This window comes from Sphingobacterium sp. WOUb80 (assembly GCF_050058145.1).
In the GTDB taxonomy this organism is placed as follows: domain Bacteria; phylum Bacteroidota; class Bacteroidia; order Sphingobacteriales; family Sphingobacteriaceae; genus Sphingobacterium.
The window spans coordinates 5,824,816-5,882,486 of record NZ_CP165617.1 but is presented as its reverse complement, the minus strand read 5'-3'; the positions used below and the strand labels follow the sequence as shown (position 1 = coordinate 5,882,486).

Below are 57,671 nucleotides of genomic sequence, written 5' to 3'. Positions count from 1 at the left end.
GGTATCCGACCTGCTCATTAAGATCTGGGCTATAGCCGCTTCCTTCCCTATAAAATGTCCAAGGAAATCCTATTGTCAAGTTGCCGTCAAAGTCAAGTTGATTATGATAGAAACAAGCGGTCAAAATAGCAAAAACACCAATAGTCCCAACAAGAATTTTGCATAATACTGGTACTATTGATGTTTTACGTTGTTCAGGTTTTGCATGCATGATTAAATATAGCAATTCATTTTGATTGCATGTTATAATCACTATCGTTTCCCTATTAATGGCTAGTTAGGTTTACACATTTTGATCGTCGTATTTTACAAGGTTGATTAAACTTAACATAGCATTGCATTATGCTGTATGTGTTGTTTTATCTCTCACCATCATTAATTGAATTTCTCATGTCCCGTCTTTCGATCAAGCGGGTAAAAAGAATACCTTCCTTCTATATTTCTCACGACCAATCTATTTTGTTGAATGAGTCCATACAGCACATTTTTCAAGTGTCTTGGATAAATCTGAAGATGTGCCTGACCTGTTTCCTTAACTTTCCGAAAAAGTTGCCAAGGAGCTGCACCATCGGTAAAGAATTCCTGATCCAGTAGTCCGTCAATCTTTTGCCGTACATGTAACATTGCATCCGATTCAATTTGAATGTCTTTTTCAGATTTCCATTCCTCAAATTGAAATTTTGGGACAACAGGCTTCTTATCTCCTTTCACAAACTGCCAGGGAATTTCAATAGAATAATGCCACCTGACCTCGTCCTCTTCAATATGAAGACGGACGAGACGTTCTTCGGAAACTTCATATTGTTCACGGTGAAATTTCATCGGTTCAATGCATGAACTCGTATATATTTGATCCAGTAAGATCGATTCCTGGGCCAAAAAACTTCGCGCCTGATACATTTTTTCAAAGTCTAAATACGCGTGATCAGGCCTACCAAGCAGGAAAGAAAGTTCTTCAGGTCTCCAACCCTTTTCTATCCTCCGTTTTAGATAGGTGTACCATAGTTGAAAATCGTGCGAATACATCATTCCCCCATAGGATGTTTTTAGTGCAGATACTTTTTTGATCATTATAGTGTACAATTGGTTATTCAAATAATTTAAGCAGCTCCTCTTTACTGATCGATTTCATCAGATTCGTTTCATCTAAAATAAGTCCTTCGGATATTCGTTTTTTACTTTCCTGAAGTGCTAAGATGTATTCTTCAACGGAATCCCGACAAACAATCTTGTAAGCCATGACATGTTTGTCCTGACCAATGCGGTAACACCGATCTATTGCCTGTGCTTCGGCAGCAGGATTCCACCAGGGATCCAAAATATAAACATAATCGGCAGCCGTTAGATTTAATCCTGTTCCTCCCGCTTTAAGGCTGATGAGAAATACACGGCATTCGTCCTCGTTCTGAAATCTTTCGACCGCATTTTGCCGCTGATCTTGATTCATCTTACCATCAAGGTAGGCACAAGTTATTCCCTTATTTTCGATTCGTTGAGCCACCAGCTTAAGCATGGAAGTATACGCCGAAAAGAGAAGAATCTTATGATTTGGAGCTACTTCATCCATGATCTCATCAATAAAATCCAATTTAATAGATTCATGACCGAAGCCGCCATCTTTCATCAGAATGGGCGAGTTGCAAAGCTGCCGTAGTTTTTGTAGCGCCTCGATCGCCAAAAATTTAGATTTCGTGGAGTCAGCGCTATTCAGATTATTTTCAATCTCTCCCTTGAATATTTTTCTAACCTTATCGTATATTTTTCTTTGCTCCGGAAGCATATCCATATACAGAATTGTTTCGGTCTTTTCAGGAAGGTCCAAAGCAACCTGTTTTTTTGTACGCCGAAGAATAAAAGGTTGAATCATCTTTTGGAGGCCAAGGGTAGTTGCTTGCGCTGTATTTTCATCTTTGATCCCCTTATAGGTGTTATTAAAATTGCCATAAGTTCCAAAAAAACCCGGGTTGACCATACTCATTTGTGCATAGATATCCTCCACTCCATTTTCAATCGGTGTTCCTGTCATCGCTATGCGATAGCAGGATTTTAGCTCAGTGAGCGATTTAAATCTTTTTGAATGACGATTTTTTATCGCCTGTGACTCATCTAAAATCATGTAACTAAAGGACTGGGATTTAAGAAAATCAAGCTCCATCATAACTGTTCCATAGGTCGTAATCAAGATGGATTCGTTCTCTATTTCCGTGATTTCCCTCCTTTTTTGTCCATGATAAATAGCTGTCCGACGATTTGGGGAAAATTTCTTAAATTCTGCCAGCCAATTGAATAGCAAGGAATTGGGTACAATAATAATTGAGGGAGCTGCCTTTGGATTATTTTGATAGAAATATTCTAAAAGCGTTATTGCCTGTAAGGTTTTCCCTAATCCCATATCATCAGCCAAGATACCGCCCCATTGAAAATCACTTAAGAATACCATCCAGCTAAATCCTGCCTGTTGGTAAGGGCGCAACTCTGCCTGGATCGCTTTCGGAACATCCAACAGGGCTATTTCATCCGTATTCAACAGTTTCTTTCGACGTTCAGCTAGGCTATTTTGAATAATACGGGGATCAATTCGATCCAGCCGTGTTTGGAAAGATAGCAATTGGGCTGAGGTGAGTTTAAGACAGTCGGTTTCAACCACCGCATAATTAAACAGCACATCAAATAATGCTTTATCTGAAGCTTTGATATATCCGAAAGATTTATCCGCCAATTGAATGCTACTGTAGTCGTTTACGATCTTTTCTTCAAACTCTCCCGGTAAATAGGCCGTTGTTCCAAATTTGAAAATCATGTAAATGGAAAATACATTATTGTCCTGACGAATATCCAATACTTCCCATTTCAGTTGGTGTGGCAGCAAATAAGCTCCCTTTGAAATATTGTTCAGTATAGTTTTGTACCCCTTGCTCTTACATTTTTTTATAAATTCATACAGTCTATTTCTGTTGCCATGCGCCTTCCATTCCAAGCGCTTAACCATCCTATTGCTGCAACTTTTCAAATTTGGCAACTGTGCTTCAATAAAGGTATTAAACTCATTCTCGCCAACAAGATCTCGCTCAGTATATAGGCAGGTTCCATTTTCCGATTTTAAAATCAAGTTTCCTCCATATGGAATTACATATTCTTCCTTTTCACTCAGCATAGCTTTCAATTCGAAATTTAAATGATCGTCGTCGTCTTTCTCCACCACAACCTTAAATTGAGGCACATGATGAGCGGTATTAGAAATAAAAACTGTATCCTTGTTTAAAGGTTCAAGGTCTATATGAAGGGATGTTGACAATGGAATCAACATACGCGTAAAGAAGTCTTCATAGTCCCTCTTTAACACCGTTATTTTAGTAGAAATACTGTGAAAGAAACGTAATAGAAACTCCTTTTGTAGATTATCAACAAAAAGACACTCATCTTCATTTAGATTGATAAAGAAGAAATTGGACCGGCATTCGGATGTATAGTCTTTCAACTCCTCTCCTTTGTAGACAAGAATTAACGATAGAAGCAGGTGATCGCTGTATTCTTTCAAATTAAATTTCAGGCTAAGATCATCGCCCGCCAAAATCACATTCCGATAAGTTGTACGATATTTGGATGGATATTTGAAGTTTTCAATTGTAGTTTTAAAATTATTCCTATCCACAAAGGCAACACGTAATCTTTCCGATTTTCCTTCCAAAAGTTTACGCCAAGCACTGATGATAAAATCCTTCTCCACATGATCAAAGTCATTTCGCAGGTCATCTTTTTCCCTATCCCTTATTTGTCTTTGTGGACTTTTGGAAAAGGCTAAAATCTTACGACATAAATCGATTTTTAACACATCGCTATCAGCAAAATTCACCAACTCATGACCAAATTCTCCTAAATAATTTATCTTACTGTCTATTTCAAAAGGTATTAAAAAGGGTAGTCCGTCCACCTGACGCTCTCTAGGAACGACATACATAAGATCCGGAAAAGGCGCCCCAGACTGTTCCAACCATCGGTTTTCAGATGCTACATCTAGCAATTCCGATTCAAGCTCCTGGTGGTCGAAATAATTATATACCTGACCAAATTGATTATGGTTTTCAATACAAACCTTATCATTGCGGTAATAAAGCCTAGAAATACCCAATTGAAAGAACTTATGCTGACTTTCGGGTAGGATGGCAATATCTTTTGCATATAAATCATGTAAGAATTTATTACTGAGTAAAAACTTACGATAAAGTCCAATAATTACATAATCACACAGACTATCATGACGCTTTTTACAATCACACTTAACCTTCAATCCGATTTCTTTGATCTCGAGATCAATTTTGAGATATTTGTTTTTATAATTTCCGTCTCTTCTTAGAGAAAATGGCCATTTAAACTTGTTGACTTTGATTATCCTAACGCTGTAACTATAAAGGTGGAAATCTTTCAGTGGTATTTCTCCTTTATAGCGCTTAAGAAAGTAGTCTGATGAAATATAAAGATCCTCTTGGTTTTCCCAGGGAATAATAAAGCTATTCTTCTCTTTGTCAGGTATAATCGGAGCAACATCTATTGCTAACTCCAGATTTTCAACACTATTTTCCATAAATTATTCTTTATTGCTTATTGAAATTAACCTCCAATTTCAGCTCCATATACCGTATGCTCTGATTACAGAGATCGACAAAGAAATCTGTAATTTCTCTCGCTTTTGACCTAAAGTAGCCCATATCAAGCTGAGCTAATTGTGAAGGAAGCTCATAGACCCGCCCTTTCATTTGTTTTAATAACTCTGCATTCAATATTTCTTCTACATCCCCTCTGGCTGTAAAAAACTCCTTCACCTTTTTATCACAGATACAGGTCCAGTCTACCAGATCGGCTATAGTCACATTCATTGGGGCATAACCGACCCGTAGGTAGAGATAACTGTATAGTCCAATTGATGTCAATTGATTTAAAAATAATACAGCCAATTGTGGACTAGCAAGTCCTTCAAAAGCAAATACACCCAGCAGATCCTGCATGAGTTTTGAATTGCGTGTCCATGAAATGGATGTCTTAAACAATGTATCATGCCAATTGACGGGGTTAACCGAATACGTAGGTTTATAAGTCGGACGACGGTAGACAACAACAGATTCATTCCAGATGGTATGGGAGAAACGGCTGCCCAGATCCAGTTTTGTTGCCAGGAAATCTGTACTCATAAAAGCTACAATTGCAGTAACTCCACCATAAACGATTTTTCGAAAATGACAGTGACCTATTTTCTTTTTTATTACTGCAAGGTAGATTTCTGCCTTTTCATCTTCCACCGCAGGAAAATGAAAAAGTCCTCTCCCATGCGCATCGCTGACGTAATAATTGAGCAGCATCATTTGTTCGGGATTATTCTCCTGACGAATCTGAGCCAGCACATGAAGTATATCTGCCTCATACCGCTCCGGCCAAGGAAATGTATGAAACTGCGAGGCCGTAGCACTCGTTAATGTAGTCTCCTTCGCCGCCAGATTACCTACTGCAACTTCGACGTTTTTATTTATGACTTTTTGTTGCTCTTTTGCCAACAATTTTTCATAGCCTGTTTTAAGGCCTTCCATAAAACTCAAATACAGCTGTTCAATCGTATGAAGAACAAACTTGCAATGCTCATAAAGCCAGGAGGCATCAAAGGCGGAGATTTCGAGATCCTTGTTTTGTTTCACCGTATCAAAGGCACTGTCCAATAATCTAAAACGTTTCTTTTCTTCCTCATCCTTTCCGACAAGGGACTCCCTTAACATCGAAAAATGCTCATTGAGGCTTTTAATTCTGTTATTAACATGATGTACATTATTGGCTTTTCCGTCAATCAATAGCTGTAAAAAACGCAAGTGGTTTTCCATACTTTGATGTAACATAAATACAGCCCTATGATAGTTGCCCTGTAGACCAAATGTTTCAGCCCCCTGTAGGAAGCCCGCTGAAATAGGCAAGAGTTTCTGGTAATATTCATCAGCTATTTCTAGAACACTTTTTAGTTCTTTCGCTTGAAGGGGTGGGTTCTTTTTGTTACTAGCCTGATGAACGGTATTTTCAGGTAGGGAGGCATAGGAATAATACAGACTACCCACTTTGACTTTACTGAGCATTTCAGCAATTGGAACCAGCTCAAAGGAAATATTCTTCTGGTCCATTAAACATAATTCCACAATAGGCTTTAATACCTTCGGTGAAAGCCCGCTCACATGCTTGAGCGCAAGAAGCAAATGATAATGATCCTGACCGAGAAACTGATATTTAAAAAGATAGGCACGATCGAGATCCATACGCTGAGAAAGCCGATCGATAATTAATTGGCTATTAATTTCCATACTAAATGATTTAAGATTAAAAATTTGGGCACAATAAATTACTCCAACAGATCAGACTGTTACAGATCATTATTGCAAATAATCAATACTTTATTGCAAAAAAACAGTATTACAACCAAGGAGACTAAAGAGGGGTTAACACATTACTACATATAGACGTTCGCCCCTTGGCTTTTCAGGAAATACCAGCATTTAAATCAACATGTATTCAAATCATTCATTTAGCGAAAAAGTGTTTCACCGTCGCTGGCAATATAGACAGAGAAAACACTTTGTTTTCCCATTAAAAGAAAAACAAAATAGAATACAAAAATATAGTTTATATATACAAATATATAAATAAACAAAACTAAATCAAAATATTATTTATCATTAAAGTTTTAAATAAAGGATACCGGCCTGTACATAGACACACGATTATTTATTTCCACCTTTCACACATTATAAATATATGCTACGAATTGTAAACAACTCATGAATCAATTATATATTTCTATTATTTTTAGGCTATTCAATTTTTAAGCTATCAGAAAATACGCTATTTCTTAAATTGCATTAATTTTAACAACCATATCCATGACCAATACCAAATTATTCCTCATCTTTTGTCTTGTTTTCTTTGTTCGACCAATATATGGTCAAACCACCTGCAACTGCTCACAGGCACTTAAGCAATTAATTGTAAAAATAGAGAGCGAGTACCCCGGTTTTCCAGAAAAGACCAAGCAGAATAAAGACCTGTATCAAGCTAAAAAAAATATATTGACGAAGAAAAGCTTGCTGATTTCAAACGAGACCTGTACACAACTTTTACAGGAATACCTAGACTTCTTCCATGATGAGCACATTGTCTTAGATGACCTTTCGAAAAAGAAAAACCCTCCTCACACAAGTACCGGAAATCCCGCCGGAGCATCTGAAGAGGAAATAAGTTCAAAATCGATCAGTCCCGATATATTTTATATTAAAATCTCAAGCTTCGGGTATGAAAACATAGCCCCTTTCAAAGAACTTATTGAAAAGAATAGCGAAAAGATTGAAAACAGTAAAGCCCTTATTATTGATGTTCGCAACAACGGAGGCGGAACGGATGATGTATACCAGCCACTATTGCCTTATATCTTAACCAACCCCATCCGGATTATGAGCGTTGAGTTTTTTGCCACACAGACCTTAGTCAATGGTTTGCGTGATTATGCCATCAAAAATATCAAGCAGGATTCGATCAATGAAGTAAAAAGAATAGATGAAGACCTTAGAGAATATAGGGAAAACATCGGGAAGTTTGTGCTTTATGGCGATAAAAAAGTTATGATAGACAGCATCGCCTTAAATCCAAAAGGCCCAAAACAGGTCATTATTCTAGCCAATAGAAATGTAGCCAGTTCAGCCGAGAATTTTCTATTCAGTTCGCGCCAGAGCAAGAAGGTAAAAATCATGGGCACCCCCAGTATGGGCGCGCTTGATTATGGTTCGATACGCGAATTCAAATTTGGCTGCGACAACTACCAGCTTCTATTGCCCACCTACCGGTCTGCCCGATTACCGCAATACCCGATTGACAATATAGGTATCCAGCCCGATATCTATCTCGATGAATCCATTTCAGACTGGATAGACTTTGCAGTCCATTACATCAATGAATAATCAATAATAGCGATCAGGCATAACGTTGACAGTTATGAACAGTATCTTAAAAATGGGAATAATAAGCGCTTTGATAAGCCTCCTCTTTTCCTGTAAGGAACAAGTGAGCCCTCTGTCTGAAGACTACTATAAAAAGAGCGGAGCGATTTACTTTATACCTGGGGGTTAGGAAAGTATAAGTTCGTACCGTACAGATCTCCCATGTCCCAACTGTTCAACTATCCCCAGTTCCTGCAACCTTTGCAGATCTCTAGTCGCAGTAGCTTTTGAGGTCCTTGTAATAGACATATATTTTTTTGCAGTCATCCCGCCAATAAAACCTTCTATTCCCTGCTCGAGCATCCGATTGATAGCCTTCATTTGCCTATCATTCAATAGATCACGGTTTCTATCAAAAAATTTTGCTTTTCTTACAGTAAACTCAATGAGCTCTCTAGCTTCCTTTTGTGCTTCAAAAATTACTTTGGTAAAGTAGTTAATCCACCCTGTAATATCTAAACTAGCCTGCGCAATTTTTAAATTATCGTAATAAACTTGTTTGTTTTTCTCAATAGTTTTTGATATCGACAACAGGACGGGGGACTTTAATGTATGCGACAGCGTATATTCCGCCAATGCTCTTCCAATTCGCCCATTGCCATCCTCAAAAGGATGAATTGATTCAAAGTAAAGATGAATGATAGCCGTCTTGACCAATGCTGCAATTATATATTCTGACTCCTTAACTTCGTATGATTTAAACCAGTTAATCATTTGTTCCATTTCTTTTGGAACGACAGCAGACGGGGGAGCTTCATAATGAATGGTTTCTTTGCCATATGAACCTGAAATTATCTGCATAGGCTCCTCGCCCGTACGCCACTTCCCAGCATTAATTCGAAGAAATCCCTCCATTAATATAGCATGCCATCTCATTATAACCTCGACTGTCAGTTCAATACTGGCACTATCTCTTATTGTTGTCATTAATTCTGCGACCCCCGCAACTCTTCGATCACGAACAACACCATCATCCTGGATACCAAGATTTTTCTTAATTGAAGACATCACATCTTCACGGCTCATATACTCTCCCTCAATTTCCGAGGTTTTCATAGCTTCAGATATAAGTACCTCTACAAATGCTTCCTGTTTTAGCGCTGAATTCAGTCCTGTTAACAGACCATTTAATGCCCCCATTTCTTGCGCAAATGCAATCGCTATGGATTGAACCTCTTCGAGCCTATAGATGAAATTAGGCCACTCTTTATATTGCCAGTTATACATATTGAGCCGATTTAAAAATCTAATCGGCTCAAATATAAGCAAAATTTGAGCCGATTAACCCAATTAATCGGCTCAAAGGAAAAAGCATATTCATTATTGACCTCTCTTGATGATATATTTACGAATCCAGCAAATGAAAAATTACTTTCCTTTTGAATCTCCAAGATAATCACTGAAATCGGCTATTTTTCCAACGATTGTTTTCCACTACTTTAGCTTCCAAACCCAAAGGTTTAGTAAGCGCATAGTTTAAAAAGGTTTAGTAAGCGCATAGTTTAAATACCGGTAATCAACAAGCTAGAGTAACCGTAGCAATACACGAGCTGCTTGCAAACAACCAGGTTCAATTTATAGAAAAAAGATGATCAAATCATTATTGGTAAGTATAACAGCTATGCTCTGCATGAATGCATGTGCACAAGAACCCACAAGTATCAAAAAAAATGCCGCCGCTAAATGGGTTCCCTTTCAGACGAAAAATAAGCAGTTTGTCTATGTTGACAGTACTTTCAACAAGAAGCTGCCCCAACAGTTCTATTGGGCACAGCCTTTCACGTCCACAGGCTATGCCCTCGTAGCTAATGAAAAGGATCAAATGGGTATCATTAACAGCAAAGGTGAATTCATCGAAAATTATTCCGAAGCACAGGTAGAACTTTTAGACCTCGGACAGCTGACTCTTGCCATGAAACGTCAAGAATATGACAAGAATTTACCCTTTTGGAAGTGGGACTGGAATATCCTAAGCAGCTATATCAAAAAAACAGGCACCTATGTAAAACTAGAGATACGGGTATTGGAAAGTAATCAGGTTCTGTTAAAGAAAGACATTCCTTACGATGAAAACGAATATAACCTCGTAACTTATCCGCTCGATACGAAACATCTGGTCCTGAATGGAAATCTATATCTGATAAAAGATCAGCGGCTTAAAAAAATAGAAGGGGATATCGAAATGCCCCTGGAAAACGGACGCTATATCCCAGCATCGACAGACAGTTTTACTATTCATGATATCCAAAGCAAAAAACCTCTCTTATCCAATTTGACAGGTTTGGACAAAATAGATCTGCTTTGGAAAAATGAGACCATACTGCTCGACTCCATCAATCAGGAACGCTTTAGTCCCACAATACCCAAATTATTAAAAGATCATAAAACAGGCAGCATATATGCCTTTCCACAATACGATAAAGCTTTTCCAAAACAAATTAAGCAGGCTACCGCTGCACAAATTGCCTTTCTAAAAGAAATATCTCTAGTCTATTCAGTGACTAATTCACCCTACTTTATTCTGGGTAGATTTAACTACGATCATGCAGTCTGGGCTTATGATTGGCTGTATATTGATAAAGATGGCAACTTACTGGATAGCATTAAAGCTCCAAATTTCTATATTCTTGATCAAGTGGGTAATTTAGTCTGGCCAGACAAACTTATGCTGCTCCCTGCGAATGCCCTGGAAAAGAATTGGAAAACGGGAAAAATAAAATACGTTTATTCTTCGGAAGATCTCTATTTAATTGACGTAAAACGAGGTGATCTGGAACCTACTAAAGGCCTATGGAATGCAGTGACAAAAGCATGGGATATAAAACCCGGTTTCGAACATATTGAAATCCTGGATGGCGAACGGCAGATATTTGCATTACAGGAGCATAAAGATGGCCTCTATACTTTATACAACAATAAGACAAAACAACACGTCGGCAACAAAAGCTACATGACCATCAATCCCAACGGCTGGGTAAAACATAAAAATCAGCACAATCAGGACAACGGCTATTTTATAGACATCGTTACAGGCCAGGAATACAAAGAATAAAAAAACACCGCTCAATTTCAGCAGAAATTCTCAAGATTAATTTATAGCAGACAAAATATACTCTTTAAGATTTATTAACTTTAAAGGAATACTGAGTTATTAGCTTTGTCCAATTAAAACTGATCTTGTGAGCGAATTATTGATAGCATCATTAAAGCAGGGTGATCACTTTGCCATGGAACAGATTTTTAATCTGTATTGGGAAGCCATATTTGATGCCGCTTTTAAGAAAATAGGCGACGAAAATGTCGCTCAGGACATCACTCAGGAAATTTTTATCTCCCTGTGGGAAAATCGTGAACAAGTCATCATATCTGGCGGGTTGGCAGCCTATCTGCATGGCGCAGTAAAATTTAAGGTGATCAACCATTTTCGGAATACAACGGTTAAAGATGGCCATAAAGCCGAATTAGCGACTTTAATGAATCAGCAATATGCAGATTCAGCTGATGACCTTCTGATCCTAAAAGATGCACAGCAGAAAGTTGAAGAAGCTTTAATGCAACTTCCCGAACGTATGCGGTTGGTCGTCACCATGAGCCGAAAGCAAGAAAAATCGATCAAAGAAATTGCCTGCGAGCTGAATGTCTCCGTACAAACCGTCAAGAACCAAATTACCTCCGCTATGAAACTGCTCAAAAAAAGTCTTTCTTAGTTCTCCCCTCTATCTTTTTTTGTTAGTTAACAATAAATTAATATACTCCTAACATTCTCGACTAGTACCATTTCCCATTTGAAGTGACATGTATTCAAATGACGGAAGAAAAAGCAAAGCAATTACTGCAAAAGTATTTAAATGGAGAGGCTAACGCCGCTGAAATCAAACAAGTTGAAGATTGGTATACTCAACTGGATAATGCTGACAAAAAAATCCCGCAGGAACGCAAAACTGCACTGCGTGAACAATTGCTGAGCAATATCCAATCAGCCATTTCAGAAAAGAAAAATAAACGGCCTTCGCTGCTATATTCTCTCCTATTCAAAATTGCAGCTACTATTTTAATGATTGTTTCGGCAGGATTTGTTTATTGGATATTGAACAATCAACCTATTGCTGCTTCTGTGCAGATCGTGACAACTACAAATGCTGCCGAACATAAAAGGATCCTATTGGCCGATGGCTCTGAAATTATCCTGGAACCATCTTCAAAAATCAGCTATCCCAGTAAATTCAACGGAAAAATTCGCGAAATAGCACTTACTGAGGGAGAAGCCTTCTTTGACATTGCCCACGACGAAAGCCATCCTTTCCAGGTAAAACTTGCTTCAAAACTGGCTGTCAAAGTATTGGGTACTTCCTTCCGCATCAAGGCCTATCAGGCCTCAAAAAAGGTAGAAGTCTCCGTTGCTACAGGTAAGGTCGCTGTGCAGCAACAAGATAAAATCTTAGGGATATTAACCAAAAATCAGCGCCTACTTTACAATGAGGAAACAAAACAGTCATCGCGTAACCTAATAGAAAAAAATACAGCTGTAGCCATCGCATTTGATGGAGCAAGTCTTCTGGAGGTTATGAAGAGATTGGAATATATATACAGCATTAAGATTGTATTGAAAGATAGATCGCTTTCGACCTTAAAAACAACAGCCACATTCAATAGCACACAAAATCCAGCAGAAATACTGGATATCATCTGTAGTCTACACCACCTTAAATACAGCACGATAGAGAAAGATAAAATATTTAAAGTCTACAAATAATGTCTAAAAATTTACCTAAAACATCTTAGTCAACATGCGTAATTCATTACCTAATTATTACAAAAAAATGAAAACACCTGCATTCAAGAGAGAATTCTCTTTTTATCGGATCATGAAGTATCCCTGCATCGCATTTTCGATTACTTCAGTATTCTGCAGTTCATTGATGGCCTCCCCAAGTATGGCCCAACGTTTGGACAAAAGCAGCGTAAACATCAAAATAAGCAAGGGCGAGAAACTCGATGTGATCCTCCACAAAATCGAAAGTCTTTCGGGTCTTCATTTTGTTTACAACCCTGATCTATTGCAAGAACGGAACACAGTCTTAAGCGGCAGTTTTAAAACTGAACCAGTTCGCTCTCTCTTGAATAAGCTTGGAATCAATGCGGTGGAAAAAGAGGACTATGTGATCCTGAACACGCAAGCAAATATTAAGGCAGACCGTATCGTTACAGGTTTTGTACGAGACACATTGGGAGCTGCTATAGCAGGTGTATCTGTAAAAGTAGTAGGTACGCAGACTGGAACCACAACAGATGCAAAAGGGGCGTTCCGTATTGAAGCGGCTTCCCAAACGGTACTTTCCTTTTCGATGGTCGGATTCCATACCAGAGAAGTTACAGTCGGTGAAAATGAAGTCGTTAATGTAACACTAAGCGAAGAACGTTCGACCTTATCCGAAGTTGTTGTTGTTGGTTACGGAACCCAGAAAAAAGAGACACTCACAGGTGCTATAGGTATAGTATCCCTTGATAAATTATCTTCACGATCGGTAAACAGTGTAGGTGAAGTACTGGCAGGAAAATCTCCCGGTGTCATTGTGACAAACGAAGGTGGTGATCCAACTTCGCCACCCCGTATTAATATTAGGGGTGCTGGAGGTATCAATGGTGAAAGTGTGTTGTATGTCATTGATGGATCTATTTTCTTAGGCACACCGCAGCTTAATCCGAACGATATTGAATCTATTTCGGTCCTCAAAGACGCATCGGCAGCGATCTATGGTGCCAGAGCTTCTGGTGGAGTGGTGCTAATCACAACCAAGAAAGGTAAGAAAGGACAGATGCAAATCAGTGTCGATGCCAAAATAGGCCAACAAAGCGCATGGCGAAAATTGCAGCCGTTAAATGCCGAACAACGTGCTGAGGTAGCAGCAACGGCAGCAAAAAATGGTGGAACAACCATTTTACCGGCTTTCGATCCAGCCAAATATCCAGATGGACTTGTCACAAAAACCAATTGGATGGATGAAGTATTTAGAAATGCGACATTGCAAGATTACAATGGTGCTATCAATGGTGGAAATGAAAAGTCTAATTTTTACCTAAGTTTCAATTACCGTAAAGCAGAAGGTATTGTACTCAATACAAAAACTCAACGGTACAACTTCAGGTTAAACTCAGAACATCAAATCACACCATGGTTGAAAATAGGTGAAAATTTATCCTATAGCAGCACCAACGGAAACGGTGCCAATACCAGCAGCGACTATACAGGAGCCCTATTGTCTGCCATCTACTATCCAACCAATGGCACACCTTACAATGCCGACGGAAGCTTTGCTGGTTTGCCAGGACCTTTCCCTGGAGATTACGGCGATATCATTAACCCTGTTGCAGAATTAATGCGTATAGACATTAATAATCCTGTCAATGTATTGGTCGTGAATCCGTACGCCAACATTCAACTAGCCAAAGGCTTAACATTCCGATCAAATCTGAGTATTACAAAGTCGAACACCAGATATAAAAGTTTTACACCAAAACGTCCTGAAATAGGTAAACCCGTTTTGAGCAATAGTCTGGTGGAAAGAACGAGTGACGCAAATGATATCCTTGCTGAACAAGTCCTAAATTATAAAGCCAAATTTGACGTTCATCAACTTGATTTGACTGGTGGTTATAGTTTCCAAAAAACCAAAAGTAATTATTTGAGTGCTTCGGGTACCGGTTTTGACGACGAATCCAAACAATACCGATACCTAAATAACGCCAATACGATACAACCGTCGGAAAGTGGTTATGGAGCCACAGCACTTTCGTCTCTTTTCCTACGGGCCAACTATAATTACAATGAAAAATACCTGCTATCCTTAATCGGTCGAAGAGATGGTTCATCCATAATTCCGCTGAAAGAAAATAGAACACGATACTACTATTCAACATCTGCCGGATGGGCACTACATAAAGAAGATTTCTTGAAATCTGTGGAGTGGTTAAACGAGCTTAAAATAAGAGCTAGCTATGGTAAATTGGGTGGTCTAGCCAACCTAAACCCACTTGATGTTAACCCTCTTCTTATTCGTGCCGATGCCTATTTCGGTGAAAATCCAAAATTACAAAATGGATATGCTCAGAATGTGTTACCAAATATGGATATGCGATGGGCCGAAAGTAAGCAAACCAATATAGGTTTGGATCTTGGAATTTTGAATGGATTGAGTTTGGTAGCGGATTATTTTGTCAAAGAAACAAATAAGATGATCTTAACCAAGCCACTTCCCGGAACAGCAGGCTTGAGCACACAAACGATTAACGGTGGATTGGTTAAAGACAAAGGTATTGAACTAGGGCTAACTTATAGTAGTGCTAAAAACAAAGAGTTTTCGTACTCGATTAACGCGACTCTAACCAAATTGACTAACAACGTTCAAGAGTTGGCGCCTGGATTGAATAATATCGCAGTAGGCACTAATTTTAGAAATGAACTTGCTCCGTTGACAATTACCGTTGGCCAACCTCTTTACAGTTACTACGTATTAAAGACCGACGGTATCTTCCAGAGTCAGGCAGAAGCTGATAACTACAAAAATGCCAATGGACAAAAAATTCAGCCCAATGCAAAAGCTGGGGATTTCAAATTTGTAGACATCGACGGTAATGGTTCTATCGGTCCAGAAGATCGTTACTATGCAGGTAGTGCTTATCCCGATTTTTCTTACGGTTTAAGCTTTAATGCTAATTACAAAAATTTCGACTTCAATATTTTTGCACAAGGTGTACAGGGAAACAAACTATTTAATGCTGTCAAGAGAACAACGTACAGTGCGAGTGGTCCTTCATACAACAAATTGGTAGGAATTTTAGATGCCTGGTCTCCAGAAAACCCGAATGGAAAAGTACCGATTATCTCAAGTTCGGATGCAAACGGAAACTTTAATGCATCAGATTTCTATATCGAAAATGGTTCTTTCCTTCGTATCCGTAACGTCACATTAGGCTACACATTGCCAAAATCTTTGACCGACAGATATAAACTTGGAAACGTGAGAGTCTATGCGACTACCAACAACTTATTTACGTTTACAAAATACACCGGTTTTGATCCAGAAATTGGTATGGATAACAATGGACTTGATGTTGGACGATACCCGCAAGCAAGAAGTTTTATCTTCGGCCTTAATGTCAATTTTTAATCTTAATAGCATAATGCCAAGAGATCAAAACGAAGGAAATTTCATTAAATATTCATTTAGTTAAGCTCTTGTCAATCATTAAAACGCGAAAATAAACGAATGATAAAACCGAAAAATACATATGTTGTCCGCCGGACGATAGTTTTATTCGGACTCTATCAGTCATTAAAAAAAACAAAACGATGAAAACGAATATAAAATACCTAGCAATAGCAGCTGTAGCTCTTTTCGCATCGTGCGATAAACAACTGGATATTACACCAGAGGGTTCTCCATCTGCTCAGAATTTCTGGAAAACAGAACAAGATGCCATCAAAGCAGAGGCTGGGATGTATGAAAAATACAATGAGGAGGATTATTACGGCCGTGGAATGTTTTGGTTTATTAATGCAAGTGATGATATGGTCACTGGCCGTAATAAACCAGAAGCAGATAATATTAAAAATTTTAATCGAAGTTATATCGGTGGAGGCTACACGGAAACACAATGGAGCATGCGCTACGCCATTATTAAAAGGGCCAATGATATTATTACCAACGTTCCGAACATCCCAATGGATGAGAGCAGAAAAAAACAGATCATTGGTGACGCTTATTTCAATGCAGGTCTGGTTTATTTTCAACTAGCCGCAAACTATGGTAATGATAAAGCCGGAATTCCAATCGTTAAACCTGAAACTGATGCTACCGTGCCCGTACCTCGTGCAAACAATGTGAACGAAAATTATGACTACATTGTCTCTCTGTTCCTAAAAGCAGCAGATAACCTTCCTTATTTTTCAGACATGAATTCTTCGGATTATGGTAAAGCGCACAAAACAGCAGCATGGGCATATTTGTCAAAAGTATATCTGTACAAGAAAGACTATACCAATGCGGCCAAGTATGCGGATATGGTGATCAGTTCGGGCAAGCATGATTTATTGACTAACTTTGTGGATGTATTTAAAGCGGCCAACAACTGGTCCAAAGAATATATCTGGTCGGTGGTGTGTACACCAAATGGCGGCGGTACTGGCTGGGGAAGCAAACTTCCAGGTGTGATGTTGACAAACAAAGCTTGGGGAATATACAACGGCTGGGGGTATTATTTACCAACAAAAGAACTTTACGATTCTTTTGAAACAGGGGATTTGCGTCGTGAAGCAACCATCTTGAAACCGGGAGACAAATTCCAGTTTTTTGGTGCTGAACGTACTTTCACAAAAGACGGCGGAGCCACATCCAATTATCAATTTAAGAAATACATGGAGCCGTTTTCTTATAAGGACCCGATTCCAACACATGTTAATCCAAATGGCGACAACGGAACAACTGATCTAAATGTGCCATTGATGCGTTATGCCGAAGTGCTATTGATTAAAGCTGAGGCTGCCATTAATTTAAATGGTGCCGGTGCCGGTGATACCGAATTAAATAAAATCCGGAAAAGAGCGGGCTTACTAGCAAAAAGCGGAATGAGCCTTGTAGATCTAAAACGCGAACGCCGCAATGAGCTTGCCGGTGAATGGGCCGACCGTCACCGCGACCTAGTCAGATGGGGTGATGCACAGGCTGCCTATGCTAAACCGCTACACGATTTTGATGGTGCTGTAATTTGGCCAGCTAGAAATTTCAATCCGCAAGTACATGATGTTTGGGCTGTTCCACAACGTGAGATCGACAACAGTTCCGGTGTCATTAAACAAAATGCAGGATGGTAAAAAACAATAAATTAATGTGGCTGCTATTTGTCGGCCTAAGCATTCAGTCGGTTTCTGCACAGCAGAAACTGACTGCCAATGCAGGACATAGCCACAATGATTACAAACAACAAATCCCCCTATTAGAGGCATACTATGCAGGAATGGGATCTATCGAAGCGGACGTCTTCTATCGCAACGGAGAACTTTACGTTGCCCACGAAAGCAATGAAATAAAGCCAGGCAAAACATTAAAAAAATTATACATCGATCCCTTGGTTGCTTTCTTCAAGGAAAATGGCAATAGGCCCTATGCGAAACCTGAACAAACGCTACAACTCGTAATCGATATTAAGGAAAATTACGAGCAGGTATTGTCTAAATTGCTGGAGGATCTGAAAGGCAATGAATCGGTATTTGATCAGCAGAAAAATCCGGCGGCCATAAAGATCGTCGTCAGCGGAGAAATTCCTCCCGCAGAGCAATTTGACAATTATCCGCCAATGATCTATTTCGATGGCAGGCCAGAAAAAAATTATACACCTGCACAGCTCAAACATATCGGGATGATCAGTCAGGATATTACAAAATATGCTGTCTGGAATGGCAAGGGAACTCCTACCCCGCCCGATCTAGAAAAGATGAAATCGGTGATAGAAAAGGTGCACAAATTGGGAAAACCTTTTCGCTTCTGGGCGACAAAAGACAGTCCCAACAGCTGGAAGGAGCTTGGCCACATGGGGGTAGACTGGATCAATACAGACCACCCTACTGCGCTTAAGAATTTCTATCTGAACAATGCCAAAGTCGAATACGCAAATCCAAAGGCCTATATCCCTTATCAACCGACCTATAAAAATGATGGTGCAACGAGCAAGGTCAAGAATGTTATTTTACTCATTGGCGACGGTATGGGCTTGGCTCAAATCCAAGCGGGACTAAGTGCCAATTTTGGTCAGTCCAATATCATCAATATAAAACATGTTGGACTTTCACGCACTGAAGCATCCAATTCAGATTTCACCGACTCAGCTGCCGGCGGGACAGCCTTGGCTACCGGACACAAAACCAATAACCGTTACATCGGTGTGGATGCCAATGGTAAATTGTTGAGCTCCCTTCCCGATACGTTGGCTCAGCATGGAGTCAAAAGCGGCATCATCAGTGCTGGAGATATTACAGATGCCACTCCTGCTGCTTTTTATGCACACCAGATCGAACGGACCATGTCGCAGGAAATCGCAGCAGACTTCAAAAATAGTCATGTAGATATTCTCGTAGGATCCCGTCGCGAAAGCTTCCTCAACAATAAGGATAATACATTGATGAAGCAACTGACTGAAAAAGGTTATCAGCTTCAGCAAAATTTAGATGACTTTGAAAAGGCGACATCGGGCAAACAGCTGGTACTGCTAGCTGATTCTGCAACAAGAAGAATACTCGATGGACGGGGAGAAATGTTAAAAACTTCCCTCTCAAAAACAATTCAGCTTTTGTCTAAAAATAAAAATGGCTTTTTTATCATGGCCGAGGGGGCACAAATTGATTATGGAGCCCATGCTAATGATCTCCCCTATGTTGTTACCGAACAGCATGACTTTGATAGGCTTGTAGGTGAAGCTCTTAAATTTGCAGACCAAGATGGTGAGACGCTTGTCATTGTCACTGCAGATCACGAGACGGGTGGGCTATCATTATTGGATGCCAATTATAAAAAAGGAACTGTCAGAGGCAATTTCAGCAGCGATGACCATACCAATATTATGGTACCTGTCTTTGCGTATGGCCCAGGTGCACAAAACTTTATTGGCATCTACAACAATACAGCAATTTTTACTAAGATTATCCAAGCCTACAACTTGAAATAATCATTTTAAGCTTCATGCGAAACAAAAACCCTTGGTCTTCGAGCCAGGGGTTTTCGTTTTAAAATATCGATGTTCGATTTTTTGCCTATCTTGTAAATCAAAAAACAGAACAACCTCTATGATACCATCAATCAAGCGACTGCTGATTTTGGCTTTATTGCTATTCAGTATTTCTGCCAGACTATTTGCACAAACTTCTGAAAAAGCCTCTTGGTTTAAAGATGCCCGTTTTGGCATGTTTATTCATTGGGGGCTATACAGTGCGGCTGAAGGCATGTGGAAGGGTGAACCTTTACGTTATATGAACAACTATGCCGAATGGTTAAGATATCGCAACCGCGTCTCCAAAGAAGAGTACGGTACCTTGGCCAAACGCTTCGACTGGAGTAAAATAGATCCCGAGCAATGGGTTCTTCTAGCAAAGGAGGCTGGGATGAAATATATCATCATCACCGCCAAACATCACGACGGTGTTGCCCTTTGGGATACGAAAGTTGGGAATTATAGCCTTCCAAAATTGAGTGGTTCTAATCGGGACGTCATCAAAGATATTGCAGCAGCCTGTAAAAAGCATGGAATGAAATTGGGGTTCTATTATTCACATTGGATTGATTGGGAGCACCCCTATGGTTGGAACCATCAACAGGAGCTTTCGGGACATGTTACCGATGCTCAATACAATCAATATTGGCAGGAAAAAGTGATCCCTCAACTTCGCGAGTTGATGACTAACTATGGCGACATTGCACTGGTATGGTTCGATATGTGGATCCCCTATCAAAAATCCATCATTAAAAAGGAGCAGTTACTTCAAGTCGTCAAATTAATCCGTGAGTTACAGCCCAATTGTTTGATCAACTCACGCCTGGGGCTTCCTACAGATGCCACAAATGTGGACTTTGAGACACTTGGTGATAACCAATTTGGCAGCAACTACATTAGCCACCCTTGGGAGACCCCCGGAACGATCGCCCATTCATGGGGTTACAATGGACAAGAAAACGAGTGGAAATCAACCAGTCAAATTTTCCAATCGTTGATCTCCAATGTAAGTCTCAACGGTGGATTTACCTTAAATATCGGTCCGCGTGCCAATGGAACAGTTCCTTACGAGAGTGTCAGCCGCCTACACGAGGTGGGAAATTGGTTAAACACATACGGAGAAGGCATTTATGGCAGTACAGGGCTTGATTTAAAAAACAACCATTTCGATTGGGGATATCTGACCACCAAAAAAGAAGGTCAAAAAACGGTGGTATACGCACACGTCTTTAATTGGCCCTTAGATCACACACTTCGAATTACAGGAATCAAATCGACGCCAGAACAAGTTGCCTTGAGGAACGGAAATACGTCTACCCCGATAAAATTTGATCAAAATCTCAGTTTGATCCATATTCAGTTACCAGCTGCACAACCGGATCATTACGTTTCGGAGGTTAAATTGACTTTTAACGGTCCCCTGGAACTGGACAAAAACACCATCCCAGAATCTACCTTTGGTGGCTTCTCATTGAAATCGACCAATAGTCTCAACCAGGGACTCAAAATTGTACGCTATAATGGCAAGAACCCAACACATGCGGTACTTACAGGCGACACTAAAATCGATTGGGAAGTAACCATACCTGAAGCTGGCGTTTATTCACTGGATTTTTCAGCACATAATCCCAATAAAGAAAATAGCGTTTTTGAAATCAGTACCGCCAATCAGCGGTTGGAAGGAAGTTTTGCCCCTACAAACAAAATGGTGGTAGAGCCCAATGAAAACAACTATACCGAAGAATTTGTAGAACACCGCATCGGCAAATTTAAATTCGATAAGCCCGGAAAATACATCGTAACCTTTAAAAGTAAACAATTGCAACCACTTTGGTTTAATTGGATATGGCTCGAAAAAATTAAAGATTAAGCACCAGGTCTTGCACTTGGAAGACCACAAAAATCATCAGGCAGATTGCTATGCATACATAACAATCTGCCTACTAGTAATTTATATAAAAAGTTACATATTTTAATATTTATTTATTATTTTGGGGTAAAAGTTACCAATTTTGCAAACAGGGGCTGAATATGCCGCTTATGCTTATAAATGAGAAAATTAATCCTAAACATTGTTGGATAATGCATCTGCAACGGGACTCTTTATCAGTGCTTTCGGACCAACCCTTTAACACAAGGTTGGAAGGATTAATCACGACCACAGAAGACGGTACTATTCTACAGTTTAACAACCGTGCGAAGGAGCTTTTAGCGCTCGAAAACACAACAGATACCAATAAGATACATGAGCTAATTACATTTTACACAGCAGATGACCTTTCGATACTGCCCCCTACAGAAACACCTTTTTTCATCGCCCTCTCAACTAAACAAAACCAAAATGAAATTATCCTAGGACGAAAAGAAGGCGAACAATTTAGATGGTATCAATTTACCGTTCATCTTATTGTGGAAGACGACAAAAGAGGCCTTTTGATTTCTTTTATCGATGTATCGAAATTGGTCAATAAAAATCGGGGCCTAGAAGATAAACAGCACCAGCTACAGTTGCTTGTTGCGTCATTGAATGATCTCGTATTTGAAGTAACAGATACAGGGGTGTTTAAAAATTATTGGACCAACAATCCGGATCTATTGTTCTACACGCCAGAAGAATTTCTAAATAAGAGCCTCACGGAACTCTTCCCACCTGATCTAGCAGTGCCCGCTGTTCAATTAATACAAAATTCATTAAAATTAGATCGTGAACTTAAGATGGATTTTCAATCCAATTTAAAAGAGCACAAGGACAAATGGTACCGTTTACAAATTAAACCGATACATAGGGCCCAGAACCGGGTAGCCCTAGTTATTTCCGATATTACGAAACAAGTCGAGTCCAATGAAAAGAGTAAATTCAATGAGCACAAGTTTAATCAAGCATTTTATTTATCGGGTCTAGGAATCTCTTTGACAAGCCTCGAAGGTTACTGCATAGAATCCAACAATATGTTAACCAAAATTCTTGGTTATTCTCATGAAGAAATGTCGAAAACCAAGTTTACCGAAAGGACACACCCAGACGATATAAACAAAGATGTTGAACTTAGAGAAAAACTTGTCAAGGGTGAAATCGATGCATTCACGCTTCAAAAACGCTATCTACATAAATTAGGTCATTTTGTATGGTGTTCTGTAACCGTTGCGGCAGTTTTTGATAACGCCAATACCGCCCAATTTCTGATCGTTCAGGTTCAGGATATTTCCGAATCAAAGAAGAATATCGAAATCCTAAAAAGACAAAAAATTGAATCAGATTTAGTCAAAATAGATCTTGAAACCAAAATACGACAACTAGAAGAATTTGCCAATATCCTCGCTCATGATTTAAAAGGCCCGCTAAGTAATATCCAAATGCTTATTGACGAAATAAAGGCTACCAACGATGAAAAGATAAAAACTGATTTTTTAGACCTTTTACGTATCAGCGGCAACGATCTCACGCAGACACTGCATGACCTAGGCGATATACTCGAACTCCGGTCCAACAATTCACTAGTTTACGAAACCTGTAACTTTCTAACTGTTTTCAAAAAAGTACAGCAGCAATTTATCGCCGAAATACAACAGAAGAATGCAATAATTTCCACAGACTTCAACGTAAAGGATATCTATTATCCCAAAATTTACCTAGAAAGTATTTTGAGCAACCTGATTAGTAACGCACTGCGATTTACGCCCTCCAATCGAGCTCCTCAGATAGAAATTCGAACTTTCGCTGAAAACGACGGCATACTGTTGACCATCAGGGACAATGGTCTTGGTATTAATCTCCCCAAATATAAATCTGAACTTTTCATGTTCAAAAAAGTGTTTCACCGTGGATTTGAGAGTCGGGGTCTCGGCTTATTTCTTACCCGATATCAAGTTGAATCTTTGGGTGGAAAGATAGATATACAAAGTGAATTAGATGAAGGGAGCATTTTTTCGATTAAGTTTTCAACAAAAAACTCTCCCAAATCTGCGTCGGAACAGCAATAAAAATCAGTCTAAACTACCATGAACCAGGAAAACAAAAGAAAGATAATTCTTATCGATGACAACGCCATCTTGCGTACCATATTCGGCCATATGCTTCAGGGATTTTCTCAATATGGAATTGAATTCCATTCTTTTAAAAATGCGCTGGATGCATTGGATTTTTTGGATAACAACGACATTACTCAATCTTCGATACCGCCAATACTCTTTGTTGACATCAATATGCCATTTATGACGGGCTGGGAATTAATGGATACCTTGGAGGATCGAACAGATTTCATCAAAAAAACAAAGATATATATTGTTAGTTCTTCGACAAGCAAAAGTGACCAAGAGCAACTCGCAAATTACCCATTTATAAGCGGCTTCATTCTGAAACCCTTTGGAAAAGAATCCATCTATAGTATTCTAAAAGAACCCTATTAAAACATCATGATTCACAAAAATACCCCCCAAAAGTTTTCAATCTAACAATTGAGGGGTAATTTAATTCCTTCTTTATTAAATAGCTTGGCATTTTTCGGCCAACCAATTCTTTTCCTCTGCGGTAAGATGTATTGACAATTGATCAAATACCCACTGATTATAATTATTCAACCAAGCGATATGTTTTTTATCCAACAGGGATTTTTCGATTAAATCGGTTGCGATATAACATACAGTCAATGTCTCAAAATCCAGAAAGTCTCCAAATTCAGAAGAACCTGCTTTACGGGTCAATACTAAGTTCTCAATACGGATACCATGCTTACCTACGCGATACAATCCAGGCTCTATCGAAGTAATCATGCCCGGTTCAACAGCCACATCAATCGCTGCTGCATTGAACACTTGCGGACCTTCGTGTACGTTCAGGAAGAAGCCTACACCATGTCCGGTACCATGTCCGTAATTGCGTAATGTTTCCCACAGCGGACGACGCGTGATTGCATCGATCTGATAACCGCGCGTTCCAGTAGGAAAGATCGCTTGTGAACCTTCTATGGTTCCTTTGAGTACCAGTGTATAATCTTCTTTTTCCTCTTGTGTAAGAGCTCCGAGCGTTACCACCCTTGTAATATCTGTTGTACCCGTATTATATTGCCCCCCAGAATCTACTAATAACAAACCTTTAGGTTGCAATGTATAATTTGATTTTTCATTTGCCGAATAATGCGGCAGGGCACCGTGATCCAAATACCCAGCAATTGTCGTAAACGATACATCAACAAAGCCTTCCTGGCTTTCGCGAAATCCACGTAATTTGGCGGCGATAGATAATTCCGAAAGCTCCCCAGAGGAAACATTCTCTTCCAGCCATTTGAAAAAACGAGTCAATGCGACGCCGTCTTTGACAAAGGTATGGCGGTTATTTTCAACTTCGACCTTATTCTTAATCGCTTTTAAACTCGTCGAAGGATTTATTCTCTCGACAATTTTAACCTTTTTAGGTACGCTGTCGAAAACAGCGAAACAGGTCCGTTTCGGATCGATAAGAATTGACGCCACCTCCAATGTCGGAATTGTTTCAAAGATATCTTCATAAGCCGCAACATCTACTCCGTAGCCTTTCAGTTCCTCAGTTGCCTGCACTGTCAGCTTTGAAGGCTCGATATACAGTGTTGCCTTATCGGCAGTAATCAGCACAAAACCCAAAACAACAGGATTACATGGAACATCTTGACCACGGATATTTAATAACCAGGCTAAGTCATCCAGTGATGAAATCAGGTGTGCTTCGGTCCTATTCTTTTTCATCTCCGCACGGACGGCTTCAATTTTAGAAACCGTTGACTGTCCCGTAATATTTTCACCCAACAGGTAGGCCTGTGCCTTAGGCAGCTCTGGCCGTCCTTCCCATAGTGATGACAACAGATCAATGTGACCATCCACTTTGATCTCCAATGGCTCCAAAGTATGCTGAACAGATTGGGCCACCAATAAAGAAGCAAGATTGCCGTCAAAAGCAACTTTAGCACCGGCACTCAACTGCTCTCCCAACCAATCAGCGTACTCCGCAGCTCCCTGTGCTTTCAATTTCACCAATTCAAAACCTGTTCCAGCCAATTGTTCTGCCGCTTGGACAAAATAGCGAGAATCGGTCCAAAGGCCCGCAAAATCCTGCGTGATTGCCAAAGTACCTGCTGATCCTGTAAAACCCGATGCCCAGGCGATGCATTTATAACGTTCTGGTAGATATTCACTAATATGAGGATCTGATGATGGGATGATATATCCATCGATTCCCTGAACCTTCATCGCCTCACGAATGGCAGCTAATTTTTCGATATGCTTCATGTCGTTTATACAATTTTATGCAAGTTAGGATTTTTTAGGGGCGAATGCCTAACTTTAAGCCAAATAAAACAAACGTAACACAACGAACGCTTTTGCCTTAAAATAGGCTACGTTCAAGTCATCATGATAAATCCGACGAAATATCCATGATTGCCAGTACGGATATAGATAACCGTGTTTACAAGCTCATCGAAGATAAATCAGGATATACCATAGGACGATAAAAAATTTTATATATGAACCAATTTGTGCTAAGTACCATTGCTTTTTCTACTTATGCGTTAACGACCGTTACCACTCCACTATTTGCACAGGATCTTCGCAGTAAAATCCAGGATGCTTTTACGCAGTTTCAAAATCAGGAAAGCCTCAGGAATGGTTTGAGCTCATTGATAGTTTTCGATGGAAAAACAGGCCAAACTGTATTCGCAGCGAATGAGAATATCGGATTGGCGACCGCCTCCACCATGAAGGTAATCACTTCGGCTACAGCGCTGGATTTCCTGGGCAAAAATTATCAGTTCAAAACAACCTTGTATTATACCGGGGAGATTGACGAGAATGGTGTGTTAAACGGAAATATTATTGTGACGGGCACGGGAGATCCCACCCTTGGCAGCGCCCGCTATCCGGAGACCCAGGCAACAACAATACTGAACAAGTGGCTTACAGCGATCCAAAATGCCGGTATCAAAAGTATTAATGGGGCGATCATCGCCGATGACAGACTTTATAATGGAAACCAGCTTCCGGGCGGTTGGATCTGGACCGACATGGGCAACTATTACGGCGCGGGGATTTCTTCGCTCAATTGGTGTGAGAACGCTTTTGGCATAAATTTCAGCCCAAGCAATAAGGTGGGCGCCAAAGCGGAGGTCCTTAACTATACAGCCCATGTTCCCTATCTGGAAATTATCAATGAAACAACCACTGGTAAATCGGGAAGCGGCGACAATGTATACGCCTATGCTGCCCCCTATTCAACCAAGATATTTGTTCGCGGTTCTTATGGCCAGGATCTCAAGAAAACAATTGAGCTCGCCTCTCCAGACCCAGCTTACGATCTCGCTTATCAATTAAACGAAGTCTTAAACAACAACGGTATTGTTGCAAGTGAGCTGCCTGCCACCGGAACAAAGATGGATTCGGTCGATGTTTCAAAGAAACAAAACCTGGATATCCACCTATCCCCGACCTTAGACAAAATTGTCTACTGGTTTAACCAAAAGAGCATCAACCTCTATGGAGAAGCCTTGTTGAAAGCGATCGCCTATACGACAGCGGGTAAAACGGGGACCGACGATGGTGCCTATTATATACAGAAATATTGGAATGCCAAATTAGGCATAAAATCCAGTGAACTCAATAGTATGGATGGTTCTGGTCTATCTCCTCAAAATAGGGTGACCACATCAGCCATGAATAAGATTATGCAGTATGCACAAAAACAAAGTTGGTACCCTGCCTTCTACGAAAGTCTTCCTACGTATAACAATATGAAGATGAAAAGTGGAACAATTGGTGGCGTACTTGGTTATACAGGTGTACATACCAGTAAAACAGGACAGTCTTTTACCTATACTTTGCTGGTCAATAACTATTCTGGGTCGGCGTCCAGCATGCGTCAGCAAATGTTTAAACTGTTGGATGTCCTGAAGTAACATATTATTGTCTAATTATAATAAGATATTGGCAAATATTTCCAATTATCAAAAAGAATGATAGATTTGTAGCCTTAAATTAATAAAATCGTAATGAGTAACACTAATCGTAAACAGGCAGCGTTAAACTACCACGCAATGGGTAGACCTGGTAAAATAGCTGTTGTTCCGACCAAACCAACAAATTCGCAAAGAGACTTATCTTTAGCATATTCTCCAGGTGTAGCGGAGCCATGTTTGGCTATTGCTGAGAACAAAGAAGATGCTTATAAATATACCGCAAAAGGAAACCTTGTTGCTGTTATCAGTAATGGTACAGCAGTACTGGGCTTAGGCGATATTGGCGCCCAAGCTGGTAAACCAGTCATGGAAGGTAAAGGTTTATTATTCAAAATTTTTGCCGATATTGATGTATTTGACATCGAAGTGGATACCAAAAATGTCGATGAGTTTGTCAACATCGTCAAAGCATTGGAGCCTACTTTTGGAGGTATCAACCTGGAAGATATCAAAGCACCGGAATGTTTTGAAATCGAACGTCGTCTAAAAGAAGAAATGAACATCCCAGTGATGCATGATGACCAACATGGTACAGCAATCATTTCAGGTGCCGCATTGATCAATGCCTGCGAAATTATCGGTAAAGATATTTCAAAAGTAAAAATCGTCGTCAATGGTGCTGGAGCAGCTGCAATGTCGTGTACAGCAATGTATATTTCAGTAGGTGCTAGCAAAGAGAATATTGTGATGCTGGATAGCAAAGGTGTCATCCGTACTGACAGAGAAAATCTGGACAGTATGAAAGCACAATATGCAACAGATCGCGATATTCGCACCCTAGCAGATGCTGTAAAAGATTCGGATGTATTTATCGGTTTATCGGCAGCAGACGTCATGTCGGCAGAGATGTTGTTATCGATGGCTCCAAACCCGATTGTATTGGCGATGGCAAATCCAAATCCTGAGATTGCTTATGATTTGGCCATGGCTACGCGTAACGATATTATCATGGGTACAGGTCGTTCAGATTATCCTAATCAGGTAAATAACGTATTGGGTTTCCCCTATATCTTCCGTGGTGCTTTGGACGTACGTGCAACAGCAATTAACGAAGAAATGAAAATTGCCGCAGTGCGTGCAATTGCAGATTTAGCGAAACAACCTGTTCCGGAAGAAGTAAATCAAGCCTATAACACCAGCAATTTAAAATTCTCGGAAGAATATATCATTCCAAAACCTACCGATCCGCGTTTGATCACTGAAGTTTCTATGGCTGTTGCAAAAGCTGCCATCGCATCAGGTGTGGCAAAGACCGTAATCGAAGATTGGGATCAATACAGCGATGCCCTACGTAAACGTCTTGGTAAAGATGATGCGATTATGCGCAATTTGACTATGGCTGCTAAAAGAGATCCTAAACGTGTTGTTTTTGCAGAAGCAGACAATTACAAAACGTTGCGTGCGGCACAGATCGTTAAAGAAGAAGGCATTGCAATTCCTATTCTTTTAGGTAGAAGAGATAAAATTGAACGTCTAATCAAAGAATATGCTTTTGAATTGGATGGCCTTGAAATCATCGATCCTGTTGCTGAAGTAGACAACGAAACGGAGCGTTCCAAGAAATTTATCGAGCATCTTTACATAAAAAGACAACGTCGTGGTATATCGAAATACGATGCCCGTAAGTTGATGTATGACCGTAACTATTTTGGTGCCTCTTTAGTGGAATTTGGCGAAGCGGATACCCTAATTTCGGGTATGACCAAAAATTACGCGAATACAATCCGTCCAGCATTACATGTAATCGGTGCTAAACCAGGCAGCCGTGTGGCTGGGATGTATATGATGTTGACAAAAAAAGGTCCGATCTTCATGGGTGATACAACCGTAAATGAAGATCCTACAGCACAAGAATTAGCAGACATTACTTTGCTACTGGACAAAGCTGTGAAACGCATGAATATACAACCGCGTATTGCCTTGCTGTCATATTCTAATTTTGGTTCAAGCGAAGGAAAAACGCCAACGAAAGTAAGAGCCGCAGCGCAGATTCTACACGATCAACACCCGGAAATTATCGCTGATGGTGACTTACAGGCAAACTTCGCGCTAAATAGCGAAATGCTGACAGCGAATTTCCCTTTCAGCTGCCTAAATGGAAAATCAGCGAACACACTCGTATTTCCTAATTTGGAGTCTGGAAATATCGCTTATAAATTATTGCAAGAAGTTGGTGAAGCGGAAGCGGTAGGTCCAATCCTTTTGGGTATGAACAAACCAATTCACGTGTTGCAATTGGATAGCTCGGTGCGCGAAATTGTCAATATGGTTACCATTGCTGTAGTAGACGTACAAGCACATCTTAAAAATTTATAGAATAGCTTAAAATCTTCCTATATTCGTATACTATGTACGAATATTTCAATGGAAAATTAGCATATAAAGCCCCCACTCATGTTGTTATCGATGTGAGTGGGATTGGCTATTATGTCCACATCTCTCTTTATACCTTTTCCCAAATCAAGGATCAGGAAAATTGTAAATTATTTATTTCACTGCAAGTTCGGGAAGATTCACACACGCTTTACGGCTTTGCGACAGAAGGCGAGAAAAAACTGTTCGAAAATCTGATCTCTGTTTCTGGTATTGGCCCTAATACAGGCCGGATGATCCTCTCGTCAAACACACCCGATGAGATCCAGTCTGCCATTGTCAATGGCCAGGTTGCCCTGATTCAAAAGATTAAAGGAATTGGCCCTAAAACAGCACAACGTCTTATCCTCGAACTTCAGGATAAATTAAAAAAACAGGGCTTCGAAGCTTTGGCAACACCGATTCAATCTCAATCCGTACCGGACGAAGCATTGTCAGCACTAGTGATGCTCGGTTTCAACAAAGCCGCGGCAGAAAAAGTATTAAACGTCATTTTAAAGACCGAAAGCAATCTTTCCGTAGAGGATATGATCAAATTAGCATTGAAACGACTTTAATGCATACACATTTGCTGAACATATCCGATATTAATCATTAGATAACGGATGCGTACCGCTAATGCTGTAGCGTAAAAGATATAAAGGAACCTTCGGGTTCCTTTGTCATTTCCCGAACCTCAGTTTTGCAATAAATCGAGGACTAAAAAGGAAGCATCACAACAGCGATTTATTCTTTACAAAGGCGTAGCCCTTTTCTTCTTTTCGCTTTGGTTTTTAGGTACAGCAAACGGAGATTAAATAGGGACCAAATTCGGCCTTTTGACAGAGCTTGTTCAGTGATTGTTCAGTGCTTGTTCAGTGCTTGTTCAGTGATGAGTCAGTGTGGGCTGAATAAACACTGACTCATCACTGTCTCAAAATTGTTTAAAAATTGTGATTAGTTCGAACTTGGTATTAGGATTTTCCAGTTTTAACACCTACCTTATGTAAACTACAGCCTAATTAACCAATTGTAGCCATCTTTATAAATGGCGTTTATGAGACTTTTTCCGGAAAAAGCAGATTCCGTTGTGTTTGTATTGGCGACAATAGGAAATAATGTACGCTCTTTCCTTGCGTTAAAAAACAGGCGTCCACTCCTGAACAGCTGCTCAGTAGAACACGGATAGATACAGTTAAAAGGCATAAATTTTTCCACCTAAATTTGGATACTATTCCCCGAAGTAAAATATCCTCTTTAACAGACTAAACAAACGATTGATCTAGCCCAAACAGGCTGTTATCCAAGCTGCTTCTAAGTACCCAGAAACACGGTTAACAGTGTTTTCATACCCTATTTGTTACATTTTCTCTTTGCTAAAACGTATTTATTCACCTATTTTTAGGGCTTCTTATTTCAGTTATAATCTCACGCATGAAGAAACTATTTTCACTTGCGCTGGCTCTAAGTGTAGGAGCAGCAGTATTTGCGCAAGAAAAGAAAGATGCTACCTTGAACATTGTGCCATTACCGCAACAGGTTCAAATTAAAAATGGTACATTCAAAATCAACCCAAACACCAAAATCGCCTTTGATAACGAAGAGGACAAAAAAGTTGCAACATTATTTCAGGATTTCCTAAAAAGCAACTACAATCTCAATTTATCAGTAGTGAAATCAGCGAGCAGCAATACGATCTATTTCTCATCCAAAAATGCTAAATCTACTCATGCTGAAGCTTATGAACTTAACATCAGTTCGGACCGTGCGACTGTTAGTGGAAAAGCTGCTGGTCTATTTTACGGCATGCAATCCTTGATCCAGTTGCTACCTGTAGATAAAAAGGCCAGCATAGAAATTCAACAGGCTTCTATTCAAGATGAGCCTCGTTTTGCTTACCGTGGATTGCATCTCGATGTTGGCCGTCACTTCTTTCCGGTAGAATTTGTTAAAAAATACATTGATATTCTGGCATCTTACAAATTGAATACGTTTCATTGGCATTTGACAGACGACCAAGGCTGGCGTATAGAAATCAAATCACATCCAAAATTGACTCAAATTGGCGGTTACCGCAAGCAGACACTGCTGGGTAACTACAAGACAGATGGCGATTATGACAATACACCTTATGGTGGTTTCTATACCCAGGATCAAATCAAAGAAGTGGTTGCCTATGCAAAAGCTAAATATGTAACGGTTATACCCGAAATCGAGATGCCAGGACATGCATTAGCAGCACTTTCGGCTTATCCAGAATTGGGCTGTGGTGATAAGCCAGGACCTTACACAGCTGCTCAGACTTGGGGGGTATTTGACGATGTTTTCTGTGCCGGAAAAGAAGAAACATTCAAGTTGTTGGAAGATGTAATTGATGAAGTCATTCCCCTATTCCCTAGCGAATATATCCACATTGGTGGTGATGAGTGTCCAAAAACAAAATGGAAAACATGTCCATTTTGTCAAAAAAGAATCAAAGACAACAACCTCAAAGATGAACATGAGTTACAGAGCTATTTTATCCAACGTATGGAAAAATACATCAATAGCAAAGGTAAACGTATCATTGGATGGGATGAGATCTTAGAGGGCGGTTTAGCGCCTAATGCGACCGTCATGAGCTGGAGAGGCGATCAAGGCGCAATTGATGCAGCCAATCAAGGTCACGATGTAATCATTACGGCAAACAGCTATGGTCTATATTTTGATCACAAACAAGGTCCTGATCAAAACAGAGAACCTTTAAGTATCGGCGGACTTTCCACATTGAGCAAAGTATATTCGTCAGACCCAATGCCTAGCAAAATTGCTGAGAACAACAAAAAACACGTTTTAGGTGTACAAGCAAATATTTGGACAGAGTATATTGGATCATCCAATAAAGTCGAATTTACAGTGTTACCGCGCGTTTTAGCGCTTTCTGAAATTGCCTGGACACAGCCAGAGAAAAAGAACTGGAAAAATTTCTCAGAACAGCGTGCAGCAAATCAGCTGGCTAAACTTGACCAAACCAATACATTCTATCGTGTACCGGAAGTATATGGCCTAACAGATACCACCGTATATGCTTCAGAATATACGATCCGCGGGCTGAAACCTTCTGTAGAAGGGGCCAAAATTTATTACACCTTGGACAACTATGATCCTTCGGAATTAGATTTAGAATATACAGGTCCAGTAAAAATTACGGTTCCTAATGGCAAGGAACGTATTTTCAAAGCGGTTGTTGTAACGCCTTCCGGCAAAAGAAGCAACTACATTCGGGTGAACATTATCAACACAAAGAAATAATAACATTTGCCTGATAAGAAAGCGCTAATATTCTGTTAACTTTGAACAGCGTATTAGCGCTTTTTCATGTCATGTTACTTGCGTCACCATAAAACAGCTGTGGAGTTTTATGGAAAAGCAGAACATTTTGAGCATGACGTCCCTGGGGCAAATGCATGATTTTTTACATAGATTTTTATGGCAGAGGATTTACAAATAGCTAAAGGTAGCAAAGAAGAACAATATCAAAATTTACTTCCTCAGATTGGGGGACTATTGCAAGGCGAGCCTAATCAAATTGCCAATCTGGCTAACATCGCGGCTGCATTAAAAGAACAATTCAATTTTTTTTGGGTTGGCTTCTATCTTGTCGAGGGAGACGAGCTTGTATTAGGTCCTTTTCAGGGTCCTGTAGCTTGCACACGTATCAAAAAAGGCCGTGGTGTATGTGGTGGTGCCTGGGCACAGGAAAAAACATTAATAGTTCCCGATGTGGAACAATTTCCAGGGCATATTGCCTGCAGTTCGCTCTCGCAATCCGAAATTGTTCTACCGGTTTTTAAACAGGGAGAAATTATTGCTGTGCTGGACGTTGACAGCAGTGAACTAAATAGTTTTGATGAAGTCGATGAGAAATACCTGACGCAGATCCTACAACTTTTAGATAGTAAGTAAACGATCTGTACGACTAAAGTATAAAATAGCGTAAGTGTCAGTTGTGATTTCAAAAATCGCATCTTACACTTACGCTATTTTTTTTGTTTAAAGCATTAAACACCTGCTGATACAGCTAAAATAATAATCCAATCGATACCTAGAAACCAAAGCCTACCTGCAGGGTAAAACGGTGCAGATCATATTTTTTATCCATTTGTGTTGTTCCGTACCCTATGCTAGTGTCTGGTAAGTTTGCTGAGGGACGCGTATAAGTATCCTTTCGGCTATAGTGCTGATACCGGTATCCCGTTGCCAAAGACCAATATTTCGCTGAATTCTTAAATTTAAAGCGCCAACCCAGCTGTGGATTTACCAACAAGCCGCCCTGATATTCATATTTTAAATTGCTCTCGACTAGATTTTTATTCAAGAAAGCAAAACTATAGCCTAAATCCAATCCTGCAAAAAAACTACGTTTTCTGTCAGGGAATTCTACATAATTCACTTTGGCTGAGAGTGGTAAAAACCATTTTGATCCTTCATTGTTTACAGGATACCTATCGACCCCTGTATTTAAACCCAGAGCGATATTTTCATGGAGCTGCACCCCATGGAATGTATGCAGGCCAAATCCAGATTCGAGAAAAGCAGGGCCATAAGTAATAACCGAAAATTCATTATGATTTGTATATTTTTTTGTTTGGGCATCAACAGTTAAATACCCGAGAAGAGCCAAAATGGCAATCGAAAATCTTTTCATATCAGAATAATGAAGCTCTTTAAATAGTTTCTTAATTGGATCTAATAACTGGAATAGTGCTCAATTCCTTCAATTTGGCTTTATTGCTATAATCGTATTGATGTACACCTTTTTCTCCAACAACGATCAGCGATTTTGGTCCAGCGATAACATCTAGGCTCATCAGATCTTTGTGAGTTTCTAAAAGCTTATTACCTATTTGGCTAACATCACTGGCATCGAATGACTTCAATCCAAATTTTCCATCACAGACATATAAGGTTTGGTCTGCTAGCGCCAGGCCATAGGGGCTCTCCAAAGTGAAGGTATTTTTCAACATCGGTTTTCTCAGATCTTGGATATCGATCACTTCCAACAAATTCTGCAGTCCACCACATACCACGCCTGCACGTAAGGTTACAAAGGCATATTTCTCATTGACAACGACAGGATCACAGGCACGAATATGTGCATAACGTGACAGTTCTACGGGAGCAGATGCCGTCGTGATATCATAAATCACCATGCCTGTATTGGATCCGATAAACAGGCTATTTTTAAAGGGAAAAATTGTTTCGATACCAGGGCCTATTTTGATATCCTTTACATAGGCCGGTTTACTTGCATTCTGCACGTTAAAAAGGTGTAATGTTGTTTGATCTACAGCATATAGATGCTTATTGGCAATGGTAAATCGCGCCGTAGATCCTCCCTTTCCAGCTCCCGAATTGGTCTCATTATACATAATATCTTTTCGGTCATAGGGTGAATATTTATCTTTTTGGCTATAGCTTACCAGACTATCTCGGAATCCTGTAATGATACGATCGGCAGTGTTATTGAAGTAATCCATTTGAAGCAACATCTTAAACACATCCTTATTTCGTGTCAATAGTTTGGGGGATGGAGGGTTTTCGAGCTCGAAAGTCAATAGATCGGTAAAACTATCAGCATACAGCTTTCCGTCTAGAACAGCAAGATCCACATTGCCGGGAATACTCAAGAACGCCATCGCCAGGGGTTTTGACGGATCGACATTATTAAAGATATGAATGCCTTTCCCTGGCTCATTAATAAACAAGTAATCTTGATAAATATAGATCTTTCCAGTTTGAACAATTGCGGTAGGACTGCTTACGGGATTAGCTTTAGCCCGTATACTTTCCATTGTTTCAAATATGGGCACGCGAGCCAGATACATTCCTTTACTTTCGATTTTATCACAGCTCGCCAGCGCAATACAACCCAACAAAATAAGCCAGATTCTTTTCATAAAATATAACTATATGGTCAATTAAATTTATAATTACTATAGTTAACGATATAATTATGAATTCGCTACAGAGTAAATCTTTTTTTATCTGCTCAGTTAGTCCGTACCTTCTACCCAATCTTTTATAAACGAAATTCCCAGACTTTCACTAATTTGTCGTCACCGACACTAAAGAAATATTGTCCATTTTGCGACCATGCCCCTGCATTAACAGATAAATGATGACCATCCTGCATTTTCTCACGGCTTATATTTTTCAATAATGCGAAGTCATCTGTGGACCAGAATTTCAACGATTTGTCGCGACTGACCGTTGCAAAGATCGGAGCTTCGGGATGGGGATATATTCCGTATACGGTAAAAAGATGGGGTACAAAGGAGAAATTATTATTCAATTGGTTTGGATTCGAAACTACCAATTGCGCATCCCGTCCACCGCTTAACAATTTATTATGGACAAATGCGAGAGAAGTTGCGGGCATGCTATGCAATTTCAAATCAGCGATAACATGAAAATCAGTACTATCCAACGTATAAACCTGCCCATCTTTATCGCCCAATGCGATTCGTCCAAGTCCCTCATCGACAGCAATTGCCCTAATTGTTGTCGAGGATATACGCTTCTCATAAATACTTTGGTAGGTTGACAGATCAATTACATACAGAGTCCCGGCTTCTCCTACCGCAAGAAGTTCATTTTTCCAAGGCATATGAGCCAGCGCAAAGATAGCTTTAGTGCCTAGCTGTAGGCTGGCAACAAGCTTTTGCTCTTCCACATCGACAAAAAGCAATTTTCCCTCGCGCAAGGCGATCGCAAGAATCGACGTTCCTGTTATCAAACGTAACGCATAGACCGATGAACTGACTGCACAGAGAATACGCTTAAATGCATTCTGCTCAATATCCCATTCGACAACGCCCTTATCGTTACCAGCTGTAAAAAATGTGTGCGTATAATAGCCCTTCTCAACACAAAAAATAGGGTTTTGATGTCCTGGTAATGTCGATTTTAATGTAATATCCATAGTCATTTCGCTAATACTTCCGTTTTATACAGGATTGGGTATGTTACGTTCGTTTTTTATTTTATACGGGTAAATTCTTTACTGATCGACCAATATTCCTATAGCGATCAACATCGCCATTTGCCTTACTAGTCGCTAAAAACAAGAAGTGCAGTATATCCACAAATATACTGCACTTCTTAGATTATTTTGTCATCTTAGCTTAAAGCCTTCTCCCCATTTCGAATTTTGCCATCTTCCGATTTTAAGTGAGCTAGGAGCAAGAAGTAAGATGTCCCTTCAAATACCTATTGATGTCTGCTCTCGAGGTTTTTTGCGATTGTTTCCAACGAAAAGCCCTTCTCACGCAACAACACGATCAAATGAAACAATAAATCCGAAGTTTCATTGATAAAATCGTTATCCGTTTCGGTCAAAGCCGCAATGACAGTTTCGACAGCTTCCTCACCGACCTTTTGTGCAATCTTATTAATACCACGAGAACGTAGACGATTGACATACGATTCGTCCGAAGGATGTTCATAGCGATGGTTGACAATACGCTCTAACTCCAACAGAAAGTTTTGGTTAAAGTCTGTACTGAAACAGCTTCTGCTCCCTGTATGACAGGTAGGCCCCATTGGTTCTGCCTTGATCAAAACAGTATCCTTATCACAATCAACATGGATGCTTTTTACATTCAAAAAGTTTCCACTCTCCTCTCCTTTTGTCCAAAGGCGATTTTTGCTTCGGGAGAAAAACGTAACACGTTTCTCTGCTTGTGTCTTCTCCCAAGCTTCCTCGTTCATATAGCCTAACATCAACACTTCCAAAGTTTGGAAGTCCTGCACAATCACTGGAACGAGGCCGTCACTTTTTGCAAAATCTAACATGATTTTAGTATTTCAATTTTAAATTATTTTCGAAGAACCATGAGCTCTCTTTTAACTTCTCAAGATTTCATTCAGCAAGTTTATGACTTACTTCTCCTTGATCAATCTTGTTTCCTATCTTACGACAATTCCATTTTGACGCAAGGTAGTTTTAAGATCCGGAATCAATATTTCACCATAATGAAACACCGATGCCGCTAAGGCAGCATCTACGTTGGCTTGCTGAAAAACATCCACAAAATGCTGTTGATTACCAGCTCCGCCAGAGGCAATCAGTGGAATATGAATCTGGTCGTTTATTGCTTTTAAAAAAACATTGTCAAATCCATTTTTTGTACCATCATGATCCATTGAGGTAAGCAAAATCTCTCCTGCTCCACGTTCCTGCGCCTCAATAATCCAATCAGTAGTATTCAATTCCGTTTTAATTCGTCCGCCGCTCAGGTGGACAAAATTCTGCCCTTCGATGGATCTGGTGTCTACAGCAACGACAACAAATTGCGCTCCAAAAGCGGCAGCCATCTCATTGATAAGAGCAGGGTTCCGTACCGCAGCTGAGTTGATCGAAATCTTATCTGCACCGGCATTCAATAAAATATCAGCATCTTTGATTTCATTGATACCACCGCCTATTGTAAAGGGTATATTCACTTGACGTGCCACGGCTTTGACTAAATCAATTGTCGTTTTACGTCCTTCATGTGTCGCTGTAATATCCAGGAAAACGAGTTCATCTGCCCCTTGTTGAGAATACTCATAGGCCAATTCAACGGGATCACCCGCATCCCGGAGATCGACAAAGTTGACTCCTTTTACGGTACGTCCATCTTTAACATCCAAACAGGGAATTATACGTTTTGCCAGCATTTTAAAACCTGATTAACGATTTTAAATTCCAATCTTTGATTTCATCGATGGAGATTCTATTTTCATAAATAGCTTTACCCACCACAACGGATTCTACAGCCCCCAATTCCTGAAGTTTTTGGATATCTTCCATCGAACTGATACCACCAGAAGCAATTAACTTGATAATCGGAGAATGGTTCAGCAACTTTTGGTATAATTCAACACCTGCACCGCCTAATTTACCATCTTTACTGATATCAGTACATAAAAATCGAAAGAATCCTAAAACCAAGCATTTATCGATATATTCGATCAATTTGATTGGAGAGCTTTCCAACCAGCCGGAGTATTTGATGACTTCATCCAATACGTCGATCGCTATAACAATATGGTCTGCATATTTTACTTTCCCTTCGTTTAATGTAGCCAGCTCCTCCAAGAATGAAGGATTTGTGATCGCTTGTGTCCCTACGATAACACGATAAACACCCGCATCAACCAATTCTTTTACCTTTTCTATACTTCTGACACCACCGCCGTATTGTATTTTCATATCCGTCTTCTGGATAATGTCAAATAAATAAGCTTGGTTGCTAAAGTCTCCTTTTGCACCGTTTAAATCGATGATATGAACCAACTCCGTACCATTTGCACGGTAGTTTTCGATCTGTTCCTCTAAACTAATCGCATACGTTGTGACGTCATTGTAGTTACCCTCTCTCAAACGGACAACCTTTTTGTCCAAAACGTCTATTGCTGGAATGATATACATAGTCGAATATTTTTAGTCAAATTGAATAGTTGAAAAATTGAGCAACAACTGCTCGCCTGCTTTCCCGGATTTCTCCGGATGAAATTGTACCCCAAAGAAATTGTCCCTGGAAATCGCCGCCGAAAAAGGTGCTCCATAAACACATTTCGCCGCGGTATAAGTTGCATCGTATTCAATAAAATACGAGTGAACAAAATAAAAGTAAGTCTGATCTTCGATATGGGCAAATAAAGGATTATTTGCTTGCACGGAGATGCTGTTCCACCCCATATGTGGCACCTTACCTGCTTTCCCGACATCGAAATGTAACGTTTTCAAAGGAAATAGCTTCAACATTTCGGCATTTCCTTCTTCTGAAAAATCTGTCAGCAGCTGCATGCCAACACAAATACCCAAGACAGGCTTTCGCAGCTTTTTGATCGAGGGTACCAGACCGGATTGCTGTAGCTTGTCCATTGCTGCTCCAGCATGGCCTACCCCCGGAATGATGATCCGGTCATATTGATCGATCTCATCCGCTGTATTGACCATACCATAGGTAAGTCCAACACGATCCAGTGCCGCTGTCAACGAGAAAATATTCCCCGCACCATAATTAATAATTCCTATCATCTTACAATACTCCTTTTGTACTTGGCAATTGCATATGGTCGGCGTCACGTCTTACCGCTTTTTTGATAGATTTAGCAAAAGCTTTAAAGATCGCTTCGATCTTATGATGTTCATTCTCGCCCTCAGCTTTAATGTTTAAATTTGATCGCGAAGCATCTGAAAATGATTTGAAGAAATGAAAGAACATTTCCGTAGGCATGTCTCCGATCTTCTCGCGTTTAAATGCTGCATCCCATACAATCCAGTTACGGCCGCCAAAATCCAATGCAACCTGAGCCAAACAATCATCCATTGGCAAAGTATAGGAATAACGTTCAATTCCACGTTTATCACCTAACGCTTTCAAAAAGACTTCGCCCAATGCGATGCCTGTATCTTCGATGGTATGATGTTCGTCAATATGAAGATCCCCTTTTGCTTTGATGGTCAAATCAAGTGCTCCATGTCTAGCCAATTGATCCAGCATATGATCGAAAAACGGCAGTCCAGTTTCGATATCCGATTTGCCCGAACCGTCTAAGTTCAGCTGAATAAAAATATCCGTTTCATTAGTTTTTCGATGATGTTCGGCTGTACGTGTCCCTAATTTAAGAAACTCGTAGACAGTCTTCCAATCCGTTGTCTCTAAAGCTATAACAGTTGAATCGACCGCAAGGTTTTCCAAAGCCCCTAATTGATCGTTGGCACGCAGCCAAATTGCTTTAGCACCGAGGTTCTGCGCCAATTTCACATCGTTTACACGATCTCCAATAACGAAAGATTGGCTCAAATCGTATTTCGACGCATCAAAATACGCACCAAGCATACCAACTCCAGGTTTGCGGGTATCTGCATTCTCATGTGGAAAAGTTTTATCAATATGTTCCTCGGCAAACACTACTCCTTCTCCTGCAAACGTATCTATCACAAAATGATGGACGGGCCAGAAATTCTCCTCCGGATGGGAAGAAGTTCCTAAACCATCTTGGTTGGAAACCAAGATCAATTCGAAATCCAGCTCCTTTGCGATACGTGGCAGATACTGCAAGGCACCAGGGTAGAATTTTAATTTGGCAAATGAATCGATCTGTTCGTCTTCAGGTTCCAAAATCAATGTTCCATCTCGGTCTATAAACAGTACACGTTTTAAGTTATCAGGCATAGTATTATTTATTGATTTGATTAAGTTTTTCTAACAATATTTGATTTTCGGCAGGTGTACCAACAGTAATCCGAAGGCAGCCTTCGCAGAGTTCAACTTTGGACCTATCTCGAACGACAATTCCATATTGAACCAAGTAATCGTAAACCTCACGTGGTTGATCCATCTTGACCAGTATAAAATTGGCATCAGAAGGTGTAATATGCTGTACATAGTCCAGCTCAAGCAGTTCGCGTACCAGTTTCTCACGTTCGGCGACCGTCTCCTTGATCCAGTCATTGACTTGATCAACCTGATCCAAGGCCTCCAATACGATATCCTGCGTAGCCTGATTAATGTTATAGGGTGGCTTTATTTTATTGTAAACAGCTATAATCTCTTTGCTTGCAAAAGCCATTCCCAACCGTAAAGCTGCAAGTCCCCAGGCTTTGGACAACGTCTGCAATACCACTAGATTGGGGTATTCAGCCAGTTCTTGCGTAAATGATTTGACAGCAGAAAAATTAATATAAGCTTCATCCACAACAACAAGCCCCTGAAAATTATTTAAGATCGCCTCAATATCCTGACGACGGATTGAGTTTCCTGTTGGGTTATTGGGAGAACAGATAAAGATCAATTTCGTATGTGCATCTATTGCATTGGCAATACCATCCAAGTCAAGCTGGTAATCGGCAGTCAGGTTTACCTTTTTGAAAGCAACATCATTGATGTTCGCAGAGACTTCATACATCCCATAAGTCGGCGGAACCAATATAACATTGTCAACACCGGGGGTACAAAATGCACGGTATAAAATATCTATGGCTTCATCACTTCCATTTCCCAAAAAGATATTCTCTGAAGGTACACCTTTTATTTTAGAAAGTTTTGCTTTAACTTGATGTTGGAGAGGGTCTGGGTATCGGTTGTAATCATGGTTTAGTGGGGATCCAAAAGGATTTTCATTGGCATCAATCAATATGGATGCCTCCCCTTTAAATTCATCTCTTGCGGATGAATAAGGTACGAGCTTCTTAATATTTTCCCGTAGTAGGTTGTTTAAGTTGAATGGATTATCCATTATAAAAAAATTAGAGCCGTAAACTTAGATAAATTGTTCATCATATGCAATACAATAAGCAATTATTCACCTGTGGTCATTGGTCCATCAATTGCATATCAGCTCATCTTGCTAAGAAACTTGCTTATACCTCTTCCTTTCTACCCCTTGAGCGTCTCTCTTTTAGCGGTATTTCCTTGGCTGTAACAAAGCTGTCGTTGGAAAATAAACGAAATTCACAAAAAATTACACCGAAAACCATCTACCTTCCACAGAGAGTTCCGTATTTGGGAATACAGTTCTCGCTTCTTCCAATAGAGGATTTAAGTCTCTGTACCGAGCTGAATAATGACCTAATAGCAACTTCTTTGCGTGAGTTTCCCGGGCGATCTCTCCAGCTTCCAGCGCTGTTGTGTGAAACGTCTCTTTTGCGCGATCGACCATATCGTGCAAGAATGTGGACTCATGGTACATCAGATTAGCCTTTTGCACATAAGGCAGATATTCTGGCGTCCGTACGGTATCCGAACAATACACATAGCTGCGCGATAAGGGAGCAGGAAGGCTCAGCTCATCTGCCGTATACACTTTACCACTTTCATCGACGTAATCAAATCCTTTTTTAATCATCGGAAAATACACGGTAGGTATATTCAGTTCCTGGACCACATCGCCCAGCAATGTTCGGGCTCGAGGTCCCTCGTCAAAGCGGAAGCCAGTACAAGCGATACGATGTTTTAACGGAAATGTACTTACTTTTAAAGTTCTATTTTCAAAAATAACGCCCGGCCGTTCAGGTGAAATCGGATGAAAAACAAGATTATAACGTAAAACTGTTTCGGAATGCAAAAACTGTACATCCAAAATCTCCTTTAATGCAGAAGGACCATACAGATGGAGATCACTTTTCCGGCCGACAAGGTGCATCGATGAGAGTAGCCCCACCAAACCCAAATAATGATCCCCATGTAAATGGCTAATAAATATATGTCCTATGCGATTGCTTTTGATACCATATCGGCTGAGCTGCATTTGTGTACCTTCCCCGCAGTCGATCAAAAACAATTGCTCATTAAAGTTCAGCACTTGGCTAGTCGGATGACGATCAAATATCGGGGTCGCCGAGCTATTTCCTAATATCAGAACTTCAAACTTCATATCAATCTTCAATTGTCCCCCGATACTCAGATTCCAATTCGTGCGCAAAGATTAAATCCTCGGCAACCTTTAGAGATGGTGCAATTTTCAACGATTTATCCAAATGCGACACCCGAACCATATCCATCAATGTGGGACAAAGATTAACCAGAATGAATATGCCACCAACAGACTGACACAAACGATGAGCAAGCACTCCTAAACGGATGCCCACCTCGTCCGTTTGCTGAACGTGGATCATGTCCAAAACAATATTCCGTTGTCCAATCGTATTCCGCAACAAAAATTCTCCTTTGAGTTTAGCGGCATTATCCGCATCAATCACATCGACATGAGGTTCTATGACAATATAGCGATCGTGTTTATCAATGGTATACTTCATTAGTCTATCTCCTTTGTTTGAGGATACAATGTACTAATAATTTAGCGTTTTCAAGGCGTTTGCGACATTTCTTTCCACACGCTCCAACACGTTTTCTTGATCAGGATACACAAATTTCTCTCCAACAATGTGCTCGTACAACTCAATATAACGCTCGGAGATCGAAGTGACAATCTCATCGGTCATCTCTGGAACAACTTGACCATCTTTCCCTTGGAAGCCGTTTTCGATTAACCATTTGCGAACAAACTCTTTTGACAACTGCTTTTGTGCCTCGCCTTTTTCCTGACGCTCCTGGTAGCCTTCCGCATAAAAATAGCGAGAAGAATCTGGTGTGTGAATCTCATCGATCAACACAATTTTCCCATCTTTTTTCCCAAATTCATATTTTGTATCCACCAAAATTAATCCCCGCTGTGCGGCAATTTCGGTACCTCTTTGAAACAAAGCTTTGGTATATTGTTCCAATTGAACATAGTCCTCTTCACTTACGATACCCTTTTTCAAGATATCGACACGTGAAATATCTTCATCATGTCCAACCGCTGCCTTTGTTGTCGGCGTAATAATTGGTTCTGGCAATTTATCATTTTCTTTCAAGCCTTCTGGTAATGACTCCCCGCATACTTCACGTTTGCCGGCAGCATACTCACGCCATGCATGTCCTGACAAGTAGCCACGAATAACCATTTCTACTTTAAACGGCTCACATAGTTGACCGATAGTTACACTTGGATCCGGAACAGATACGACCCAATTTGGAATAATATCCGCCGTAGCCTTTAAAAATTTGGCTGCAATTTGATTCAACACTTGCCCTTTATAGGGTATAGGACGTGGAAGTACCACATCAAATGCCGAAATACGGTCTGAAGCTACCATCGCCAAATAAGTATTAGCAATCGTATACACATCGCGTACTTTTCCTCGGTAAAAAGCAGTCTGATTTTCGAAATTGAAATTTGTTTCTTTTATAGCGTTCATGTTCAAAGTAAAATTCAAATGTAAGTAATTGTTCATTTATGTCTGCGTTCAAAAGCATTCATAAATGTAATAGCTTTATTTTACGAGCTCGCTGTGCTCGATTTGCATGGTCCCAAATCATTAACTTTGAGCACAGACCAATTAAATATCGCCGTATGCTTCTAAGATGCGACGCACCAGTTTATGGCGAACCACGTCTCCGCCGCTGAGATGGATAATGTCAATCCCTTCGATATTCTCCAATAAGCGAATCGATGTAGATAATCCAGATTGATTTTTCTTTGGTAAATCGACCTGTGTCATATCACCTGTAACGATAAATTTTGCCGTTGGCCCCATACGTGTCAAAAACATCTTCAGCTGCATATCCGTAGCATTTTGAGCTTCATCCAGAATTACAAAGCAATTGTCCAATGTTCGTCCACGCATAAACGCTAACGGAGCGACTTCAATGGTCCGATTTTCCAGGTAACCTTTCAGCTTTTCCGCTGGAATCATATCGTCTAAAGCATCATAGAGTGGTCTCAAATACGGATCTACCTTCTCTTTCAGATCTCCTGGCAAAAAACCAAGATTTTCACCAGCTTCCACCGCCGGCCTCGTTAGAATGATCCTTTTGATTTCTTTATTTCGAAGTGCTCTAACAGCTAAGGCAACTGCCGTATAGGTCTTTCCTGTACCTGCTGGTCCTATAGCAAATAAGATGTCATTTTTCGAAATACTATCCACCATTTTCCGCTGATTGGCAGTGCGCGCACGTACGATCAGTCCATTAGGTCCATAAACGATCGGTTCGGATCCGAAGGCAGCATGTTTGGCCGCCAGTTCCTTTTCCTGTTGGGCAGCAGAACCTGCGTTTGCTCCTAGGAGATTTTCAAAATCCAATAAAGTAATGTTGTTAAATTTCTCCAGATGAGCCATGACTTCCTTAAACGATTGCTCAAACAGATCTAATTCCTTCGCGTCTCCCAACACCTTCATTTCACTTCCCCGAGCTACAATCCGCAGTTTTGGGAATTGCTTCTTCAAATAATCGAAGTGCTCATTGTCTGCTCCCCATAATATGGGCAAATTCAGACCATCTAATGCAATTAGTAATTCGTTCAAATTTTATCCTATTTAGAATTAATTAGATTGTAGCCATTACACAACATCGTCCCTGTATAATACTATTCAAAATTAACGTATTCTAACGAAACAACCAAGAAGATACAGTGCACAAAAAAGGATGATTTAGAAGGCTATGGAAACAAGAGACAAGGGGATGCAAAGATTTCCTTATGCACAAAATGTTCGCTATGTTTGTGTATATCAATCGAAAAAAGACAGATTCAAAATAAGTTATCCAATTAGCTTTATAAATCATCTGATAAATAGTAATTTTGTCCACTATTTAGATAAATTTAAGGGTATATTTAAGGGAATTCGACAGCAATTCGATCTAGGATTTAGATTATAATGGCAGTAATTACATTAACAACAGACTTAGGACACAAAGATTTTTATCAAGCCGCGTTAAAAGGTAGTCTTTTATCGCAGTTGTCTGGTGCCAATATTGTTGATATTACCCATGAAATTCCAGCATTCAACATCCCTCGGGCGGCCTTTGTATTGGGTAACGCTTACCACTATTTCCCGAAAGGAACCGTTCACATTATCGGAATTAACACCCTGTTTCATGAAGAGTCGAAATATATCGGCATGAAATACAACGATCATTATTTCGTCGGGGCCGACAATGGTATTTTCAGTCTATTGCTAAACGGCAATGAACCACAGGAACTGTATGAGCTCAACTTAATGCAAGACCTTCGGTATCTTCATTTCCCCCTCGCCGATATTCTTTCTAAGTCAGCTTGTCATATCGCCAAAGGAGGCAAACTAAAAGAGATCGGCACCCCAATGCAGCAACTCATCGAAAAAGTAACTTTGCAGCCTATCTTTGATAAAGACATGATCCGGGGCAACGTCATTTATGTTGATGCTTTCGGCAACGCCATTACCAATATCTCGAAAGATCTTTTCAATAGAGTTCAAAAAGGGCGTCATTTTGTCCTTTATTTCAAACGTAATGAAACCATTACCAACCTTTCCTGGCATTACAACGAAGTCGGTGAAGGCGAGAAGCTTTGTTTATTTGGTATTTCAAATTACCTGGAAATTGCCATCAATAAAGGTAATGCAAGTCAGCTCCTTGGACTTCATGACGACGACTCCAATGTAATTCGTATAGAATTTAAAGATTAATTTCATAAATTCATTGGTGGTATTTACCTACCGCCTTATTTTTACCCTCGGCCAGTTTCACCCGTAGGGCTGAAATTCAGGTATAGCATCGCGGCAAAATAAAATTTCAACGCGTACGTTATTCTTAATTAAATAGTTGATTACACAGATCGTCCAAATACATGATAAAATCTTTAAGATCCCTTTCTTTACTCACCATTTTATTTTGCTTCGTTGGACAGACCAAGTCGCAAACTAATCCAGACTCAACCGCATTTGAAGTACAACGGAGCCATGTCAATGACCTATTGGATGCCCGACAACAAAAATTCGGCGCCTATGACACGAGCCTCACGCAAAAAACAGGACTTTTTGGTCTATTCAAATCAAAAGGTGACATGCAAAAAAGCATTGATATCCTTAAAGATATCGTTATCACCGACAACAATATATTCCTAGAGACTCAAAAACTATTGAAAATCAAAGATTTTGAAAAGGATAAATTCCAGCAACTGGCAACAGACTACGACAAACAGGTCTCAGCTTACATAGGCACGATAAGTAAGCTTCAAAAAGAAAACGAAAAATTGCGGACACAAGTAAACAAAACATCCGGCAACGGAGGTGTAAGTAATATCCTCCTGTACGTTGCTTTACTTGTCATCTTGGTTTTAGGCTATTTACTTTATAAAAACCGTGCACAGCAATTAGCGGCAAAACATCAAAATTTAGGCTAAACCTCCTCATGTGCAAGCATTTTTAAAATAGCAAAACAGCCGAAACAGCTGTTTATCTTAGAAAAAGTGAGATTCAGGTTAAAAAATTGACTAAAGTATGATAGCAAAATATTTTTAATCTCTTTACATTTGTCCTCGCAACAAAATTTGAAGTAGCGGATATGGCAAGAGGATTCAACAGCGGTAATAAACAAGAAGAAGATCTACCAAAACCAAAATTGAATAAGGAGCTCCTATTGAGAGCATCTAAATTAATGACCTATTTAAAACCTTATCGGTTTAAATTTGGGGTCGGCATGTTTTTCTTGGTATTATCCAGTTTGGCCATGCTGGCGTTTCCCGCTTTGCTTGGTGCCATGATTGATGCTGCACAAGGCAAGCAAACTTATCCTTGGCTAACCCCACAAGTATATTATATCGGTGGAATTGCCTTTATCATTCTATCGTTTCTGTCAGTCGTTTCTTTCTTTCGCATACGCATCTTTGTAGAGATTGCAGAACGTACATTGGCCGCACTCCGCAAGGATACCTACCTCAAACTCATTTCATTACCAATCGAATTTTTCGCCAATCGTCGTGTTGGGGAATTAAACAGCCGCTTGTCTGCAGACCTTTCACAGATTCAGGATACGTTAACAACAACATTGGCTGAAATTTTAAGACAGTTGATTAGTCTTTGTTTCGGTGTCTTTCTTTTGGTTTGGGTATCCCCCAAACTGGCTCTCATGAACCTTTGTATTTTACCGATTATCGTTGTAGCGGCCATTATTTTCGGAAAATTCATCCGTGAACTATCACGGCAGGCTCAGGATAAAATGGCAGAGTCCAATAGTATCGTTCAAGAGACGTTATTGGGAATAAGCAATGTAAAGGCATTTGTGAATGAATACTTCGAGTTTAACCGCTACAGTAATCAGATGGATTCAGTCGTAAAATTGGCAGTCAAAGGAGCTACTTTCCGCGGTGCTTTTGCCTCTTTTATTATCTTCTGTATTTTCGGTGCTGTGATCGCTGTGATCTGGTACGGAGCAGCATTAGTTTCTATTCATGAGATGACTGTCGGTGACTTAACGACCTACATATTGTATTCGATGTTTGTGGCAGGCTCTATGGGCAGTTTCCCCGAACTATATGCTAACATCCAACGTTCCTTGGGCGCAAGTGAACGGATTTTAGAAATTTTGGATGAGCCACAGGAAAACCTGAATGTAAAACCCACTTGTAAGGAAGTCCACAAGACCATGACCGGAAAACTAAGCTTCAACCACGTTGCTTTTTCTTATCCAAGTCGTCCCGATATTGAAATTTTGAAAGACATTAACTTTACAGCCAATGCTGGTGACAAAGTTGCCATAGTCGGGCCAAGCGGAACCGGTAAATCAACAATAGCTTCGTTGATCTTACAATTCTATACTGCCAACAAAGGCGAAGTCTGTTACGACGACAAACCAGCATCCGATTTTGAACTTTGCGATATCCGCAACCAGGTCGCTATCGTACCGCAAGATGTTCTGTTATTTGGTGGTACAATACGTGAGAATATCGCCTATGGCAAACTAGAGGCTACCGAAGATGAAATTATAGCAGCCGCAAAACGTGCCAATGCCCATCAATTTATCTTAAATTTCCCTGAAGGCTATGACACGGTCGTTGGTGAACGCGGCGTCAAACTCTCTGGCGGCCAGCGTCAACGTATCGCCATTGCACGTGCACTGTTAAAAGATCCGGCAATTCTTATCTTGGACGAAGCTACTTCTTCCTTAGACTCTGAATCAGAAAGACAGGTACAGGATGCATTGGAAGAATTAATGCGTGGACGCACCTCAATTATCATTGCCCACAGACTATCCACGATTGTAGACGCTGATAAAATTATCGTTGTTGAAAATGGCATCGTATCTGAAAGCGGCACTCACTTTGAACTACTCCAAAAGGAAAGTGGTCTCTATCAGCATCTCTATAATCTTCAATCCAAGCAGCAGAAGATTGATATGTAAAATTTTGTTAATTATTGATTCTTTTTAAACAAATTCACCCAGAGATTGTTCATTTGGTATCATACTTGATTATCATTTGAATATATAACAAAATAGAAGAATTATGAAAAATAGCAAAAATGGATTAGTGGCATTTGCTTTGGTAGGATTAGCTGCGGGAGCTGCTGCATGGTATCTTTTAGGAACTGATGATGGAAAAAAACAACTAGATCGTGCAAATGATGGCATTAAAAGCTTAACTAAGTCATTGAAAGATCTTTCAAAAAAAGAAGCTAAAAAAGCCCAAAAACTAGCCAACAGAGCTTCCGCCGAGTTGGACAATCTGAAGTCTAAAGCTCAGGCTGCTTTTAGCAAAGCTTCGGACGATGCAGATGCACTGAAAAACAAAGCAAAAGAAGCCGGCAGAGAAGCTTTGGACCACGCCAACAATGCCGCTCAAAATTTGGCAAGCAAAATCGACAATACGACTGATGCTGCAAAGTCCAAAATTTCTAATGCATAAGTAAAAAAACAGCTTTTTTAAGAATTGATGGTTTTGGTCACTCTCGCGGTCAAAATACATTTGTATCTTTGCGGTATATGACTTTACTGCAACAGGTAAAAACTTTAATTCTTAAAGACATCATTCTGGAATGGCGTTCAAAATATGCTATTAATGGAATTCTACTATATGTCGTATCAACTGTTTTCGTCTGCTATCAAGCGTTTAAATCAGTTGATACGACTACTTGGAATGCATTGTTCTGGATCATTATGCTCTTCGCTTCGATCAATGCAATCAACAAAAGCTTCGTTCAAGAAAATCCCAATCGACAACTCTATTATTACTCTCTGGTCGATCCCAGAGCAATTATTTTAGCGAAAGTCATCTACAATATGATGATGATGACCCTTCTTGCCATCATTGCCTATTTCGTCTATTCAACGATATTCAGAAACCCTATCGGTGACCCGGCCCTTTATTTTGTTGCCGTTATCCTTGGCAGCATCAGTTTTGCCACTGTTTTTACCATGATCTCGGGCATTAGTTCCAAAGCAGGTAACAACAGCACCTTAATGGCCATCTTAAGTTTCCCCGCAATTATCCCTCTATTAATCGTATTAATCAAGCTATCTCGCAATGCAATAGAAGGCCTGGAAAGGGCATCGAGTAGCAAAGAAATAATCGTATTACTTGCAATTAATGTAATCACCATCACTATTTCTTTGTTGTTATTTCCGTACCTTTGGCGAGATTAAATTTTAGAATTGAGAACAAACTAAATTCAATTTATCCATGAGAAAAAAATGGTGGAAAATATTAGCAGTAATGATTATCTGTGCTGTCATTATCAATGGTCTTCTAGGCCCAGTTCCCCGCCTCTTCATCCTTCACGAAAGCATACGCAATGTCTATTTCCATGTTCCGATGTGGTTTGCCATGATTTCGATGTACCTCGTATCTGTCATATACAGTATTAAATACTTAAATACCGGAAAGCAAGAATATGATCTTATGGCCATAGAAGCTGTAAACACAGGAATCACCTTTTGTTTTCTTGGGCTTGCGACAGGTATGCTTTGGGCAAACATCACCTGGGGAGAGCCTTGGCCAAATGATCCTAAGCTGAATGGCTCCGCCATAGCGACATTGATGTACCTAGCTTATCTGGTTCTTCGCAATGCATTGGATGAAGAGCAAAAAAGAGCCAAGATCTCTGCTGTGTATAATATCTTCGCCTTTCCCATTATCATCGTATTGATCTATATTTTACCCAAACTAACGGATTCCCTACACCCAGGCAGTGGGGGCAACGGAACATTTGCGGATCTTCAGATGAGCAATGAGCTACGCCCTACATTCTACAGTTCGGTTATTGGATGGATCCTAATTGCAACGTGGATCTGTACACTCCGTTATAGAATGCGTTTATTGGAGAGAAAACAAGAATTGAGCGCTTAGCGATATCGAATCTTTTATAGCTAAGAAAATCAATACAGACTATAATTTAAACAAATAAAAACCATCATCATTTATTCAAACCGTATGAAACAAGTTCATGAATGCAATAAAAAACACATTGCACATGAATAATCAAATAGGAAATGAATAAATCTGATAGCTTCAAGACAATAAACAACAAACCGAGTGAAAGAACTCATTTATACCAATGAGCATAACACTTAATAAATATTTTAAACAAATGAAAAAAATAACATTGTCAATCGCCTTATTACTCTTATCAACTTTGAGCACATTTGCACAAGATGATGTCGATATGGCGACCGGATTACGTAGTGAAGGTAAGATCTACGTTGTTGTATTGGTCATGTTGGTCATTTTTCTAGGTTTGGCTTTCTTCCTCTTCTTGCTCGATCGCCGTATCAGCAAATTGGAGAAAAAGAATAAATAGTATTTTATTGATCCCATACCATGATTATAAGTCAGTTTAGAAATTATTCACCAATAAATATTTTATTTCTATCCGTCGTAGGTTTTATTCTATGCTTAGGCATATTTCTGCACCTTCCGGACAAACTTGATTCTGTAATCTTTGAGCCTGCTTTGGGGAATCTTTTGGGAGAAAACAACTTGATCAATCTCTCCCCTTCAACCAATGTTTTTATCACATTGATCTTGACGATCTTTCAGGCTACAATACTCAATCGCATCACCAGCCATTTTAATCTGTTAGGGAAACCCAGTTTCCTGGTGGCGTTAATGTACATGACGCTTGCCAGCTTATTTTTGCCATTCCTAGTACTCTCTCCAACCTTAATCTGCAATTTTATTTCGATATGGATGTTAAGCAAACTGCTCTCCCTCTATCGGCAGACAGATGTTAAAGCCGAAATGTTTGATCTCGGCATGATCGTGGGCATAGGAAGTCTGATCTATTTTCCATTTCTGAGCATGTTCTTCTTATTGTGGATAGGCTTGCTCATTTTTAGGCCTTTCAATTGGCGAGAGTGGGTCACACCATTATTAGGTCTTGCAACGGTCTATTTTATCTTGGCAGTTGTCTATCTTTGGACGGGTAAAATGGCGCAATTTTACACCATTTGGTTGCCATTTACTTACAAATTTCCTACAGCTATCCGCATTCAATTAGTCGATTACCTCGTCCTCGTTCCCGTAATCTTTACCTTGATCCTCTTTCTACTGGTATTGAAAGACAACTTCTTCAAAAGTGTGGTGCATATTCGCAAGTCATTTCAGTTACTGTTTTTTATGTTATGTCTGGCGATAGTATCCTTCTATTGGAATAAAAAACTAACAGAGGCTCATTTTCTGCTTTGTGCGCCTTCTATAGCCATCTATATGGCATATTATTTCACTTACGCCAAAAAGAAATGGTTTTTTGAGGTCGTATACGCCATTATAACACTAACCATAATCTACTTTCAATTTTTCTAAACAACTGTACAATAAGCGTTTAACCTTTTTTAACAAAATCGGCTTAACAAGCTCGCAAAAATTGAATAGTTTTGTATGCGATTAAAAGCAAAGAACATTTAATATAAGAGTCAGATAACTCGAAAATTTCACTAAAACTAAATAAACATTAGTTTCTCAATTTTATAGATTGACCATGCAGAAACGCTTCACAAGCTCTCTAAGAAATAAATCACTCCAACTGTTGTTAGCAGGTGGAATTTTAGCTAGTTCTACTACCGCATTTGCACAAAAAACGACATCCGCATCACCTTACTCTCAATTTGGACTTGGTCAGATGCGCGAAGATTTATTGCCACAATATAGAGGGATGGGTGGTGTCAATACCGCTATCCGGAAAATCAATAGCGTATACAATACCAACCCAAGCAATCCTGCATCTTATTCTGCAACACAGTTTACAACCTTTGATGCTGGTTTATATGGGAATTACACCCAATTAAATTCGACAACAAGATCAGACAATACGGCTGACTTTGCTTTTAGCCATATCACCATGACTTTCCCAATGAAACGATTTGGCGGTATCAGCTTAGGTATCCTTCCCTATTCAGATATAGGCTATCGGACATCCTCAACAGGAACCACCGATTCTGACCCCTATACTAAAGTTTTTACGGGCGAAGGTGGTTTAACAAAGGCATACGCTGGCTGGGGCGTACGCATTGTGAAAGGCTTGAGTATCGGTGCCAACATGTCTTATCTATTTGGAACATTAAATGATTATAGCCGTGTAGAATTTTTGCCTTCATCTGGTGCATTAAATGTACAACAACAAAATAAACGTGAAATCCAGGGGATTATCTTTGATTATGGTTTACAATACGAACAACCTTTAAATAAAGAGTATTCACTTACCTTCGGTTATTCGGGATCCCTGAATAATGATATTAAAGAGAGGACAACAATATTTAATACAAGAACAACACCTTCAACAGATCCGGACAACCAAAATATCCCTTTGGATAGTACCTATGTTTCGGATCGTAGTAGCAGACATTTGACCCTTCCGTTGAAACATAATGTCGGTATCACGCTTGCCCGTAGCAATCGCTGGCTAGTGGGTGCCGATTTTAAATACGCAGATTGGTCCAGATTTCAAACAAGAAAAGGAGAAAATGAGCTTCGTAAGAATTATGGCGTAGCCATTGGGGGGCAGATTACACCAGATGTTACTTCGCTCAAATATTTAAACCAAGTAGACTATAGAATTGGTTTCAGATATAACAAAACACAATATTTCTTGAGTAACCAAAATATCAATGACATGGCGGTTACAGTAGGGGTAGGATTACCGTTGGCAAGAAATCAATATTCAGGAGCGTTCTCTAAAATCAACTTCTCTGCCGAATTTGGCCAAATGGGTAAAATCAGCAATAATCTCCTACGTGAACGTTATATTAACTTTAATATCGGCTTTACCTTAAATGACCGCTGGTTTAGAAGAACACAATTTGATTAATAGCATGGTACGCAAAACTTTTGCCTTATCCATCATCCAAAATATATCGCCCCTAGTAATCTTATTTTTACTAGGGGCGCTGTCATTGACCTCCTGTGAGCCTGATCTAAAAGAAGTAGACCGACTTGCTAACATGAAAAAAGAAGAGGCGGTCGACATTTCTCGTCATGTTGATATTATCTATAGCGATTCCACACGGGTAAAAGCGAATCTCACTGCGCCCGAAATGCGCATTAAACATGATAGTACCGAAGTCTACGAATTTCCAAAAAGCATCAAAATCATCTTTTACGATGACCATTTGAAGGAAACTCAACGCATCACTTCCGACCACGCCATTCGAAGGGAAAAAGAAAAGACGACCACCTTTACAAAAAATGTAGTCGTTACCATGGCTGATGGTTCTATCATCAAAACCGAGGAAATCATCTACGACGAAAGTAAGGCCGATAGCAACAGCAACATGACCTTTTATAATCATGTTCCGATTACGGCGTTCTTTCGGGATAATCGGGGAAACTTACAAGGCTCATCATTTACTTCGGACAAGGATTTTAAACATGTCAATATAGCCAACGCAACCGGGTATACCGTCATTACCAACAACAACCTCTTCCCATCGCTAGGTAAATAGCCGATCGCAGGGCATCAACCTGATTTCTATTTGGCGTAAATATCTAGGTGGCTCTGGATAATTCACTCCCTCGCCGATTGTTTATTTGAATAAGTCATTCAGAACGAATCCTTTGTGTAAAAAGAGAAGAAAAAACACCACTTTATACAAATAGTTTTCAAATTTGTTTTACTACATTCAGGAAAATATTCCGTTTTTTTTTATAAAAATTGTATCTTGCACCGCATTTTGCTATGCTACGCATAAATTAACGAAATACAAGTATTTACACAATATAAACACAATAAGCAGACTATGGGATTAATGGGCTTTTTGCGGAACAAAGCCGGTGTCATCTTGACAGCAGCTATGGCTATCGCAATTTTAGCATTTTTACTAGGCGATGTCGTTCGAGGAGGGGCTCCTTTTTGGGCGAGACATCAAAATCGTGTAGGGGAAGTCAACGGAACTGAAATTGAATATCCTGCGTTCAATCAACAAGTTGAACAAACAGAAGAAATGTTCAAACAACAGATGGGTGGTACAGTTACCCCTCAAATGCGGACATACGCAGTTCAACAAGTATGGAATCAATTCTTATCAAGAGAGATCTTGAAGAAAGAAATTGAAAAAATCGGTTTGACAGTAGGTGCCAAAGAATTAAATGATCTAGTACAAGGACCAAATCCTTCGCCCCAGATCGTACAAGCATTTACCAACCCACAAACGGGACAGTTCGACTCTGGTCAATTGCGTACTTTTATCAGCCAAGTTAACACTGCAGGCAACCAACAAGTGGCTCAGCAATGGGAAGCGCTACTTGAAGGGGTAAAAGATGAGCGTTTAAGCAGCAAATATGGCGAATTGCTTTCCAACAGCGTATATGTTACCTCCTTGGAGGCAAATGAAGAATACCAAGAGCGCAACAAATTGGCAAACTTCAAATATATCCTTTTAGACTATGCTTCTATTAAAGACGCAGATGCTAAATTGACGGATGCTGATTACCAAGAATATTATAACGAACATAAAAACATGTTCAAAACACAAGAGGAAACACGTGCAATTCAATACGTAACCGTAGATGCAAAACCTCTTGCAAAAGATTCTTTGGCGGTAAAAGAGACAATCAATAAATTGAAACAAGATTTAATTGTTTCAAAAGATGACTCCTTGTTCGCTTCAATCAACTCAGACAACAAATTTCCATTCACCTATGTAAAAAAGGGTCAATTGAGTCCTTCGTTGGATTCCGTTGTGTTCAATGTTGCAGCCGGAACAACTGTGGGACCTTTCTTGAACAATAACGCATATGAAATTGCAAAAGTTGTTTCGACGATTATCAGTCCTGACTCTGTAAAAGCATCTCATATCCTATTGGACCCTGCTGCTGAGGGCGGCGTTGATAAAGCGTTGGCAAAAGCGGATTCGATCAAAGGTCTGATTCAAAAAGGAGACAATTTTGCTGCGCTTGCAGTTCAGTTCAGCAAAGATCCTGAAAGCAAAACAAATGGTGGTGAACTAGGTACTTTCACAAGAGGTCGCATGGTTCCTGAATTTGAAAAAGCTGTATTCGAAGGCAAAACGGGCGATATCAAAGTTGTAAAATCACAATTTGGTGTTCATATCATTAAAATTGAGAAACAAACAGGCAGTTCAAAATACGCGAAAGTTGCTATCATAGATAAAGTGATCAGCAGCGGAAAAGAAACGCTTAACAATGCACATAGCAAAGCTACAGCATTCTTATCTGCAGCTACGGCACAAAACTTTGCTCAAGAAGCAAAGAAACTTGGTCTAGAAGCAAAAACAGCCTCACGCGTAACGGCGATGGATAATGTCCTAGACGGTACCGAAGCTCCACGTGATTTAATTAAATGGGCTTTCGAAGCTAAAAAAGGTGATGTCTCTGATAGAGTATTTGAGACTGAAACTTCTTATATCCTAGCAAACTTAGTGAACATCCAAGCAAAAGGAACCCTTTCTTTGGAGGCCGTTAAGAAAGATATCGAACCTGCGGTAAGAAATATGGTTAAAGCGAAAATCTTGAAAGAGAAATTTGACAAGGCTTTAGCAGGCACTTCTTCTATTGATCAAGTTGCCCAAAAAGTTGGTAAAGCAGCTATTCATGTTGAAAATGTTGTCTTCGCAAATCCAGTTATCCCTGGTGTAGCATTAGAAAATTTAGTTGTAGGTACTGTATTTGGACTTCAGCCAAACAAACCTTCTAAAGCTATTGAAGGCAATACAGGAGTATATGTTGTACAAGTAAACGGTTTTACAAATCCAGCAGCAATTTCGGATATAAACGGACA

The 57,671-nt window shown here is 39.8% G+C and carries 45 protein-coding genes (2 of these 45 only partly in view); 26 read left to right on the top strand and 19 right to left on the bottom strand.

The window, feature by feature from the left end:
• The 4 genes from AB1Z56_RS24360 to AB1Z56_RS24345 all read right to left on the bottom strand — a co-directional run.
• Window positions 1-211, bottom strand: the 5' portion of a protein-coding gene (locus AB1Z56_RS24360) for a hypothetical protein (RefSeq protein ID WP_426790383.1). Its footprint begins 101 nt before the window's first position; 211 of the gene's 312 nt are visible here — the first part of the coding sequence; the start codon lies at window positions 209-211; the stop codon falls past the left edge of the window.
• A 164-nt stretch (window positions 212-375) separates the two neighbouring features.
• The gene (locus AB1Z56_RS24355) at window positions 376-1,071 is read right to left on the bottom strand and encodes a hypothetical protein (protein WP_426790382.1); all 696 of its coding nucleotides are present in this window, start codon (window positions 1,069-1,071) and stop codon (window positions 376-378) included.
• A 16-nt stretch (window positions 1,072-1,087) separates the two neighbouring features.
• Window positions 1,088-4,582: a DEAD/DEAH box helicase gene (locus tag AB1Z56_RS24350; RefSeq protein ID WP_426790381.1), complete on the bottom strand. Its 3,495-nt coding sequence runs from the start codon at window positions 4,580-4,582 to the stop codon at window positions 1,088-1,090.
• A gap of 10 nt (window positions 4,583-4,592) precedes the next feature.
• Window positions 4,593-6,332, bottom strand: coding sequence for a hypothetical protein (locus AB1Z56_RS24345; RefSeq protein ID WP_309364674.1), 1,740 nt, complete (start codon window positions 6,330-6,332; stop codon window positions 4,593-4,595).
• A 576-nt stretch (window positions 6,333-6,908) separates the two neighbouring features.
• Between AB1Z56_RS24345 and AB1Z56_RS24340 the strand changes: the two genes are divergently transcribed.
• On the top strand, window positions 6,909-7,979 hold the full coding sequence (locus AB1Z56_RS24340) for a S41 family peptidase (RefSeq protein WP_426790380.1): 1,071 nt from the start codon (window positions 6,909-6,911) through the stop codon (window positions 7,977-7,979).
• Window positions 7,980-8,144: 165 nt separating this feature from the next.
• Here AB1Z56_RS24340 and AB1Z56_RS24335 read toward each other — a convergent pair whose 3' ends face one another.
• Entirely contained in the window at window positions 8,145-9,245 is a 1,101-nt protein-coding gene (locus AB1Z56_RS24335; protein WP_309364678.1) for a Fic family protein, read from the bottom strand.
• 361 nt (window positions 9,246-9,606) lie between these two features.
• On the opposite strand from AB1Z56_RS24335, the gene AB1Z56_RS24330 reads away from it, so the two are divergent.
• From AB1Z56_RS24330 to AB1Z56_RS24290, 9 genes are all read left to right on the top strand, one after another.
• Window positions 9,607-11,070, top strand: coding sequence for a hypothetical protein (locus AB1Z56_RS24330; protein ID WP_309364679.1), 1,464 nt, complete (start codon window positions 9,607-9,609; stop codon window positions 11,068-11,070).
• 127 nt (window positions 11,071-11,197) lie between these two features.
• A complete protein-coding gene (locus AB1Z56_RS24325; protein ID WP_313268961.1) occupies window positions 11,198-11,725 on the top strand; it encodes an RNA polymerase sigma-70 factor in 528 nt (175 codons plus the stop codon).
• A gap of 98 nt (window positions 11,726-11,823) precedes the next feature.
• Window positions 11,824-12,771, top strand: a complete 948-nt coding sequence (locus AB1Z56_RS24320) for a FecR family protein (RefSeq protein WP_426790379.1) — start codon at window positions 11,824-11,826, stop codon at window positions 12,769-12,771.
• A 67-nt stretch (window positions 12,772-12,838) separates the two neighbouring features.
• Complete coding sequence (locus tag AB1Z56_RS24315; RefSeq protein WP_309364685.1) at window positions 12,839-16,186, top strand: SusC/RagA family TonB-linked outer membrane protein; 3,348 nt, start codon at window positions 12,839-12,841, stop codon at window positions 16,184-16,186.
• A 182-nt stretch (window positions 16,187-16,368) separates the two neighbouring features.
• A complete protein-coding gene (locus tag AB1Z56_RS24310) occupies window positions 16,369-17,889 on the top strand; it encodes a RagB/SusD family nutrient uptake outer membrane protein (RefSeq protein WP_313268952.1) in 1,521 nt (506 codons plus the stop codon).
• Window positions 17,883-19,736, top strand: a complete 1,854-nt coding sequence (locus AB1Z56_RS24305; RefSeq protein WP_313268949.1) for an alkaline phosphatase — start codon at window positions 17,883-17,885, stop codon at window positions 19,734-19,736. The genes AB1Z56_RS24310 and AB1Z56_RS24305 overlap by 7 nt, the downstream gene beginning before the upstream one ends.
• Before the next feature lie 118 nt (window positions 19,737-19,854).
• Window positions 19,855-21,648 (top strand): alpha-L-fucosidase, encoded by a 1,794-nt coding sequence (locus AB1Z56_RS24300; RefSeq protein WP_426790378.1) that lies wholly within the window; start codon window positions 19,855-19,857, stop codon window positions 21,646-21,648.
• A 269-nt stretch (window positions 21,649-21,917) separates the two neighbouring features.
• On the top strand, window positions 21,918-23,759 hold the full coding sequence (locus AB1Z56_RS24295; RefSeq protein WP_426790377.1) for a PAS domain S-box protein: 1,842 nt from the start codon (window positions 21,918-21,920) through the stop codon (window positions 23,757-23,759).
• An 18-nt stretch (window positions 23,760-23,777) separates the two neighbouring features.
• Window positions 23,778-24,185, top strand: coding sequence for a response regulator (locus AB1Z56_RS24290; protein WP_309364691.1), 408 nt, complete (start codon window positions 23,778-23,780; stop codon window positions 24,183-24,185).
• Between the two features lie 75 nt (window positions 24,186-24,260).
• Here AB1Z56_RS24290 and AB1Z56_RS24285 read toward each other — a convergent pair whose 3' ends face one another.
• A complete protein-coding gene (locus AB1Z56_RS24285) occupies window positions 24,261-26,036 on the bottom strand; it encodes an aminopeptidase P family protein (protein ID WP_426790376.1) in 1,776 nt (591 codons plus the stop codon).
• A 236-nt stretch (window positions 26,037-26,272) separates the two neighbouring features.
• Here AB1Z56_RS24285 and dacB point away from each other — a divergent pair, with 236 nt between their 5' ends.
• The 5 genes from dacB to AB1Z56_RS24260 all read left to right on the top strand — a co-directional run bounded on the left by dacB (window position 26,273) and on the right by AB1Z56_RS24260 (window position 34,054).
• On the top strand, window positions 26,273-27,697 hold the full coding sequence (dacB, locus tag AB1Z56_RS24280; protein ID WP_426790375.1) for a D-alanyl-D-alanine carboxypeptidase/D-alanyl-D-alanine endopeptidase: 1,425 nt from the start codon (window positions 26,273-26,275) through the stop codon (window positions 27,695-27,697).
• A gap of 93 nt (window positions 27,698-27,790) precedes the next feature.
• Window positions 27,791-30,073, top strand: a complete 2,283-nt coding sequence (locus AB1Z56_RS24275) for an NADP-dependent malic enzyme (protein ID WP_313268936.1) — start codon at window positions 27,791-27,793, stop codon at window positions 30,071-30,073.
• Between the two features lie 32 nt (window positions 30,074-30,105).
• Entirely contained in the window at window positions 30,106-30,687 is a 582-nt protein-coding gene (gene ruvA / locus AB1Z56_RS24270) for a Holliday junction branch migration protein RuvA (RefSeq protein WP_313268934.1), read from the top strand.
• Window positions 30,688-31,543: 856 nt separating this feature from the next.
• Entirely contained in the window at window positions 31,544-33,400 is a 1,857-nt protein-coding gene (locus AB1Z56_RS24265) for a beta-N-acetylhexosaminidase (protein WP_426790374.1), read from the top strand.
• 177 nt (window positions 33,401-33,577) lie between these two features.
• The gene (locus AB1Z56_RS24260) at window positions 33,578-34,054 is read left to right on the top strand and encodes a GAF domain-containing protein (protein WP_309364702.1); all 477 of its coding nucleotides are present in this window, start codon (window positions 33,578-33,580) and stop codon (window positions 34,052-34,054) included.
• Window positions 34,055-34,193: 139 nt separating this feature from the next.
• Here AB1Z56_RS24260 and AB1Z56_RS24255 read toward each other — a convergent pair whose 3' ends face one another.
• The 13 genes from AB1Z56_RS24255 to AB1Z56_RS24195 form a co-directional block, all read right to left on the bottom strand.
• Window positions 34,194-34,796 (bottom strand): hypothetical protein, encoded by a 603-nt coding sequence (locus AB1Z56_RS24255; RefSeq protein WP_309364704.1) that lies wholly within the window; start codon window positions 34,794-34,796, stop codon window positions 34,194-34,196.
• A gap of 31 nt (window positions 34,797-34,827) precedes the next feature.
• Window positions 34,828-36,048: an LVIVD repeat-containing protein gene (locus AB1Z56_RS24250; RefSeq protein WP_426790373.1), complete on the bottom strand. Its 1,221-nt coding sequence runs from the start codon at window positions 36,046-36,048 to the stop codon at window positions 34,828-34,830.
• A gap of 122 nt (window positions 36,049-36,170) precedes the next feature.
• Window positions 36,171-37,073, bottom strand: a complete 903-nt coding sequence (locus AB1Z56_RS24245) for a WD40 repeat domain-containing protein (protein WP_309364708.1) — start codon at window positions 37,071-37,073, stop codon at window positions 36,171-36,173.
• 287 nt (window positions 37,074-37,360) lie between these two features.
• Window positions 37,361-37,945: a bifunctional phosphoribosyl-AMP cyclohydrolase/phosphoribosyl-ATP diphosphatase HisIE gene (gene hisIE, locus AB1Z56_RS24240; protein ID WP_309364710.1), complete on the bottom strand. Its 585-nt coding sequence runs from the start codon at window positions 37,943-37,945 to the stop codon at window positions 37,361-37,363.
• Between the two features lie 114 nt (window positions 37,946-38,059).
• On the bottom strand, window positions 38,060-38,812 hold the full coding sequence (hisF, locus tag AB1Z56_RS24235; protein ID WP_309364712.1) for an imidazole glycerol phosphate synthase subunit HisF: 753 nt from the start codon (window positions 38,810-38,812) through the stop codon (window positions 38,060-38,062).
• A 1-nt stretch (window position 38,813) separates the two neighbouring features.
• A complete protein-coding gene (locus AB1Z56_RS24230) occupies window positions 38,814-39,566 on the bottom strand; it encodes a HisA/HisF-related TIM barrel protein (protein ID WP_309364714.1) in 753 nt (250 codons plus the stop codon).
• A gap of 12 nt (window positions 39,567-39,578) precedes the next feature.
• Complete coding sequence (gene hisH / locus AB1Z56_RS24225) at window positions 39,579-40,178, bottom strand: imidazole glycerol phosphate synthase subunit HisH (RefSeq protein ID WP_426790372.1); 600 nt, start codon at window positions 40,176-40,178, stop codon at window positions 39,579-39,581.
• A 1-nt stretch (window position 40,179) separates the two neighbouring features.
• Complete coding sequence (hisB, locus tag AB1Z56_RS24220) at window positions 40,180-41,319, bottom strand: bifunctional histidinol-phosphatase/imidazoleglycerol-phosphate dehydratase HisB (RefSeq protein ID WP_426790371.1); 1,140 nt, start codon at window positions 41,317-41,319, stop codon at window positions 40,180-40,182.
• A 4-nt stretch (window positions 41,320-41,323) separates the two neighbouring features.
• A complete protein-coding gene (hisC, locus tag AB1Z56_RS24215) occupies window positions 41,324-42,382 on the bottom strand; it encodes a histidinol-phosphate transaminase (RefSeq protein WP_426790370.1) in 1,059 nt (352 codons plus the stop codon).
• A 225-nt stretch (window positions 42,383-42,607) separates the two neighbouring features.
• Window positions 42,608-43,519, bottom strand: a complete 912-nt coding sequence (locus AB1Z56_RS24210; protein WP_426790369.1) for a ribonuclease Z — start codon at window positions 43,517-43,519, stop codon at window positions 42,608-42,610.
• 1 nt (window position 43,520) lies between these two features.
• Window positions 43,521-43,901 (bottom strand): STAS domain-containing protein, encoded by a 381-nt coding sequence (locus tag AB1Z56_RS24205; RefSeq protein WP_309364723.1) that lies wholly within the window; start codon window positions 43,899-43,901, stop codon window positions 43,521-43,523.
• Window positions 43,902-43,934: 33 nt separating this feature from the next.
• Window positions 43,935-44,885 carry a phosphoribosylaminoimidazolesuccinocarboxamide synthase gene (locus AB1Z56_RS24200; RefSeq protein WP_309364725.1) on the bottom strand — a complete coding sequence of 317 codons (951 nt, stop codon included), beginning with the start codon at window positions 44,883-44,885 and terminating at the stop codon, window positions 43,935-43,937.
• Between the two features lie 141 nt (window positions 44,886-45,026).
• Window positions 45,027-45,992, bottom strand: a complete 966-nt coding sequence (locus AB1Z56_RS24195; RefSeq protein ID WP_309364726.1) for a PhoH family protein — start codon at window positions 45,990-45,992, stop codon at window positions 45,027-45,029.
• A gap of 351 nt (window positions 45,993-46,343) precedes the next feature.
• Between AB1Z56_RS24195 and AB1Z56_RS24190 the strand changes: the two genes are divergently transcribed.
• The 11 genes from AB1Z56_RS24190 to AB1Z56_RS24140 all read left to right on the top strand — a co-directional run.
• Window positions 46,344-47,132: an SAM hydrolase/SAM-dependent halogenase family protein gene (locus AB1Z56_RS24190; protein ID WP_309364728.1), complete on the top strand. Its 789-nt coding sequence runs from the start codon at window positions 46,344-46,346 to the stop codon at window positions 47,130-47,132.
• Between the two features lie 161 nt (window positions 47,133-47,293).
• Window positions 47,294-47,848, top strand: a complete 555-nt coding sequence (locus AB1Z56_RS24185; protein ID WP_309364730.1) for a hypothetical protein — start codon at window positions 47,294-47,296, stop codon at window positions 47,846-47,848.
• A gap of 161 nt (window positions 47,849-48,009) precedes the next feature.
• The gene (locus AB1Z56_RS24180) at window positions 48,010-49,845 is read left to right on the top strand and encodes an ABC transporter ATP-binding protein (RefSeq protein ID WP_426790368.1); all 1,836 of its coding nucleotides are present in this window, start codon (window positions 48,010-48,012) and stop codon (window positions 49,843-49,845) included.
• Between the two features lie 103 nt (window positions 49,846-49,948).
• A complete protein-coding gene (locus tag AB1Z56_RS24175; RefSeq protein WP_070563336.1) occupies window positions 49,949-50,347 on the top strand; it encodes a hypothetical protein in 399 nt (132 codons plus the stop codon).
• A 77-nt stretch (window positions 50,348-50,424) separates the two neighbouring features.
• Complete coding sequence (locus tag AB1Z56_RS24170) at window positions 50,425-51,084, top strand: heme exporter protein CcmB (RefSeq protein ID WP_309364734.1); 660 nt, start codon at window positions 50,425-50,427, stop codon at window positions 51,082-51,084.
• Between the two features lie 37 nt (window positions 51,085-51,121).
• On the top strand, window positions 51,122-51,787 hold the full coding sequence (gene ccsA, locus AB1Z56_RS24165; protein ID WP_293905317.1) for a cytochrome c biogenesis protein: 666 nt from the start codon (window positions 51,122-51,124) through the stop codon (window positions 51,785-51,787).
• A gap of 241 nt (window positions 51,788-52,028) precedes the next feature.
• Window positions 52,029-52,238, top strand: a complete 210-nt coding sequence (locus AB1Z56_RS24160) for a CcmD family protein (protein ID WP_309364737.1) — start codon at window positions 52,029-52,031, stop codon at window positions 52,236-52,238.
• 20 nt (window positions 52,239-52,258) lie between these two features.
• Window positions 52,259-53,242 (top strand): DUF6427 family protein, encoded by a 984-nt coding sequence (locus AB1Z56_RS24155; RefSeq protein ID WP_309364738.1) that lies wholly within the window; start codon window positions 52,259-52,261, stop codon window positions 53,240-53,242.
• A 175-nt stretch (window positions 53,243-53,417) separates the two neighbouring features.
• Window positions 53,418-54,743, top strand: a complete 1,326-nt coding sequence (locus AB1Z56_RS24150; protein ID WP_309364740.1) for a hypothetical protein — start codon at window positions 53,418-53,420, stop codon at window positions 54,741-54,743.
• Window positions 54,744-54,747: 4 nt separating this feature from the next.
• Window positions 54,748-55,377, top strand: coding sequence for an LPS export ABC transporter periplasmic protein LptC (lptC, locus tag AB1Z56_RS24145; protein WP_309364741.1), 630 nt, complete (start codon window positions 54,748-54,750; stop codon window positions 55,375-55,377).
• Window positions 55,378-55,671: 294 nt separating this feature from the next.
• On the top strand, window positions 55,672-57,671 hold the 5' portion of the coding sequence (locus AB1Z56_RS24140; protein WP_313268908.1) for a SurA N-terminal domain-containing protein. It continues 106 nt past the right edge of the window; only the first 2,000 of its 2,106 coding nucleotides appear in the window; it begins with the start codon at window positions 55,672-55,674; the stop codon falls past the right edge of the window.

Excerpts from the sequence above, each read along its gene's own strand:
- AB1Z56_RS24190 (WP_309364728.1), top strand. The coding sequence starts at position 46,344 with ATGGCAGTAATTACATTAACAACAGACTTAGGACACAAAGATTTTTAT.
- AB1Z56_RS24170 (WP_309364734.1), top strand. The coding sequence starts at position 50,425 with ATGACTTTACTGCAACAGGTAAAAACTTTAATTCTTAAAGACATCATT.
- AB1Z56_RS24340 (WP_426790380.1), top strand. The coding sequence starts at position 6,909 with ATGACCAATACCAAATTATTCCTCATCTTTTGTCTTGTTTTCTTTGTT.
- AB1Z56_RS24245 (WP_309364708.1), bottom strand. The coding sequence starts at position 37,073 with ATGGATATTACATTAAAATCGACATTACCAGGACATCAAAACCCTATT.
- hisIE (WP_309364710.1), bottom strand. The coding sequence starts at position 37,945 with ATGTTAGATTTTGCAAAAAGTGACGGCCTCGTTCCAGTGATTGTGCAG.
- AB1Z56_RS24205 (WP_309364723.1), bottom strand. The coding sequence starts at position 43,901 with ATGAAGTATACCATTGATAAACACGATCGCTATATTGTCATAGAACCT.
- AB1Z56_RS24355 (WP_426790382.1), bottom strand. The coding sequence starts at position 1,071 with ATGATCAAAAAAGTATCTGCACTAAAAACATCCTATGGGGGAATGATG.
- AB1Z56_RS24285 (WP_426790376.1), bottom strand. The coding sequence starts at position 26,036 with ATGAAGCATATCGAAAAATTAGCTGCCATTCGTGAGGCGATGAAGGTT.
- AB1Z56_RS24230 (WP_309364714.1), bottom strand. The coding sequence starts at position 39,566 with ATGTATATCATTCCAGCAATAGACGTTTTGGACAAAAAGGTTGTCCGT.
- ccsA (WP_293905317.1), top strand. The coding sequence starts at position 51,122 with ATGAGAAAAAAATGGTGGAAAATATTAGCAGTAATGATTATCTGTGCT.
- AB1Z56_RS24320 (WP_426790379.1), top strand. The coding sequence starts at position 11,824 with ATGACGGAAGAAAAAGCAAAGCAATTACTGCAAAAGTATTTAAATGGA.
- AB1Z56_RS24180 (WP_426790368.1), top strand. The coding sequence starts at position 48,010 with ATGGCAAGAGGATTCAACAGCGGTAATAAACAAGAAGAAGATCTACCA.
- dacB (WP_426790375.1), top strand. The coding sequence starts at position 26,273 with ATGAACCAATTTGTGCTAAGTACCATTGCTTTTTCTACTTATGCGTTA.
- AB1Z56_RS24330 (WP_309364679.1), top strand. The coding sequence starts at position 9,607 with ATGATCAAATCATTATTGGTAAGTATAACAGCTATGCTCTGCATGAAT.
- AB1Z56_RS24290 (WP_309364691.1), top strand. The coding sequence starts at position 23,778 with ATGAACCAGGAAAACAAAAGAAAGATAATTCTTATCGATGACAACGCC.
- AB1Z56_RS24275 (WP_313268936.1), top strand. The coding sequence starts at position 27,791 with ATGAGTAACACTAATCGTAAACAGGCAGCGTTAAACTACCACGCAATG.
- AB1Z56_RS24310 (WP_313268952.1), top strand. The coding sequence starts at position 16,369 with ATGAAAACGAATATAAAATACCTAGCAATAGCAGCTGTAGCTCTTTTC.
- AB1Z56_RS24305 (WP_313268949.1), top strand. The coding sequence starts at position 17,883 with ATGGTAAAAAACAATAAATTAATGTGGCTGCTATTTGTCGGCCTAAGC.
- hisF (WP_309364712.1), bottom strand. The coding sequence starts at position 38,812 with ATGCTGGCAAAACGTATAATTCCCTGTTTGGATGTTAAAGATGGACGT.
- lptC (WP_309364741.1), top strand. The coding sequence starts at position 54,748 with ATGGTACGCAAAACTTTTGCCTTATCCATCATCCAAAATATATCGCCC.
- AB1Z56_RS24155 (WP_309364738.1), top strand. The coding sequence starts at position 52,259 with ATGATTATAAGTCAGTTTAGAAATTATTCACCAATAAATATTTTATTT.
- hisC (WP_426790370.1), bottom strand. The coding sequence starts at position 42,382 with ATGGATAATCCATTCAACTTAAACAACCTACTACGGGAAAATATTAAG.
- AB1Z56_RS24350 (WP_426790381.1), bottom strand. The coding sequence starts at position 4,582 with ATGGAAAATAGTGTTGAAAATCTGGAGTTAGCAATAGATGTTGCTCCG.
- AB1Z56_RS24175 (WP_070563336.1), top strand. The coding sequence starts at position 49,949 with ATGAAAAATAGCAAAAATGGATTAGTGGCATTTGCTTTGGTAGGATTA.
- AB1Z56_RS24300 (WP_426790378.1), top strand. The coding sequence starts at position 19,855 with ATGATACCATCAATCAAGCGACTGCTGATTTTGGCTTTATTGCTATTC.
- AB1Z56_RS24315 (WP_309364685.1), top strand. The coding sequence starts at position 12,839 with ATGAAAACACCTGCATTCAAGAGAGAATTCTCTTTTTATCGGATCATG.
- AB1Z56_RS24345 (WP_309364674.1), bottom strand. The coding sequence starts at position 6,332 with ATGGAAATTAATAGCCAATTAATTATCGATCGGCTTTCTCAGCGTATG.
- AB1Z56_RS24200 (WP_309364725.1), bottom strand. The coding sequence starts at position 44,885 with ATGAACGCTATAAAAGAAACAAATTTCAATTTCGAAAATCAGACTGCT.
- AB1Z56_RS24185 (WP_309364730.1), top strand. The coding sequence starts at position 47,294 with ATGATAAAATCTTTAAGATCCCTTTCTTTACTCACCATTTTATTTTGC.
- AB1Z56_RS24335 (WP_309364678.1), bottom strand. The coding sequence starts at position 9,245 with ATGTATAACTGGCAATATAAAGAGTGGCCTAATTTCATCTATAGGCTC.
- ruvA (WP_313268934.1), top strand. The coding sequence starts at position 30,106 with ATGTACGAATATTTCAATGGAAAATTAGCATATAAAGCCCCCACTCAT.
- AB1Z56_RS24150 (WP_309364740.1), top strand. The coding sequence starts at position 53,418 with ATGCAGAAACGCTTCACAAGCTCTCTAAGAAATAAATCACTCCAACTG.
- hisB (WP_426790371.1), bottom strand. The coding sequence starts at position 41,319 with ATGCCTGATAACTTAAAACGTGTACTGTTTATAGACCGAGATGGAACA.
- AB1Z56_RS24260 (WP_309364702.1), top strand. The coding sequence starts at position 33,578 with ATGGCAGAGGATTTACAAATAGCTAAAGGTAGCAAAGAAGAACAATAT.
- AB1Z56_RS24265 (WP_426790374.1), top strand. The coding sequence starts at position 31,544 with ATGAAGAAACTATTTTCACTTGCGCTGGCTCTAAGTGTAGGAGCAGCA.
- AB1Z56_RS24160 (WP_309364737.1), top strand. The coding sequence starts at position 52,029 with ATGAAAAAAATAACATTGTCAATCGCCTTATTACTCTTATCAACTTTG.
- hisH (WP_426790372.1), bottom strand. The coding sequence starts at position 40,178 with ATGATAGGAATTATTAATTATGGTGCGGGGAATATTTTCTCGTTGACA.
- AB1Z56_RS24210 (WP_426790369.1), bottom strand. The coding sequence starts at position 43,519 with ATGAAGTTTGAAGTTCTGATATTAGGAAATAGCTCGGCGACCCCGATA.
- AB1Z56_RS24255 (WP_309364704.1), bottom strand. The coding sequence starts at position 34,796 with ATGAAAAGATTTTCGATTGCCATTTTGGCTCTTCTCGGGTATTTAACT.
- AB1Z56_RS24250 (WP_426790373.1), bottom strand. The coding sequence starts at position 36,048 with ATGAAAAGAATCTGGCTTATTTTGTTGGGTTGTATTGCGCTGGCGAGC.